Source organism: Caballeronia sp. LZ032, from assembly GCF_031451315.1.
Classification (GTDB): Bacteria; Pseudomonadota; Gammaproteobacteria; order Burkholderiales; family Burkholderiaceae; genus Caballeronia.
In genome coordinates this window covers 805,317-861,645 of record NZ_JARUXP010000001.1, presented here as the reverse complement: position 1 = coordinate 861,645, position 56,329 = coordinate 805,317, and the positions used below count along the sequence as shown (strand labels likewise).

Annotated in this window: 51 protein-coding genes, 1 tRNA gene and 1 pseudogene (1 of these 53 running past the window's edge); 21 read left to right on the top strand and 32 right to left on the bottom strand. The window is 65.2% G+C overall.

Annotated elements, in window-relative coordinates; translation table 11 throughout:
- A protein-coding gene (locus tag QCE69_RS04010) for a PLP-dependent aminotransferase family protein (protein ID WP_309929540.1) crosses the window boundary here: on the bottom strand, positions 1–575 show its 5' end (the start). The gene continues 889 nt to the left of window position 1, outside the view; 575 of the gene's 1,464 nt are visible here — the first part of the coding sequence; its start codon is at positions 573–575; its stop codon lies beyond the left edge, outside the window.
- Positions 576–774: 199 nt separating this feature from the next.
- On the opposite strand from QCE69_RS04010, the gene QCE69_RS04005 reads away from it, so the two are divergent.
- From QCE69_RS04005 to QCE69_RS03980, 6 genes are all read left to right on the top strand, one after another.
- Positions 775–1,590 (top strand): VOC family protein, encoded by an 816-nt coding sequence (locus QCE69_RS04005; RefSeq protein WP_309929538.1) that lies wholly within the window; start codon positions 775–777, stop codon positions 1,588–1,590.
- A gap of 26 nt (positions 1,591–1,616) precedes the next feature.
- Entirely contained in the window at positions 1,617–2,558 is a 942-nt protein-coding gene (locus tag QCE69_RS04000) for a DMT family transporter (RefSeq protein ID WP_309914753.1), read from the top strand.
- Between the two features lie 100 nt (positions 2,559–2,658).
- Positions 2,659–3,855: a PLP-dependent aminotransferase family protein gene (locus tag QCE69_RS03995; RefSeq protein WP_309914750.1), complete on the top strand. Its 1,197-nt coding sequence runs from the start codon at positions 2,659–2,661 to the stop codon at positions 3,853–3,855.
- Positions 3,856–3,907: 52 nt separating this feature from the next.
- Positions 3,908–4,378, top strand: coding sequence for a RidA family protein (locus QCE69_RS03990; protein WP_309914748.1), 471 nt, complete (start codon positions 3,908–3,910; stop codon positions 4,376–4,378).
- 90 nt (positions 4,379–4,468) lie between these two features.
- The gene (locus QCE69_RS03985; RefSeq protein ID WP_309929537.1) at positions 4,469–5,371 is read left to right on the top strand and encodes a PhzF family phenazine biosynthesis protein; all 903 of its coding nucleotides are present in this window, start codon (positions 4,469–4,471) and stop codon (positions 5,369–5,371) included.
- 431 nt (positions 5,372–5,802) lie between these two features.
- A complete protein-coding gene (locus QCE69_RS03980; RefSeq protein WP_309914742.1) occupies positions 5,803–8,250 on the top strand; it encodes an EAL domain-containing protein in 2,448 nt (815 codons plus the stop codon).
- A 69-nt stretch (positions 8,251–8,319) separates the two neighbouring features.
- Here QCE69_RS03980 and QCE69_RS03975 read toward each other — a convergent pair whose 3' ends face one another.
- Positions 8,320–10,578, bottom strand: coding sequence for a hypothetical protein (locus tag QCE69_RS03975; RefSeq protein ID WP_309929535.1), 2,259 nt, complete (start codon positions 10,576–10,578; stop codon positions 8,320–8,322).
- Between the two features lie 309 nt (positions 10,579–10,887).
- Between QCE69_RS03975 and QCE69_RS03970 the strand changes: the two are divergent.
- Positions 10,888–12,183: pseudogene (locus QCE69_RS03970) on the top strand (MFS family transporter); the annotation flags it as partial.
- A gap of 34 nt (positions 12,184–12,217) precedes the next feature.
- Here the strand turns inward: QCE69_RS03970 and QCE69_RS03965 are convergent.
- From QCE69_RS03965 to QCE69_RS03945, 5 genes are all read right to left on the bottom strand, one after another.
- On the bottom strand, positions 12,218–12,676 hold the full coding sequence (locus QCE69_RS03965; RefSeq protein WP_309807778.1) for a CopD family protein: 459 nt from the start codon (positions 12,674–12,676) through the stop codon (positions 12,218–12,220).
- 168 nt (positions 12,677–12,844) lie between these two features.
- Positions 12,845–15,163, bottom strand: coding sequence for a DNA topoisomerase IV subunit A (gene parC / locus QCE69_RS03960; protein WP_309929533.1), 2,319 nt, complete (start codon positions 15,161–15,163; stop codon positions 12,845–12,847).
- Between the two features lie 54 nt (positions 15,164–15,217).
- Positions 15,218–17,197 (bottom strand): DNA topoisomerase IV subunit B, encoded by a 1,980-nt coding sequence (locus QCE69_RS03955; RefSeq protein WP_309929532.1) that lies wholly within the window; start codon positions 17,195–17,197, stop codon positions 15,218–15,220.
- Between the two features lie 321 nt (positions 17,198–17,518).
- The gene (locus QCE69_RS03950) at positions 17,519–19,453 is read right to left on the bottom strand and encodes an ATP-binding cassette domain-containing protein (RefSeq protein WP_309914731.1); all 1,935 of its coding nucleotides are present in this window, start codon (positions 19,451–19,453) and stop codon (positions 17,519–17,521) included.
- 149 nt (positions 19,454–19,602) lie between these two features.
- Positions 19,603–20,010: a DUF4399 domain-containing protein gene (locus tag QCE69_RS03945; protein WP_309807774.1), complete on the bottom strand. Its 408-nt coding sequence runs from the start codon at positions 20,008–20,010 to the stop codon at positions 19,603–19,605.
- 271 nt (positions 20,011–20,281) lie between these two features.
- Between QCE69_RS03945 and QCE69_RS03940 the strand changes: the two genes are divergently transcribed.
- Positions 20,282–20,464, top strand: a complete 183-nt coding sequence (locus QCE69_RS03940; protein ID WP_309914728.1) for a rubredoxin — start codon at positions 20,282–20,284, stop codon at positions 20,462–20,464.
- Between the two features lie 37 nt (positions 20,465–20,501).
- Here the strand turns inward: QCE69_RS03940 and QCE69_RS03935 are convergent, their stop codons facing one another.
- From QCE69_RS03935 to QCE69_RS03900, 8 genes are all read right to left on the bottom strand, one after another.
- The gene (locus tag QCE69_RS03935) at positions 20,502–21,257 is read right to left on the bottom strand and encodes a class I SAM-dependent methyltransferase (protein ID WP_309929531.1); all 756 of its coding nucleotides are present in this window, start codon (positions 21,255–21,257) and stop codon (positions 20,502–20,504) included.
- Entirely contained in the window at positions 21,257–22,066 is an 810-nt protein-coding gene (locus tag QCE69_RS03930) for a hypothetical protein (protein WP_309914723.1), read from the bottom strand. Before QCE69_RS03930 ends, QCE69_RS03935 begins: the two co-directional genes overlap by 1 nt.
- 92 nt (positions 22,067–22,158) lie before the next feature.
- Positions 22,159–22,680, bottom strand: coding sequence for a fimbrial protein (locus tag QCE69_RS03925; protein WP_309929529.1), 522 nt, complete (start codon positions 22,678–22,680; stop codon positions 22,159–22,161).
- A 43-nt stretch (positions 22,681–22,723) separates the two neighbouring features.
- Positions 22,724–23,824 (bottom strand): fimbrial protein, encoded by a 1,101-nt coding sequence (locus tag QCE69_RS03920; RefSeq protein WP_309929528.1) that lies wholly within the window; start codon positions 23,822–23,824, stop codon positions 22,724–22,726.
- Positions 23,825–23,865: 41 nt separating this feature from the next.
- On the bottom strand, positions 23,866–26,499 hold the full coding sequence (locus tag QCE69_RS03915; protein ID WP_309929527.1) for a fimbria/pilus outer membrane usher protein: 2,634 nt from the start codon (positions 26,497–26,499) through the stop codon (positions 23,866–23,868).
- Positions 26,500–26,645: 146 nt separating this feature from the next.
- Complete coding sequence (locus QCE69_RS03910; RefSeq protein WP_309929526.1) at positions 26,646–27,401, bottom strand: fimbria/pilus periplasmic chaperone; 756 nt, start codon at positions 27,399–27,401, stop codon at positions 26,646–26,648.
- 34 nt (positions 27,402–27,435) lie between these two features.
- The gene (locus QCE69_RS03905) at positions 27,436–27,972 is read right to left on the bottom strand and encodes a fimbrial protein (protein WP_309929525.1); all 537 of its coding nucleotides are present in this window, start codon (positions 27,970–27,972) and stop codon (positions 27,436–27,438) included.
- A gap of 341 nt (positions 27,973–28,313) precedes the next feature.
- Positions 28,314–28,388, bottom strand: a tRNA-Arg gene (locus QCE69_RS03900).
- Between the two features lie 174 nt (positions 28,389–28,562).
- Here QCE69_RS03900 and QCE69_RS03895 point away from each other — a divergent pair.
- Positions 28,563–28,886 (top strand): hypothetical protein, encoded by a 324-nt coding sequence (locus QCE69_RS03895; protein WP_309914702.1) that lies wholly within the window; start codon positions 28,563–28,565, stop codon positions 28,884–28,886.
- 32 nt (positions 28,887–28,918) lie between these two features.
- Here QCE69_RS03895 and QCE69_RS03890 read toward each other — a convergent pair whose 3' ends face one another.
- Positions 28,919–30,817 (bottom strand): TIM barrel protein, encoded by a 1,899-nt coding sequence (locus QCE69_RS03890; RefSeq protein WP_309931540.1) that lies wholly within the window; start codon positions 30,815–30,817, stop codon positions 28,919–28,921.
- A 283-nt stretch (positions 30,818–31,100) separates the two neighbouring features.
- Between QCE69_RS03890 and QCE69_RS03885 the strand changes: the two genes are divergently transcribed.
- The gene (locus tag QCE69_RS03885) at positions 31,101–31,958 is read left to right on the top strand and encodes a shikimate dehydrogenase (protein ID WP_309929522.1); all 858 of its coding nucleotides are present in this window, start codon (positions 31,101–31,103) and stop codon (positions 31,956–31,958) included.
- A 79-nt stretch (positions 31,959–32,037) separates the two neighbouring features.
- Here the strand turns inward: QCE69_RS03885 and QCE69_RS03880 are convergent, their stop codons facing one another.
- The gene (locus QCE69_RS03880; RefSeq protein WP_309807699.1) at positions 32,038–32,718 is read right to left on the bottom strand and encodes a TetR/AcrR family transcriptional regulator; all 681 of its coding nucleotides are present in this window, start codon (positions 32,716–32,718) and stop codon (positions 32,038–32,040) included.
- A gap of 135 nt (positions 32,719–32,853) precedes the next feature.
- Between QCE69_RS03880 and QCE69_RS03875 the strand changes: the two genes are divergently transcribed.
- Complete coding sequence (locus QCE69_RS03875; protein WP_309914696.1) at positions 32,854–33,264, top strand: hypothetical protein; 411 nt, start codon at positions 32,854–32,856, stop codon at positions 33,262–33,264.
- Between the two features lie 15 nt (positions 33,265–33,279).
- On the opposite strand, the gene QCE69_RS03870 is transcribed toward QCE69_RS03875, so the two are convergent.
- A complete protein-coding gene (locus tag QCE69_RS03870) occupies positions 33,280–34,767 on the bottom strand; it encodes a sensor domain-containing diguanylate cyclase (RefSeq protein ID WP_309914694.1) in 1,488 nt (495 codons plus the stop codon).
- A gap of 330 nt (positions 34,768–35,097) precedes the next feature.
- Here QCE69_RS03870 and QCE69_RS03865 point away from each other — a divergent pair, with 330 nt between their 5' ends.
- From QCE69_RS03865 to QCE69_RS03845, 5 genes are all read left to right on the top strand, one after another.
- Positions 35,098–35,601, top strand: a complete 504-nt coding sequence (locus QCE69_RS03865) for a YbhB/YbcL family Raf kinase inhibitor-like protein (protein ID WP_309929521.1) — start codon at positions 35,098–35,100, stop codon at positions 35,599–35,601.
- Between the two features lie 117 nt (positions 35,602–35,718).
- Positions 35,719–37,086 (top strand): MFS transporter, encoded by a 1,368-nt coding sequence (locus QCE69_RS03860; RefSeq protein ID WP_309929520.1) that lies wholly within the window; start codon positions 35,719–35,721, stop codon positions 37,084–37,086.
- 112 nt (positions 37,087–37,198) lie between these two features.
- On the top strand, positions 37,199–37,750 hold the full coding sequence (locus tag QCE69_RS03855; protein WP_309914689.1) for a type 1 glutamine amidotransferase domain-containing protein: 552 nt from the start codon (positions 37,199–37,201) through the stop codon (positions 37,748–37,750).
- Between the two features lie 157 nt (positions 37,751–37,907).
- On the top strand, positions 37,908–38,258 hold the full coding sequence (locus tag QCE69_RS03850) for a DUF1488 domain-containing protein (RefSeq protein WP_309914686.1): 351 nt from the start codon (positions 37,908–37,910) through the stop codon (positions 38,256–38,258).
- 55 nt (positions 38,259–38,313) lie between these two features.
- Positions 38,314–38,886 carry a glycine zipper domain-containing protein gene (locus tag QCE69_RS03845; RefSeq protein ID WP_309929519.1) on the top strand — a complete coding sequence of 191 codons (573 nt, stop codon included), beginning with the start codon at positions 38,314–38,316 and terminating at the stop codon, positions 38,884–38,886.
- A gap of 70 nt (positions 38,887–38,956) precedes the next feature.
- On the opposite strand, the gene QCE69_RS03840 is transcribed toward QCE69_RS03845, so the two are convergent.
- Positions 38,957–39,208 (bottom strand): hypothetical protein, encoded by a 252-nt coding sequence (locus tag QCE69_RS03840; RefSeq protein ID WP_309914680.1) that lies wholly within the window; start codon positions 39,206–39,208, stop codon positions 38,957–38,959.
- A 223-nt stretch (positions 39,209–39,431) separates the two neighbouring features.
- On the opposite strand from QCE69_RS03840, the gene QCE69_RS03835 reads away from it, so the two are divergent.
- Complete coding sequence (locus QCE69_RS03835) at positions 39,432–39,884, top strand: PA2169 family four-helix-bundle protein (protein WP_309914677.1); 453 nt, start codon at positions 39,432–39,434, stop codon at positions 39,882–39,884.
- Between the two features lie 74 nt (positions 39,885–39,958).
- On the opposite strand, the gene QCE69_RS03830 is transcribed toward QCE69_RS03835, so the two are convergent.
- Positions 39,959–40,180 (bottom strand): hypothetical protein, encoded by a 222-nt coding sequence (locus tag QCE69_RS03830; RefSeq protein WP_309807685.1) that lies wholly within the window; start codon positions 40,178–40,180, stop codon positions 39,959–39,961.
- Positions 40,181–40,500: 320 nt separating this feature from the next.
- Complete coding sequence (locus tag QCE69_RS03825; protein WP_309914674.1) at positions 40,501–40,851, bottom strand: BON domain-containing protein; 351 nt, start codon at positions 40,849–40,851, stop codon at positions 40,501–40,503.
- A 456-nt stretch (positions 40,852–41,307) separates the two neighbouring features.
- Here QCE69_RS03825 and QCE69_RS03820 point away from each other — a divergent pair, with 456 nt between their 5' ends.
- Entirely contained in the window at positions 41,308–42,795 is a 1,488-nt protein-coding gene (locus QCE69_RS03820) for an RNA polymerase factor sigma-54 (RefSeq protein ID WP_309914673.1), read from the top strand.
- A 176-nt stretch (positions 42,796–42,971) separates the two neighbouring features.
- On the opposite strand, the gene QCE69_RS03815 is transcribed toward QCE69_RS03820, so the two are convergent.
- The 9 genes from QCE69_RS03815 to QCE69_RS03775 form a co-directional block, all read right to left on the bottom strand.
- Positions 42,972–43,889 (bottom strand): YihY/virulence factor BrkB family protein, encoded by a 918-nt coding sequence (locus QCE69_RS03815; protein ID WP_309914671.1) that lies wholly within the window; start codon positions 43,887–43,889, stop codon positions 42,972–42,974.
- A gap of 139 nt (positions 43,890–44,028) precedes the next feature.
- Positions 44,029–44,373, bottom strand: coding sequence for a chemotaxis protein (locus QCE69_RS03810; RefSeq protein WP_309929517.1), 345 nt, complete (start codon positions 44,371–44,373; stop codon positions 44,029–44,031).
- Between the two features lie 136 nt (positions 44,374–44,509).
- On the bottom strand, positions 44,510–45,988 hold the full coding sequence (otsA, locus tag QCE69_RS03805; protein WP_309914669.1) for an alpha,alpha-trehalose-phosphate synthase (UDP-forming): 1,479 nt from the start codon (positions 45,986–45,988) through the stop codon (positions 44,510–44,512).
- A gap of 192 nt (positions 45,989–46,180) precedes the next feature.
- On the bottom strand, positions 46,181–46,417 hold the full coding sequence (locus QCE69_RS03800; protein WP_309811440.1) for a hypothetical protein: 237 nt from the start codon (positions 46,415–46,417) through the stop codon (positions 46,181–46,183).
- A 237-nt stretch (positions 46,418–46,654) separates the two neighbouring features.
- On the bottom strand, positions 46,655–46,873 hold the full coding sequence (locus QCE69_RS03795; protein ID WP_309914666.1) for a hypothetical protein: 219 nt from the start codon (positions 46,871–46,873) through the stop codon (positions 46,655–46,657).
- Positions 46,874–47,098: 225 nt separating this feature from the next.
- Positions 47,099–48,502: a sigma-54 dependent transcriptional regulator gene (locus tag QCE69_RS03790; protein WP_309914664.1), complete on the bottom strand. Its 1,404-nt coding sequence runs from the start codon at positions 48,500–48,502 to the stop codon at positions 47,099–47,101.
- A 354-nt stretch (positions 48,503–48,856) separates the two neighbouring features.
- Complete coding sequence (locus QCE69_RS03785; protein ID WP_309831260.1) at positions 48,857–49,081, bottom strand: hypothetical protein; 225 nt, start codon at positions 49,079–49,081, stop codon at positions 48,857–48,859.
- Positions 49,082–49,172: 91 nt separating this feature from the next.
- On the bottom strand, positions 49,173–49,490 hold the full coding sequence (locus tag QCE69_RS03780) for a DUF883 family protein (RefSeq protein ID WP_309807673.1): 318 nt from the start codon (positions 49,488–49,490) through the stop codon (positions 49,173–49,175).
- Between the two features lie 94 nt (positions 49,491–49,584).
- Positions 49,585–49,914, bottom strand: coding sequence for a hypothetical protein (locus QCE69_RS03775; protein ID WP_309914661.1), 330 nt, complete (start codon positions 49,912–49,914; stop codon positions 49,585–49,587).
- Positions 49,915–50,515: 601 nt separating this feature from the next.
- Here QCE69_RS03775 and QCE69_RS03770 point away from each other — a divergent pair.
- The 3 genes from QCE69_RS03770 (at position 50,516) to QCE69_RS03760 (ending at position 52,964) form a co-directional block, all read left to right on the top strand.
- Positions 50,516–51,583 carry a sigma-54 dependent transcriptional regulator gene (locus QCE69_RS03770; protein ID WP_309929516.1) on the top strand — a complete coding sequence of 356 codons (1,068 nt, stop codon included), beginning with the start codon at positions 50,516–50,518 and terminating at the stop codon, positions 51,581–51,583.
- Between the two features lie 305 nt (positions 51,584–51,888).
- The gene (locus QCE69_RS03765) at positions 51,889–52,443 is read left to right on the top strand and encodes a hypothetical protein (protein ID WP_309914655.1); all 555 of its coding nucleotides are present in this window, start codon (positions 51,889–51,891) and stop codon (positions 52,441–52,443) included.
- Positions 52,440–52,964 (top strand): hypothetical protein, encoded by a 525-nt coding sequence (locus QCE69_RS03760; RefSeq protein WP_309914653.1) that lies wholly within the window; start codon positions 52,440–52,442, stop codon positions 52,962–52,964. Before QCE69_RS03765 ends, QCE69_RS03760 begins: the two co-directional genes overlap by 4 nt.
- A gap of 85 nt (positions 52,965–53,049) precedes the next feature.
- Here QCE69_RS03760 and QCE69_RS03755 read toward each other — a convergent pair whose 3' ends face one another.
- A complete protein-coding gene (locus tag QCE69_RS03755; RefSeq protein WP_404987289.1) occupies positions 53,050–54,405 on the bottom strand; it encodes an AAA-associated domain-containing protein in 1,356 nt (451 codons plus the stop codon).
- Between the two features lie 12 nt (positions 54,406–54,417).
- The gene (locus QCE69_RS03750; RefSeq protein WP_309914649.1) at positions 54,418–56,181 is read right to left on the bottom strand and encodes an ABC transporter permease subunit; all 1,764 of its coding nucleotides are present in this window, start codon (positions 56,179–56,181) and stop codon (positions 54,418–54,420) included.
- Positions 56,182–56,329 lie beyond the last annotated feature (148 nt).

Here is a 56,329-nt window from a genome sequence, read left to right as displayed (position 1 = left end):
ATCTGCCGCGCCGCCGACGCACCGATTTCCAGTTCCTCCAGCCGCGTCTGCAATTGCTGGCGCAGCGGCAGGAAGCCTTGCGGCGTGCCGAAGCCGAGCATCTGGGCGCCGCTCAGGCGGGACAGCGCGCGCAAGGCGTTGGTGATCAGTTCGCCGTCGAGCCAGCGGCCCGGCAGATAGCCCAGGCCCGGCCCTTTTTCGGGACTCGACGTGTGCAGCATGTTGCGCAGCAGCCAGACCACGTCGATGGTGTTCTGCAGCGGCTCGCGCTCCGAAGCGGCGGCGGGCGCCTCGCCCCGGGCGACGAGCGACGGCGCGGCCCGCTCGCGTACATAGAACCCGGAACCGCGGCGCGAATCGAGATAGCCATGCGCGACGAGCCGCTCATAGGCCTCGACCACGGTGAAGCGGGACACGCCCTTGTCGAGCGCGAGCTTGCGGATGGACGGCATGCGCATGCCGGGCCGGAACACCCGTTCGTCGATGCGGCGGCGGCCCCATTGCACGAGCTGGTCCACGAGGGTGAGTTGCGCGGCGTCGTGCGGGGCGGGAATCTGGTCGAGCGGGACGGACATGCGGACCTCCGGGCGGATGGCGATGCGTTGCCGGTGCTTTTGCCGAATTGTCGGGAAGAGTCAAAAACTGTACCGAACACGGCTGGGTCGATTGTACCGTTACTGTTATGGTGAGAGACGCTACATTCTCCTTTCGGGTCGCGAGAATGCTGGGCGTTGCGTCAAGCCAGGCGGCCCATCCAGTCCAACCGCGCCTGTCATGACCGATTCCCGACTCAAACTCGACCACCTCGTCATCGCCGCGCGCACGCTCGAGGAAGGCGCGCAATTCGTCGCCGCGAAGTTCGGCGTGGACACGGCGCCCGGCGGCACGCATCCGTCGATGCGCACCCACAATCGCCTGCTGAATCTGTGGGGCGGAGCCTACCTGGAAGTGATCGCGATCGATCCCGCCGCGCCCGCCGTGGAGACGCCGCGGCCACGTCTCTTCGCGCTGGACGATCCGGCGCAGCAGCAGCGCATCGCGGAACACGGTCCGCAGCTCGTGCACTGGGTGGCGCGCGTGGAGCGGCCGAAGTCGCTGACGCGCTGGCGCGAGCAGTATCCCGAACGCATCGCGCCGGTCGCGGCGATGTCGCGCGGCGCCAATACCTGGGGCCTGACTGTCCCCGACGACGGCGCGTTCCCCGCGTGGCAAGGCGCCGGACAAGGCGTGCTGCCGTCGCTGATCCAGTGGGACGCGCCGCTGCTGCCGAGCGACGTACTGCCGCCCAGCGGCATCGCGCTGCGCGCCTTGCGCGGCTTTCACGCCGATGCCGCGCGCATCGCCGAACAGCTCGCGTGGCTCGGCGCGGCGCACCTGATCCACATCGAGGCCACCTCCGGCGCGCCGGTGCTGGTGGCGGAATTCGCCCTGCCGGACGGCTCGACGCTCACCCTTGGCGAATCCGCGGAACATGCCCAGGCGCGCGAGGAAGAGGCGCTTCAGGCAGCCAGACGCCGCCGCGCGAAAAAGACCGAGCCGCAGGCACCGCAGCAACTCGACCTGCCCGGCACACCCCGACAGGACATCTGATATCCGATCCGAGGAGACACCCCACGATGAGAACCCGCGAAACCGAAGGCATGCTGCTCGGCCTGATCGGCGTGGTCATTTTCAGCCTGACGCTGCCGATGACGCGCATCGTCGTCGCGGAGGTGCATCCGCTGCTCAACGGCCTCGGCCGCGCGCTCGTCGCGGCCCTGCCCGCCGCCGCGCTGCTCGCCTGGCGGCGCGAAAAGTGGCCCACCTGGCCGCAGGTCAAGAGCCTGGCGGTTGTGTCGCTGGGCGTGATCATCGCGTTTCCGGTGTTTTCGGCGTGGTCGATGAAATACGTGCCGGCGTCGCACGGCGCGGTGGTCAACGGGCTCCAGCCGCTGTGCGTCGCGATTTATGCCGCGTGGCTCTCGCACGAACGGCCGTCGAAGCTGTTCTGGGTCAGCGCGCTCGCGGGCAGCGCGATCGTCGTCGCCTTCGCGGTGCAGACGGGCGGCGGCGGCCTGCAGGCGGGCGACCTGCTGATGCTGGTCGCGGTCGGCATCGGCGCGCTCGGCTATGCGGAAGGCGCGCGGCTCGCCCGCCAGATGGGCGGCTGGCAGGTGATCTGCTGGGCGCTCGTGCTGTCGGCGCCGTTCCTGCTCTTGCCGGTCGGCGGCCTCGCGTGGGCGCATCACACGGCGCATCCCGGGCCGCTCTCGCTCAAGGTGTGGCTGGCCTTCGGCTATGTCACGCTGTTCTCGCAGTTCATCGGCTTCTTCGCGTGGTACGCCGGACTGGCGATGGGCGGCATCGCGCGCGTGGGCCAGGTGCAACTGCTGCAGATCTTCTTCACGATGGCCTTCTCCGCGCTGTTCTTCGGCGAGCACGTGAGCGGCTCGACGTGGCTGTACGCGGCCGCCGTGATCGTGACCGTCGTGCTGGGCCGCCGGGCCGCCGTGCGTCCCGCGCCGCTGCAGACTCAGGCAGTGCCGGCACCCGCCGCCCGTCCGACGCACGCAAGATGACGCGCACGCGCGATAATGCTGGATTGCGCGTGCGCCGCTCGCCCGCGCACCCCGATTTCTGACCCAACGCGGGACCACTCCAAGCCAACCGAGGCACCCCATGAATCAAGCCGATCTCCGCGCCACCCCGTGGCAACTCTCCGAACGCGCCCGCAAGCTCACGAGCTCGGCGATTCGCGAAATCCTGAAAGTCACGGAGCGGCCGGAGGTCATTTCCTTCGCGGGCGGCCTGCCCTCGCCCGCGACCTTTCCGGTCGAGGAAATGCGGCACGCGTCGGAACGCATCCTGCGCGACCAGCCGTCCGCGGCGCTCCAGTACAGCGCGACCGAAGGCTACCTGCCGCTGCGCGAATGGGTGGCGGCGCGCTATTCGGTGAACGGCGCGTCGATCCGTCCGTCGCAGGTGCTCATCACGACCGGTTCGCAACAGGCGCTCGACCTGCTCGGCAAGACGCTGGTGGATCCGGACAGCCGCGTACTGGTCGAAACGCCGACCTACCTCGGCGCGCTCCAGTCGTTCTCGCTGTTCGAGCCTGACTACGTGCAGGTCCCCACCGACGAATCCGGCCTGGTTCCCGAAGGCCTCGACGCCGCGCTCACCGCCGGCGCGCGCCTGCTCTACGCCCAGCCCAATTTCCAGAACCCGACCGGCCGCCGCCTGCCGCTCGCGCGCCGCCAGGCGCTCGCCGCCCTCGCGAAGACCGCCGCCTTCCCGGTGATCGAAGACGACCCCTACGGCGCGCTCGACTACGCCGGCGCCCCGCTGCCCACGCTGCTTTCGATGGCGCCGGATCACATCGTGCATCTCGGCTCGTTCTCGAAGGTGCTGGCGCCGGGCCTGCGCGTGGGCTACATCATCGCGCCCGAGGAGCTGCACTACAAACTCGTGCAGGCCAAGCAGGCCACCGATCTGCACACGCCGAGCCTCACGCAGCGCATCGTCTACGAAGTGGTGAAGGACGGCTTCCTCGACCAGCACGTGCCGAAGATTCGCACACTGTATCGCGACCAGTGCGAGGCGATGCTCGACGCGCTGCAACGCCACATGCCCGCCGGCGTCGAATGGAACCGTCCTGAAGGCGGCATGTTCGTGTGGCTGACGCTGCCGAAGCACATCGACACGATGAAGCTGCTCGAGCAGTCCGTCGCGCAGAACGTGGCCTTCGTGCCGGGCGGTCCGTTCTACGCCAACACAGCTGCGCACAACACGCTGCGCCTGTCGTTCGTGACGGTGCCGCCGGCGACGATCGACGAAGGCGTCGGCCGGCTCGGCGCGCTGATCCGCGCGAGCCTCTGAATTTCCGGGGCGCCGCGCGCCTCTTCACCCGCTTGAAGTCAAGGAGCAACCGATGGCATCGAATGTATACGACAAGCTGAAGGAACTCGGCATCGACCTGCCCACCGCGGGCGCGCCGGCCGCCGCCTACGTGATGAGCGCGCAGAGCGGCAACACGGTCTATCTGTCCGGGCATATCGCGAAGAAGGATGGCAAGGTGCACGCCGGCAAGCTCGGCGCCGACATCTCCACGGAAGAAGGCAAGGCGGCCGCGCGCAATGTGGCCATCGACCTGATCGCGACGCTGCACGCGCACGTCGGCGACCTGAACCGCGTCAAGCGCATCGTCAAGGTCATGAGCCTCGTCAACTCGACCTTCGAGTTCACGGAGCAGCACATCGTGACGAACGGCGCGTCCGAACTCATCGCGGAAGTGTTCGGCGATGCCGGCAAGCACGCGCGCTCGGCCTTCGGCGTGGCGCAGATTCCGCTCGGCGCGTGCGTCGAGATCGAACTGATCGCGGAAGTCGCCGAAGTCGCCTGAAACGCGCGTCCCCTTCGCCGTTCATCCGCGAAACCCGACGCAGCGACGCGTCGGGTTTTTTTATGCCCTGCTCCAGCGAGACACACGCTCATGTCCTCACACGCCGACCAACGGGTCGTCCAGTTCAAGCAGGTCGATGTCTTCACCTCCGTGCCGTTCAAGGGCAACCCGCTCGCCGTGATCTTCGATGCCGACGGTCTCTCCACCGAACGCATGCAGGAGATCGCGCGCTGGACCAACCTGTCCGAAACCGCTTTCCTGCTGCCGCCGACCGATGCACGCGCCGACTATCGCGTGCGCATCTTCACGACCGCGGTGGAATTGCCGTTCGCCGGGCATCCGACGCTCGGCAGCGCGCACGCGCTCATCGACGCCGGCTATACACCGAAGACACCCGGACGGCTGGTGCAGGAATGCGGCGTCGGCCTGGTGACGCTCGCCGAACGCGCGGGCGGCGAGTGGGCCTTCGCCGCGCCGCCGGCCCGCATCACGCCTTTGACCGCAGCGCAGAACGCCCGTCTCGCGGCGGCGCTTGCCCCCGCCACACTCGATCCGGAAGCGCCGCCCGCCGCGGTGGACAACGGCGCGCCCTGGCTCGTGGTGCGCGTGCGCGACGCGGCGCAGTGTCTTGCGCTGACGCTGGCGGGCGAGTCGCGCGAAGCGGTCCGGCAGATCGTCGCGGAAACGGGCACACACGGCATCGTGGTCTACGGTCCGCACGCGCCCGGCGGACCCGCGACCTTCGAACTGCGCGCGCTTCTGCTGGGCGCGGAGAACATCGAGGATCCGGTCACGGGCAGCGCAAACGCCGCCCTCGCCATGCTGCTGACGCAGCAAGGCAAGCGTCCGGGCGCGCACTACACGGTTCGTCAGGGCACCGCGTTGGGCCGCGACGGCCGCGTGAGCGTCACTTATGACGACCAGGCGGATGGCGCGCCCGTGTGGATCGGCGGCCATTCGGTAACTGTGATCGACGGTAATTTCCGTAGCTGAAACAATGACCTGCGCATATCCCCTGCGGCGCGCGTTTACCCCCAAGGGCGGGCTCTTTCTTAAAGCAGGAGCCTTCGCTACTATCTGACCAATGGGGATAAAAAGAAGCGTCGGACGTGGCGGCGGCAATGCAACGGACCCGGCAGGGGCGCGGTTTGTATCCGGACTCGAATAATCCTTCAGCGGCGCCAAGCCGCCGCGCCAGGGCAACGGCCGGCGCTGCCGGGCACAGTGAGCGCAGCGAAAGCCACCCGCAACGATGACGCCGCTGACAGGATCTGCCAAAGAATGTCCATCCCCCAGCCGCGGCGTACTGCGCGCGGTATAGTCACTCGTTTCGGCCGAACGCCTCCGCACATGCATCGCTTCATCCACTTCGCGCAGTTCGCAGCACGTCAGGCGCTACGCGATCCAGCGTTGCAGGGAGCGCCATGAAGCGGGCGCGCACGCATGCCGTCCCGGACACCCTCACAAGCGCCCCGGCGGCGCGGCGGCGGCGGGCGTTGCTGGCCATTCCGGTACTGGGCACCTTCGTGCTGGTGCTGCTGTGGGCGGTCATCTTCGCCCGGCTTTCGGTGGAGCGCGAAGCCACCACGCACGAATCCATGTCTTCGGCCGCCATCCTGTCGGCGGCGCTCGAGCAGCACACCATCAAGGCCATTCATCAGGTCGACCAGATCACCCGTTTCGTCAAATACGAATACGAGAAATCGCCTGACAACTTCGACCTGATCGCCACCGTCGAGAAAGGCGTCGTGCAGAGCGACACGCTGGTGCAGGTCTCGCTGATCGACGAATACGGCACGCTGGTCGCCAACACCTCGGATCCGCATCCGAAACCCATCGACCTGTCGGACCGCGAGCACTTCAAGGTCCACGCGCATTCCAACGACGACCTCCTCTACGTCAGCCGCCCGGTGCGCGGCCGCGTGTCCGGCCTGTGGACGCTGCAGTTCACGCGGCGGCTCAATCATCCGGACGGCTCGTTCGCCGGCGTCGTGGTGGTGTCGGAAGACCCGGCCTATTTCACGAGCGACTTCTACAACGTCGCGTCGATCGGCCGCGAGGGCGTGATTGCCGTGGTGTCGGACAGCGGCTCGGTGCTCGCGCGCAGCACGGGCGGCGGCCTGGCCGATGGCGCGGCGGCCGCCACGGCCGCCGCGCAAGGCAACGGCGGCGATGCAAGCGCTGCCGCCAGCAGCCGCGCCCGCGCGGACTTCACCGCGAGCGGCGTGTATCCCACGCTGGATCACGCGTCGGGCATCTACGTGGATCCCATCGATCACGTGAAGCGCATCGTGTCGTACCGGCATATCGACGGTTATCCGCTCGGCGTGCTCGTCGGTCTCTCCGAACGCGAGGAGATGATCGACTACAACCACACGCGCAACGTCTATCTGCTGATGGCGAGCTTCATCTCGCTCGCCATGCTCGGCTTCTTCGCGGTCGCGACCGGCCTGATCGGCAAGCTGCTCGGGCGCGAGCGCGAGATGACGCACCTGGTCGAGTACGACCTGCTCACCGGGCTGCGCAACCGCTACTCCACGTTGCGCGCGCTGCGCCAGGACGTCGCGCAGCAGGAGAACATCGGGCGGCTGGCGCTGCTCTTCATCGACCTCGACAACTTCAAGACCGTCAACGACACGCTCGGCCACAATGCCGGCGACATCGTCCTGCAGATGACGGCGTCGCGGCTCGCGGAGACGGTGGGTCAGAGCGGCACGCTGTCGCGCATCGGCGGCGACGAGTTCGTGGTGGTCGTGAAGGGCGACGAAGTCGAGCAGCGCGCCGTCACGCTCGCCGACGACATCTCCACCATGTTCGCCACGCCTTTCGACGTACGCGGCAGCGCGTTCGTGCTGCATGCGAGCATCGGCATTGCGCTGTTCTCGGTGTCGAACGAGAGCGAGATCGACTTGCTGAAAAAGGCCGACCTCGCGATGTACAGCGCCAAGGACGCGGGCCGCAACTGCTATCAGTTCTACTCGCCGCAGTTGTCGCATCGCGCGGATCATTTGATGAAGTGGGAACAGCAGCTGCGCGTCGCGCTCACCGAGGAGCAGCTGTTCCTCGTCTACCAGCCGAAGATCGACCTGACGCGCCGCTGCATCACCGGCTTCGAGGCGCTGGTGCGCTGGAACCATCCGCAGCACGGGCTCATTCCGGCGAACGAATTCATTCCGGTGGCGGAATCCACGGGCTTGATCGTCGCGGTCGGCGATTTCGTGATCCACACCGCGTGCAGGCAGCTCGCGCATTGGCAGCAGGAGGGTTATACGGGACTGTCGCTGGCCGTGAACATCTCGGCGGTGCAGTTCTGGCGCGGCGATCTGCTGGAGACGGTCGCGCGCGCGATCGAGGCGAGCGGCATTCCGCCGGACAAGCTCGAACTCGAAATCACCGAAACCGTAATGGTCGAATATCCGGAGCTCGTGCAGGAGAAGATCGTCGCGCTGAAGCGCCTGGGCGTGCGCATCGCGCTGGACGACTTTGGCACCGGCTATTCGTCGCTGTCGTATCTGAACCGCTTTTCCGTCGATACGCTCAAGGTCGACCGCTCCTTCATCCAGGCGATTCCCGAGGATCGCAGCGTGTGCGTGATGGTGTCGGCCATCGTCAATCTCGCGCGTTCGCTTGGATTGACGGTCGTGGTGGAAGGCACCGAACGCGACGAGCAGATCGCGTGGCTCGCGGCGCTGGGTCCGGTGGAAGCGCAAGGCTTCCTGTTCTCGCGGCCCGTGCCGGCGGACGGCGTGCAGGCGCTGCTCGACCGCTTCGGCGTATGCGGCTGGCCGCGCGGACAGGCGCCGCGTTCACGCAATGATGCCGGCCGGGAGCCGTCGAGCCCCGCCCTCACCGACGAGCCCGGCGGACGCTAGGGGCGGCCGCCCGCACGAACGACGGGCCGGCGGCCATGCTGCCGTCGAACGCGGCGTTGCCGAGAACGATCAACCTCCATCGAAGCCATCCCAGATCTGGTCCGCCTGGGAGTGGGTATTGTTCCATTGGTCGCGGTACTTGTTCAGCAGATCGTTTTGAGCTTCGCTCAGCTGGTAGCCCTGGTAACCATCGGCGATACCGCCCATGACGCCGCCGATCACCGTGGCGATGATGCTTGCAACCGGCCCGACGAAGGGCACGAAGCCCACGATGCCGCCCACCAGATTGAACACCTGCGCCCCCAGATTGATCTTGTCCTGGGTGGTCAAGGTGCCCGCTTGCTGTTTCTTCAGGTAGGAGTCGAGTGAGGCGCCAAAACCGAGCGCGCCGAACGCGGTGCCGATCAGCGACGGCACAAGCTGCGTGCGCAAGGGCTTGGAGATCTTGAACCAGTCGGGAAACGCATCGGTATGAGCGAGAAAGGTATCCTGGTAGTTGGTGAACTTCTTGCCGTAACTATCCATCCACTCCGAGAGCTTGGACTGCCGGACCTCCGGGTCCAGATTGTTCAACGCCTGTCCCAGCTCCCTGTAAGAGGCCGGGGCGTCCTTCATCAGCGCCTCCCGCTCGTTCATCGCACGATCGAACTGGTCGTAGGCGTCATGTTTGAGCTGGCCCAGATTGTCCAGACGGCTGACCAACTCCAGTGCAGCGGCGTTCTCCGACTTGCGCGCTGCATCGACGGTCTCGAAGCCCAGATCGTGGAGCTTCTGCATCTCGGCTTGGGAATCGGATTCTATTTTCTTGAGATTCTCGTGAGCGTTTTGCGCGTCCTCCTTCGCGGCTTTCTTGAGCTGGTCTCCCAACTGCGCCATGCCGTTGTATTCGGGGAAGACTTCCGAAACCCCGCGCTGCAGGATCAGACGCCGATTATCGGGATGCGTGCTTTCGAGCCTGTCAAAAACACTTTTCTGGAGTTCGTTCTGACGACCCGTGACTTGCCCGTCGATATCGCCACTCACACGGCCGAGATCCGTGTCGACTTGCTCGTTCAGCGACTGGATCGAGCGGGTATCGTCCGCGCTCGTTGAGGGGCCACTCTGCTGTGTCGAGGTGCCGTTGTTCGAGCCATCTTGTGCGGGCGACGTGCCATTGGGGTTCGAGGCGGGTTCCGTCCTGGCTGCTTGCGCTTGCTTCAGTTGCCACTGCTTGGCCGCGTGATTCCCGAGATCCGTGCCCGCGCCCACTGTAACCTCGTTCAGGCCCTGCCCCATGGACGCGCCGCCGCCGATGAAGTCATCGGTGGGATCCTTGCCGTCCTTCAGTTTCTGAATGCCCGACATGAACATCGAGCCTGCCTTCGTGAAGTTGTTGGTCGCCGCCAGCATCCGCGAACCCAGCAGCACCGCGAGCCGGCCCTTGGGACCCATCCAGTCGAAGCGGCTCTGCCCGGGCGTCTGATACTTCGATAGCCAGGACCAGTTTTTCAACACCTGGGAGTTGTTGAAACGGCCTTCATCGAAGAGCGTCGAACGCGCGATGATGCTCGGGTATTTCCCATACTTGTTGAAATTGTCGAGATTGTGGTCTTTCGCCAGCGGCTTCAGATCGACGTTGGCGTTCTTGCCGAGGGATTCGAGCGTGTCATTGTCCTTCCGGTTGTCCAATGCTTTGGCGAGGCGGTCGGACTTGTCTTGCTGCTCGCTGTTCAGCTTGTCTTGCCCCATGATGTCCTGAACGTCATCGAGCGCCTTGCCCGCCGCGATGACGTGATCGGTCGTGTCCTTGCCGTCCTTCACGTCTTTCATGGAGTCATCGACCGCAGAATCGAAGCGATCGCCGGCCGCCGCCAGGTCGTTTTGCCAGATGAGCGAGCCCGCGAGATCCCGCGAATTCATCGCGTCAGCCGGTTTGTCGGTCGTGGTTTGCTGTGTGCCTGACGTCGTCGTCGACGAGCCGCTGTTCGCACCGGGCTGCGCATCCGGCAACGGCTGTTCCAGCGACAGCTGCTGCTGGGTTCCTACTCCCGATGTGCGCTGTCCCGTGGTGTCTTGCCCGGTCGACGTGGGCAACGGCGCCTGCGAATTCTGAGTGGTCTGGCCATCCTGAGTGTTCTCCGGGCTCGTGGAACCCGGCGCCTTCTGCGGAGTCTCGGAGGCCGAATCCGTCTGCGCCGATCCCGACGCCGACGTGCCGTCCGAACCTTGCGAAGACGACGCTTGCGCGTCCTGTGAAGGCTGTTGCGCCGGCGGCGGATCATCCGAGGTGTCGCTGGATCCGCCCGCCGTCTGAGTGCTTCTCGAATAGTCGCTGGACACTGAAATCATACGAGCTCCGCAAAGGAAATTGATCGAGAGGGATGAGAGCGGCCGTCTTTTTTGGAAAAGACGAAATGCCATGCTCGACCTTATTTCCTTGGCTCGTGCGATGAATTTTTATACAAATCGCTTTTTAATCTCCTGTATAAAGGATGACTGATTTTTTTGCCTTTATTTAGCGTGACTTAAGAAAAATACAAGAATAATTCCTAAATGTGGCCCATAACAATTAAGACTTTTCCAAGAGCGATTTTCAATCCACCTGCTTGATGACAAACATGGAGATAATCAGCAATGAAGGAATCAACTGAACCGCAAATGACTGGCCCGGATAATACGAGAGATAAACGGGACACACGGCGCCGCATCGTCGCGATTGTCGGGGCGTCGTCAGGCAACCTTGTGGAATGGTTCGACTTCTATGTCTACTCGTTCTGCGCCATTTACTTCGCGTCAACCTTCTTTCCCGCAGGCAATACCACCACGCAATTGCTCAACACCGCAGGCGTGTTTGCAGCGGGCTTCCTGATGCGTCCCATCGGCGGCTGGTTCTTCGGCCGTCTCGCGGACAAGCACGGACGACGCGCGTCGATGATGGTGTCGGTATTGATGATGTGCGGCGGCTCGCTCGTCATCGCGCTGCTGCCCGGCTATGCCGAAATAGGCGCGCTCGCGCCCGCGTTGCTGCTGATCGCGCGTCTGTTCCAGGGACTCTCGGTGGGCGGCGAATACGGCACGAGCGCCACCTACATGAGCGAGGTCGCGGTCGAAGGCCGCAGGGGCTTCTATGCGTCGTTTCAATATGTCACGCTGATCGGCGGGCAACTCTGCGCACTGCTCGTGCTGGTCATCCTGCAGCAGACCCTCAGCACCGAAAGCCTCAAAGCCTGGGGCTGGCGCATTCCCTTCCTGGTGGGCGCGGCGGCGGCGATCATCGCGCTCCTGCTGCGACGCTCGCTCGATGAAACCACCACGGCCGAATCCCGCCGCAGCAGCGAGGCCGGTTCGTTCAGCGGGCTCTGGCGGCACAAGGGCGCCTTCGTGACCGTGCTCGGCTTCACGGCCGGCGGGTCGCTGGTGTTCTACACCTTCACGACCTACATGCAGAAGTATCTCGTCAACACGGCCGGCATGAACGCAAAGACCGCCAGCCACGTGATGACGGCCGCGCTGTTCGTGTTCATGCTGCTGCAACCGCTGTTCGGCGCGCTGTCCGACCGCATCGGGCGGCGCAAGTCGATGATCTGCTTCGGCTCGCTCGCCACGCTGTGCACGGTGCCGCTCATGCACACGCTCAAGGATGTCAGCAACCCGCTGGCGGCGTTTGCGCTGATCGTCACGGCGCTTTGCATCGTCAGCTTCTATACGTCGATCAGCGGCCTGATCAAGGCGGAGATGTTCCCGGTGCATGTGCGCGCGCTCGGCGTGGGCCTGTCCTATGCGCTGGCGAACGCGATCTTCGGCGGCTCCGCGGAATACGTGGCGCTCTGGCTCAAGCAGGCGGGCATCGAAAGCATGTTCTATTGGTACGTGACTGCCCTGTGCGCCGTGGCCGGGCTGGTGTCGCTGTGCATGCGCGATCCTTCAAAGGAAGGCTATCTGAAGGACGGTCCGCAACTGGAGCCGCAAGCCCAGCCGCAAGCACACTTCACAGACCGCGTGACAACACCGCTGCACCAATCGTCACGATACCCAACACCAGATTGATCACGACGAGCCTGCGCACGGTTCCGACGGCGCGTGCGCCGTCGGGCCAGTTCTGCGCCTGCACCGCGCGCCGGATGCGCGGAAACACCGCAAAGCGGATGTGCCCGAAGATCAGCATCATCACGACGCCGAGCCCAGCCATCACGTGCAGCGGCAACGCGGCGTGCGTGCCGCCGAACTCGGCCAGAAGGAAGCCGCCCGAGAGCAGGATGACAAGCACCGACGCCGCGACCCAGTTGAAGAAGCGCGTGAATACGGCTTCCCACAGCGGCAGGCGCAGTTGCGGCGTGAGGTCGCCGAGCGCGGGACGCAGGCAGAAATGCGCGAAGATCATGCCGCCAATCCATACGGCAACGCCGAGGAGATGCAGGAAGAGCGCGGCTTCGATGGCTTTGTTCATTGTGGCTTTGGTTTTGGGCTGACGTCGTGGGCTTGGGGATTCAAGTTTGGCCGTTCGACTAGGACGCTGCCTACCAGTTCCTGTGTATTCGGCAAGAGGCCAAATAAAAACGCCTCGCCGCAAGCTCGCGACGAGGCGTTCCAGACGATGCCGATGCGGTCTTGAAGCTTATCCCTCGAACACCGGCCTCAATTCCGCCACCTTCAGTGACGAATCCGGCGCCCTTCCCTTGCGCGCCCGCTTGCCGAGATGCAGTTGCAGTTGCGAGCCGGCCAGCTTCTCGTCCCTGCTCTTGCCGCCGCGTCCGGTGCCGATCATCACCACGCCGCGCGCGTCGATGGCGAGCGCCTGGCGCAGCGTTTCCTTCGGATCGAGCGCCATCAGCGTAACCCCGCGCCCGCCGCCGGAGAGCGTCTTCATCTCGTCCATGCCGAACACCAGCAGACGCCCCGCGCTCGACAGACACGCCACATAGGCCGCGCCCGGAATGACCGGCATCGGCGCGAGCGGCGCGGCGCCTTCGTCGATGGTCATGAACGCCTTGCCCGCCTTCTGGCGGCTCACGAGATCGCCCAGCTTCGCGATGAAGCCGAAGCCGTTGCTCGACGCCAGCAGCAGTTGCTGCTCCGCATTCGCCGCGAAGTAATGCAGCAGATGCGTGCCCGATTCGAGTTCGATCAGCGACGTGACCGGCACGCCGTCGCCCCGTCCGCCCGGCAGCGCCGCAACCGACACCGAATACACCCGGCCCTTGCTGCCCCACGCTATGAGCGCATCCGGCGTGCGCGCCTGGAAGGCCGCGTAGAGGCCATCGCCCTGCTTGAAGGTGAAGCCGGCCGGGTCGAGTCCATGGCCCTTCAGCGCCCGCACCCAGCCCTTCTGCGACACGACGACCGTCACCGGTTCATCGACGACGCGCGCCTCGAAGGTCGCGCGCGTGGCCTGCTGGATCAGCGTGCGGCGGTCGTCGCCGTACTGCTTCGCGTCGGCTTCGATTTCCTTGATGAGCAGACGCTTCATCGCGGCATCGCTGTTGAGCAGTTCTTCGAGCTTCGCCTTCTCTTCGCCCAGGTCCTTCAATTCCTGTTCGATCTTGATCGCTTCCAGCCTTGCCAGCTGGCGCAGGCGGATGTCGAGAATGTCCTCGGCCTGGCGCTCCGAGAGATTGAAACGCGCGATCAGCGCCTGCTTCGGTTCGTCGGATTCGCGAATGATGCGGATGACTTCATCGATATTCAGGAAGACGATCATCCGTCCTTCGAGAATATGGATGCGGTCATTGACCCTGCCGAGCCGATGCTGCGTGCGCCGCGTCACGGTGACGAAGCGGAAGCCGATCCACTCGTGCAGGATCTCGACGATGCCCTTCTGCCGCGGACGGCCGTCCGCGCCGATCATCACCAGGTTGATCGACGCATTCGATTCGAGGCTCGTATGCGCGAGCAGCGAATTGACGAACTCGGTCTGGTCGAGGCGGCTCGACTTCGGTTCGAACACGAGCCGCACCGGCGCGTCCTTGCCGGACTCGTCGCGCACGGCGTCCAGCAGGCCGAGCAGGGTCTGCTTGGTCTGCGCCTGCTCGGGCGTGAGGGTCTTCTTGCCGAGCTTGATCTTCGGATTGGTGAGTTCCTCGATTTCCTCGAGCACCTTCTGGCTCGACACGCCGGGCGGCAGTTCGGTGATCACCACCTGCCACTGTCCGCGCGCGAGGTCCTCGATCTTCCAGCGCGCGCGCACCTTGAGGCTGCCGCGTCCGCTTTCGTAGGCCGCCGAAATCTCGGCCTGCGACGAGATGATCTGCCCGCCGCCCGGAAAGTCCGGTCCGGGCAGCTTTTCCATCAGGCCGGCGTGACCGATCTTCGGATCGCGGATCATCGCGACGGCCGCCTGCGCGACTTCGCGCAGATTATGCGACGGCACTTCCGTCGCGAGACCCACCGCAATGCCCGACGCGCCGTTCAGCAACAGGAACGGCAGGCGTGCGGGCAGCAGCTTCGGCTCTTCAAAGGAGCCGTCGTAGTTCGGCATGAAGTCGACCGTGCCCTGGTCGATTTCATCGAGCAGCAAATGCGCGATGGGCGTCAGGCGCGCTTCCGTATAGCGCATGGCCGCGGCGCCGTCGCCGTCGCGCGAGCCGAAGTTGCCCTGCCCGTCGATGAGCGGATAGCGCATCGAGAAGTCCTGCGCGAGCCGCACCAGCGCGTCGTATGCCGACTGGTCGCCGTGCGGGTGATACTTGCCCAGCACGTCGCCGACCACGCGCGCCGACTTCACCGGCTTCGCGTTGTTCGACAAGCCCATCTCGTTCATCGCGAACAGGATGCGGCGCTGCACGGGCTTCTGGCCGTCGCACACGTCCGGCAGCGCGCGGCCCTTCACCACGCTCACCGCGTAGGAGAGGTAAGCGCGTTCGGCGTACTCGCCGAGCATCAGTTGTTCGCCGTCCGGTGCGGTCTGGGCGGCGAAGAGATCGTCTGTGGTTCCCATCGAATTTCCGTTGTGCGTATCTCAGGTCCTGCTCAGGTCAGGCTCAGGTCGAAGTCAGATGTCCGCTTCGACCTCGTTGCCCTTCTCTTCGAGCCAGCTGCGCCGCGATGCCGCTTCGCCCTTGCCCATCAGCATCGTCATGCGCGATACCGTGAGGTCGAAGCCGAGATCGCCCAGCGCGATCGGCAGCAGGCGGCGCGTGTCGGGGTTCATGGTCGTGTCCCAGAGCTGCTCGGCGCTCATCTCGCCCAGGCCCTTGAAGCGGCTGATGGTCCACGCCGTCTCGCGCACGCCGTCCTTGCGCAGCTTGTCGAGAATCGCTTCGAGTTCGCCGTCATCGAGCGCGTAGAGCTTCTGCGCCGGCTTCTTGCCGCGCGCGGGGGCGTCGACACGGAACAGCGGCGGACGCGCGACGCACACATTGCCGCGTTCGATCAGCTGCGGAAAATGCTTGAAGAACAGCGTGAGCAGGAGCACCTGAATGTGCGCGCCGTCCACATCCGCGTCCGACAGAATGCAGATCTTGCCGTAGCGCAGATTCGACAAGTCGACCTGTTCGTCCGGACCGTGCGGATCCACGCCGATGGCCACCGCGATGTCATGCACTTCGTTGTTCGCGAAGAGCCGGTCGCGCTCGGTTTCCCAGGTGTTCAGCACCTTGCCGCGCAACGGCAGGATGGCCTGGAATTCCTTGTCGCGGCCCATCTTCGCGGAGCCGCCCGCCGAATCGCCCTCGACCAGGAAGATCTCGTTGCGGCTGATATCCGTGGACTCGCAGTCGGTCAGCTTGCCGGGCAGCACCGCGACGCCCGAGCTCTTCTTTTTCTCGACCTTCTGGCCGGCGCGGGTGCGCGCCTGCGCCTGGCGGATCACGAGTTCCGCGAGCTTCTTGCCGAATTCGACGTGCTGGTTGAGCCACAACTCGAGCGCGGGCCGCGAGAACGACGACACGAGCTTGACGGCATCGCGGCTGTTGAGCCGTTCCTTGATCTGGCCTTGAAACTGCGGGTCGAGCACCTTGGCCGACAGCACGAAGGACACACGCGCGAACACGTCTTCGGCGAGCAGCTTGACGCCCTTCGGCTGGAGGTTGTGGATCTCGACGAAGTTCTTCACGGCCTGAAAGAGACCGTCGCGCAGGCCGGATTCGTGCGTGCCGCCGGCGGGCGTCGGAATCAGGTTCACATAGGATTCGCGCAGCAGCGGCCCTTCCTCGCTCCACGCGACGACCCACGACGCGCCCTCGCCTTCCGCGAAGGTTTCCTCGGTGTTCTTCGAGCTTTCGGCGAAGCGTTCGCCTTCAAAAAGCGGAATCAGCAGTTCGCTGCCGCCCATGCCTTCGAGCAGATAGCCGCGCAGGCCGTCTTCGTACTTCCAGGTCTGGCGCTCTCCGGTCTTCTCGATGACGAGCACGACTTCGACGCCCGGCAACAGCACGGCCTTCGAGCGCAGCAGACGTTGCAGTTCGCCGAGCGGCAGGTTCGCCGAATCGAAATATTTCGGGTTCGGCCACGCGCGCACGCGTGTACCGTTCTTCTTCGCGCCGCGTTCGCCCGGCCGCGTCGTGAGTTCCTCGATGACGTCGCCGTTCGAAAACGCCAGTTGCGCGATCTTGTTGTCGCGCCAGACGGTGACTTCGAGACGCGTGGCGAGCGCATTCGTCACCGACACGCCAACGCCGTGCAGACCGCCCGAGAACGTATAGGCGCCTCCCGCGGCCTTGTCGAACTTGCCGCCCGCGTGCAGCCGCGTGAACACGATCTCGACGACCGGCACGCCTTCTTCCGGATGCAGGCCAAATGGAATGCCGCGGCCATCGTCTTCGACGGACACGGAATTGTCATTGTGCACGGTGACGGTGATCTGCTTGCCGTAGCCGCCCAAGGCCTCGTCGGAGGCGTTGTCGATCACTTCCTGAATGATGTGCAGCGGATTCTCGGTCCGCGTGTACATGCCGGGCCGCTGCTTGACCGGTTCCAGGCCCTTGAGCACCTTGATCGATGCTTCGCTGTAACCGGCTGCCTTGGCATGCATGACAGGCCGCTTGCCTCGGTCGGTTCCTGTCGCCATTGCGCTGGATTTTTTCGTGGACATAGTTGAACGTTGATCCGGCACTCGGGCGCGCGCGGAATTGCTGCAACGTGACGCCCGGCATGCCGGCGAATGCTGATGAAATTGCCTGGCCGGAACGGCCTGCGGCAGGGTATCGACCCGCCCGGCGCTCCGTGCCGCGCTAGGAGAATAGCGGTTTTCGCTCGCCGCGCCCACCTCGGGAGCGTAAAACACCCGGCTGGCGGGGCAGTCAAGCGGTCTGTGAAACGGGCTCAGGCCGGATGCGGACGCCCGGCACGCGCGTTACTTCCGTTTTGCTTCCAGTTCCTCCCAACGCTCCAGCGCCACCAGCAATTCGTCTTCGATCGCCGCGTGCCGCTCCGACAAACGCGCGCCTTCCTTCGCGTCGCGCGCGAAGATCGAGCCGTCCTCGAGCTGCGCGCCGATCGACTTCTGCTCCTCTTCCAGTGCGGCGATGCGCGCCGGCAGCCCTTCCAGCTCGCGTTGCTCCTTGAACGACAGCTTCACGGTGCGCTGCGCATTGCGGCCTGCCGCGCTGTCTTTCGGCGCTTCGTCCTTCGGCGCTTCCTTCGCGGTCTGACGCGCCGCCTCTTCCGCGATGCGCTCCGAACGTTCGCGCTGAACCTGCCAATCGGAAAAACCGCCGACGTATTCGCGCCACAAACCGCCGCCCTCCGCCGCGAACACCGAGGTCACGACGTTGTCGAGGAACGCGCGGTCATGGCTCACGAGCAGGACGGTGCCGTCGTAGTCGGCGAGCAGTTCCTCGAGCAGTTCGAGCGTGGGGATGTCGAGGTCGTTGGTGGGTTCGTCGAGCACCAGCACGTTGGCGGGCCGCGCGAACAGCCGCGCCAGCAGCAGGCGGTTGCGCTCGCCGCCCGACAGCGAACGCACCGGCGAACGCGCGCGCTCCGGCGCGAACAGGAAGTCGCCGAGATAGCTCATCACGTGCTTCTTCACGCCGTTCACCTCGACCCATTCGCTGCCCGGACTGATGGTGTCGGCGAGCGACTTGTCGAGGTCGAGCTGGGCGCGCATCTGGTCGAAGTACGCCGCCTGGATGTTGGTGCCGGTGCGCACGCGGCCTTCGTCGGGCTGCAGTTCGCCCAGGATCAGCTTGAGCAGCGTGGTCTTGCCCGCGCCGTTCGGACCGACGAAGCCGATCTTGTCGCCACGCATGACGGTAGCCGTGAACTGATCGACGATGGTGCGCGCGCCATAGCGCTTGGTCACCTCGGTCAGTTCGGCCACGATCTTGCCTGACTTCTCGCCCTGGCCGACGTCCAGCCTGACGTTGCCCTGCACGTTGCGGCGCTCGGCGCGCTCGTTGCGCATCTCGACCAGCCGCGCAATGCGCCCGACGCTGCGCGTGCGGCGCGCCTCGACGCCCTTGCGGATCCACACTTCTTCCTGCGCGAGCAGCTTGTCGAACTTTGCCTGTTCGACCTGCTCGACTTCGAGCTGTTGCGCCTTGCGCGTCTGGTACGCGCTGAAATTGCCCGGATACGACAGCAGGCGCCCGCGATCCAGCTCGACGATGCGCGTGGCCACGCGGTCGAGGAACGCGCGGTCGTGGGTGATGAACAACAGGCCCGAGCGCAGCGTGACGAGCAGTTCCTCCAGCCAGCGGATGCCTTCGAAGTCGAGATGGTTGGTGGGTTCGTCGAGCAGCAGCACGTCCGGCTGGACCACCAGCGCGCGCGCCAGCGCCACGCGCTTCTTCATGCCGCCGGACAGCGCGCCGGTGCGGGCCTCGCCATCCAGGCCGATCTGCGCCAGCGTGGTGGCCACGCGAGTGCGCCAGTTCCAGGCGTCGCGCGTGTCGAGCGCCGCCTGCAGCACGTTCATGCGCGACAGCAGCGTGTCGTGCTCCGCGCCTTCGGGCGTGTCGGCGAGCGCGTGCGTGACGGCGTCGAACTTGTCCAGCAGCGCGCGCGCCTCGGTGAGGCCCGAGGCCACCACGTCGAACACGGTGGCCTCGAGATCGAATTCGGGCTCCTGCGGCACGTAGACCGTGGAAAGCTCTCCCTGACGCGTGATGAGCCCGTCATCGGGCGCGGCGAGGCCCGCGACGATCTTGAGCAGCGACGACTTGCCCGCGCCATTGCGGCCGATCAGCCCGACGCGCTCGCCCGCTTCGAGCGAGAAGTCGGCGTGGTCCAGCAATGCAACGTGGCCGAACGCGAGCTGCGCGTCCGAAATGGAATAGAGCGACATGGGAAAACCGGATGAATGGCGAAGGATTGCCGGCGTGCCCGGCAATCAAGGGAAGCGTCCATTGTACCGGGCGTGCCGGGCGCAAGGGCCGCGCGCCTTCCTGCTGGCCGAACGGCCGACCGCAACGGTGCGGCCGGCCGTTGAGCAAGTTACTGCACGTGGATCTTGATGGTCTGGCTCATTTCCGGTCCGTACGAGCGATGCGCGCCGTCGCCGAACTGCAGCGTCAGCGTGTGATCGCCGGGAGGCAGCTTGATGTCGGCCTCGGTCTGGCCCTTGCCGTAATGCAGCGAGGTATCGTTCGCCGGAATCACGGTGCCTTTCGGCAGCGGCTTGCCGTCGACCAGCACGTGGTGGTGGCCGGTGCCCTCGGTCATCGTGCCGGCGGGCGCGATCGACATGCCGTCGACGCCGAATTGCACATGTACCGGGCTCGTGACCGTCGCGCCGTCCTTCGGCTGGACGAAATAGACCCGCGCCTGCGCCTGCGCGGCGCTCGTGAAGGACATCAGCATCGCGCCCGACAGCACCGCACCCAACAGTGTCTTCTTCAACATCGTTTTCTCCATGCAAGGTAAACCGGTCGATGGCGCGCCCTCGGCGCCCGGAACTCGCAGCAGCATACACCGGGCGTTCCGGGCCTCACATCGGGACCACTGCGAAGCACCGCTGTAAAGCTTGAGCGCCGCGGCAAGCCGCCGCGCCCGCACGGGCGAAGCGCGGATTCCTGTAAGATGCGGCTCGCCGCACGGGTGTGCAGTCGAGCGTCCGGGCGGCCGGGCGTGTACAGCACAGCCCGTTCATTCTTTCTGGAATCAAGAGTCTGCCGTGAGCGAAGTCATCGAATTCAAGAGCTGGGTCTGCCTGATCTGTGGCTGGGTCTACAACGAGGAAGAAGGCCTGCCCGACGAAGGCATCGTGGCCGGAACCCGTTTCGAAGACATTCCCGACGACTGGCGCTGCCCGCTGTGCGACGTCGGCAAGGCGGATTTCGTCGCCGTCGAATTCTGATCGATGCCGCCGCGCACCCTGCGCGGCGAACTTTCCGTCAGCGCGCCACCGCGATCAACTCGCGGCTCGTCTCGTCCAGCGGCGCGCGCGTCCAGTCGCCATACCAGTCGACGTGCGCAAAACCCGCGCGCTTCAGCAAGTCCGTCAACGCGTCAGCCGTCCGGAAGCGCAACTCGCTTTCGGCGCTGAGCGTTTCCGCGCCATCCGCCCCACCCGTTGTCGATGGGAACCGGTAATGCGTCGTGAACGCGACGCGGCCCGTCGTCGCGGGATCGGGTTGCGCATGCCGCTCCTGCCAGACTTCAACTGTGCCGCCGCCGGGCGCCTCGATGCGTTTCATCGAACGCTCAGGCGTCCAGTCCTCCCATGCCCGCGCCGCCGGATGGCGGCTCTCGAACGCGATGCGCCCGCCGGGACGCAGCGCGCGCCGCGCGGCCTGCAGCGCAGTGAGCAACGCGGCGTCATCGAGCAGCGCCTGCACGACGTGCCCCGTCATCACCAGCAAGTCCGCCCGCCCGCCGACGAACGGCAGCGCCCCGGCATCGCCTTCGATCCACGTCACCTGGTCGCCTTCCGGACGCGCCCGCGCCACGCGCAGCATCTCCGGCGACGGATCGATGCCGGTCACGCGCACACCGCGCTTCGCCATTTCGCAGGCGAGCAGCCCGGTGCCGCAGCCGAGGTCCACGACATGCGCGGCTCCATCGGCCAGTGACAGGTAGAACGCCGTATCGGCGGCGAACGGATTGAGGATGTCGTAGAGCGCGACCAGGCGCGGATCGGTGTAGAGCATCAGTGGCTTTGCTTGGTGCTTTGATACGCGAGTGCGTCGCGCAACGGTTGGCTGGCGATCATGATCGGACCGGTGAAGGGCGTGTCGAGGTCGACGATCACGAGCACGGCGGACGCGATCGACAGCGCGCCGAGCATGATCGTCACCAGCGAAAGCGCGTTGCGCGGCGCGATCAGGCCGAAGCACAGGAAGATGATGAGCAGCCACCCCACCAGGATGCGGTCGAACGGATAGGACAGCGTGCCGTGCGCCTCCTCGATCAGCTTCCAGCGCAGTGCAATGAGCTGCTCGAAACGATCGGCGCTTTCGTTGGCGAGCGCGTGGTGGTAGGCGTCGGCGGGCTGCAGCAGACGCACGCGGTGCTGGGACTGGCCCAGCAGCGTGCCGAGTTCGGGGCTCGCGAGATCGCCGTTCTTGGGGGTCGGCGCAATGGCCGGATAGTCGCCCGGCGGATGCGGCTCGTCGGGCCAGGTGCTGGCGATCGCCGCCGCCGTGTAGGCGCGCAGCAGCGCGCGGGCTTCGTCGAGATCCTGACCGTAGTCGCGCATCGTGCGGTCGAGCTCGATGAGCACGGTGGCGTAGGTGCGCATGTCGTTGTTGGTGGTGTCGAAGCCGGTCTTCGCCGAGGCAGTCAGCAAGCCGAGCACGAGCGCCGCGAACGTCACCAGCATGCCGACCAGCAACTGGAGCAGCTGCACCGTTTCCTGCGCCTTGTGTTCCTCGGGCAACAGCGGACGCACGATGGCGCCCAGCCCCGTGCTGGCCAGCAGAAGCACGAAGACGAGCACCGCGGTCTGGATTTCCGTCATGAGCGGTTGAGCCGGATGGGCGTGGCCGGAACATGCGCATTATGGGTCGAAATGGCGCCGTTCGTTTCGATTCCGCAAAAAGTCGGGCGGCTTCAGTCGTAAGTGAAGGTCACGGTTGCGGTCACGCCGACCGTCCCCGCCGATAACGCCCCGAGCCGGTAGTACTGCGCAACCAGCGGGATGATCATCGTGCCGGTCGGGCCGCTGGTGCCCAGCGCTACGGCGTCGCCGTTGATCGGGATGGGTGTGCCGGTGGTCGCGCCCGGCCTGCTTGCAAGCAGCAGCTGCACGCCAACTTGCGCGGCGCTGCCGCTGAGGTTCTTGAGCACGGTGGGAAGCGTATCGGTCGTGCCGCTCACGGACATGGCCAACGACGTTTGCGGCTGACAACCGGACAGTTCGATGACGAACGCCTTCGCGCCGCTCGTGGCGCCCGTGAAATCCGTGACAGCCACGGTGGAAAGCGTGACGACCTGCGGCAGCGTTGCAGGGTTGGGGATGCAGGACGGCGGGAGGATCGTGCCGTAGAAACTGAACGTGGCCTGCGAGCTGGCGAGCGCCGCTTGGGCGCCGAGCAGCATCGAGACTGCCGTCATGAGGCGGATGCCGCGCATTCGGTACGCTCTTCTTTTCGCAAAGGTTATGGGCCCGAGCCCGTCATTGATAGAGCACGGTCATCGTCATGATCGTGCTCGCATTGCCCGGCGTGACCGGGCCTGTCCGGTAGAAGCGCGCAGTCAGCGGCACTTGATAGCTGCCGCCGAAGAGACTGCTGTACCCGTAAAGGCGCTGAGACGTGTTCAACCGTACGACCTTGCCCGCCGAGTCAAACAACTGCACGCCGATCCCGCCCGCCGAGCCGGCGTTGGGTTGCAAGGCGGCGACGTTGTGCGCCGCCTCGCCGTATTGCGGAGAAATCGTGTAGGAGACAGCGTGAATCAAGCCCGTCACCGTGCCCGGGTCGTCGGACCCTCCGGGACAGTTGAGGAATTGCACGTTCAACATGCCCTTGCCCGGCTGCGGCGGCGACAGCGAGCCGACCGCCGGGAAATCCGAGGCCATGAACGTGCCGACGTCGACACTCTGGTCCGGCGTCGTGCAGGTCATCGGTATGAACATGCTGGAGGTCGTCGAGATGTCGACGGTCGGCGGGACCACGGCGTCCACGTACGGCTGCAACAGCATGATCCGGTTGCCCCTCAGCCAGGCGCTGCTCATGAGGGGGCCGGTCTTGACCAGGGCGATCGCCGTCTGGGCGCCAACCGTCTTCGACCCGGACTGGCCGGCGAGCATCGGGCTCCACGCGTCGTAATTCATCGGCCCGCCTCTCTGTACACCCTGCCATGCGGTCCTGGAGCCATCGGCCGATTCGAACTGCATGGCTATGGCGATACCCACGCCCGGCACGCCGGTGGCCAGCACGGGAATGTTCGCGCCGTTGTAAAAGACTAAGACGCCGGTGCGGGTGGTCGCATCGCCGCGCAGATACATGCCGATTCCGACCGTGCTGTTTTTCGGCCTGCAGTCGAACTCCACCAGCCCGCTTGTCACCCATTGCGTCAGGAGCGTGCCGGGCGCCAGGTCGGCCGCCACTGAAAGGATCGAGGGCAGCGTGAGCGTCTGCGGGGGCCAGCAGGTGTAGCAGGTCGCGGAAGGGTCCTGGTCGCACGCGGACGCGGTCCGGGCGATCCCCGCCGCCATCAGTGCGATGAGCCGTAACCATGCAGCCGGTCTGAAGCTGAAACGCTTCGTGTTCATGTCCATCTCCCTGTTGCTTGCTCGTGTGGGGACTGCCAACCTCATCGGCAACTCGCTTCCGTAAACGCCCCGATCGCCCGGGCCGGTGCGTTCGATGCAGCCGGCCATGCGACGCGCACCCGGCACTGTCCCCCGGCGCCCTCACCCCACTTCACCGTCCATTCGTCGCCGTCCGTTCCGCCGTAGACCAGCGCGCGGCTGCCCTGACCCACCGTGCCGACGACGTCGCCCTGCGGATTCAGCACTTCCGCGCCGAACGGCAGCGGCTGCCCGTCCGGGCGCCTGAGGCGCACGACCAGCGCCGGTCCGCGATCTTCCGTGTCGAATTGCACGCGCACGACCGAGCCTGCGGTCGGCGCAAAGCGCTGTTCCGTGGTCTTCAGGCGCAGACCGATCGGCAGGCCCTTCACGTCGATGCCGACCTGATTGAGCGCGTACGGCTGCAAGCCCGCGATCAGCGCATGCCCGCTTCCGTCGATGCGCACGCCCGGAGAGCCCGACAGGTTCGCGCCCGTGGCGTCGTCAGCCTCGATCACGGCGAAGGTGTCGCCGCTCTGCGGCGAAAACACGACGCCGTCGCCATACGCGACGATCGAACCCGACAACCCGCCGCCCACCTGCGTATAGCCGTTGGCGCGACCGGCATTCAGCTGCATCTGCGCAGCCGGCGACAGGATGCCGAGATTCGCGTTGATGCTGTCGTCCGTCTGCGCGCCGCGCCACTGCCGCCCCGTCGTGACGCCATAGTTCAGGCGATGATTCGTGCCCGCCGCGCCCGTGAACGAAGCCTGGAGCTGGCTGCTGCCGTCGCGGGAATCGCGCGTGAAACTCGTCACCGAGTGAGCGTGGCTCGCGCCGAGACTCAGCGGCACGGAGAGACTGACCATGAAGCGCGTGCCCCAGCGGGCCGTGTTCGAATCCAGTTCCCGCGACACCGAGACGTTCACCCCCACGCGACGGATCGACGTGTTGTAGCCGGCCTGGAACGAGGTGTCGCGGCTGGAACGGTTCCAGTAGATCTGCGTCGAGCCCGACAGGTACATCGAACCGTAGTCCCACAGGCTCTGGTTCACGGTCAGCAGCAGACGTCCCTTCTGCCTGCCCGTCAGCGCGGACGCATTGCCCGACGCCGCGGCATCGCGCAGGGTCATCGCGTCCGCGAAACTCAGGAAGCCTTGCGTCGAATAGCGGTACGCGGCGAGCGTCACATCGGTTTGCAGCGGTGTGAAGCTGCGCGAATAGGACACGCGCAGGCTCTGGCCGCCGCGCGGCGGCACATTCGGCAGAGACGTGTTCGCCTGGGTCACGTCGAAGCCGAATGCGCCGACCGGCGTGTCGAGCGCCACGCCCGCCGCCGCCGACCAGTAGCCCGAAGACATGATCGTCCCGCCGTAGAGCGTCATGAAACGATTCAGGCCGTGCTGGACATTGCCCTGCAGCACGAACGGCGCATTGCTCCCGCTGGTGTTGCGGTACTGGCCCGCAGCAACGCTGTAGCGCCAGCGTCCTTCGCGCAGCGCGTTGACGGGCGCGGCATAGGGCAGCAGCGACGTGTGCCGGCTGCCGTCCGCTTCGGTCACCGTGACTTGCAGATCGCCGCCGTAGCCCGTCGCGTAGAGATCGTCGATCTCGAACGGACCTGGCGCCACCGTGGTCTCGTAGATCAGGTTGCCGCGCTGCGTGACCTGCACCCGGGCGTTCGTGTTGGCAATGCCGCGAACGGTCGGCGCATAGCCGCGCTGCGACTCGGGATACATGCGATCGTCGGTACCGATCTGCACGCCGCGCAGGCCGAACGAATCGAAGACCGAGCCGTCGGTGTAGGTGTCGCCGAGCGTGAACTGACTCTTCAGCCGCACGATGGAGCGCTGCGCGTTGCTCTGGATGCTCTGGCCGCGCACGCCCGCGCCGGTCGCACTAGTGAGGTTGCCGCCATAGCGAAAGCGCCACGCACCCAGGTTCACACCGGCGTTCACGCCGAGATAGCTCTGCGTGTTCGACACGCCGTTGCCGTTCGAGCGATACACATTGCCGCTGTACTGCACGAGCGCGGCCGGGACGCCGTCGTCCCAGAACTTCGGATCGATCCAGCCGCGCGCGGTGCGACTCATCCACGCCTGCGGAACGCTGACGTCGAGGCGCTGTTCGCCCATGTCGAACACGGCGCTCGCGCCGGGTATCAGTTCGGGCAGCACGGCGGCCTGCGCGGTGTCGAGCGTCGCGTGCGCGGCCTCGCCCAGCTTCGTCAGATCCACGCCGATACGCGTCAGCAACGCGCGGTCGAAGAGCGGCTGCGCGGCCGTGCCGGGGCCGTTCACTTCGCGCAAGGTGACATCGGTCGTGCCGATCCAGGTCTGGTTCACGTTCAGTTCCGCGCGATACGTGCCCGCCGCGACGAGATTGCCGCGATCGAAGCGGCTGATATCGAGTTGCGCCGCCGCGCTGCCGCTCAGAAAGCGTGCGTTGAAGCGCACCGTCGCAGGGGGCGGCGCGAGCGTGGCGGCGGCATCGGTCGGCGCAGCGGCGTCCGGCCGCGGATGCGCAGACGGGAGGGCCGTGCTGTCCGCATCGGCATGCGTGGCGACGACCGCCAGCAACACCGCGACGCCGGCCGGGTTCAGCGACAGGAAGTCGGGGTTGGACGCACGCGGCCTCGAGCAGCGGTTCTTCTTCATGGATGCCCGGCGAACAGGCGAAAGCGCCCCCTGCCGGCGCGGGGACGCGTCGGCATCGGGATGCGAGGGTTGATGGAACCGGATGCGGTAATGCGAAGACCGGCGCGACGGCGGACGGGAGGCCATGCGGCGCCGCCGGCCGCGTGCTACTTGAGCGACGCTTCGTGCTTCACCGGCGCGCCGTAGTCATCGAGCGTGGTGAAGGACACGTTGCCGGCCCGCGCGGGCGTGGCCGAGAGCGGCAGCGAGACCGCGCCGCCCGGTGCGACCATGTCGCCGGCATCGAAGCGCGCGGCCGGATCGCTCCCGCCGACGCGGGCCGAAATGATCGTCACGTAGTAGCTCGACGGATTCGAAACCCGTAGCGCAGCCTTGCCGCCTTCCGTGACGATGCGCCACTCGAGCGTGTCCGGCGCGTCCTCGACCCGGCCCGCCAGGCCGGCCGGGCGGAAGAAGAACTTGAGCCGGGTGCGGAAGGCGAGCTGCACGTAGTTGGGGCCGGTCACGGCTTCGGCCGGACTGGGCGGCACTTCGAGCAGGTTGAACCACAGCAGGCTCTCCCGATCCGGCGGCATCGGCTCACCGGTGTAGACGATGCGGACCGTCTGCGCCTTGCCCGGATCGAGGCGCGCAAGCGCCGGCGTCAGCATGAATGGCAGATTGAGCAGGCTCGGATCGACTTTGGGATCACCCTCGTCGAGCCACACCTGGGCAAGCGCCGGTGACTTGCCGACATTCGACAGTCTGAGCGTCACTTCCTGCTCCGCGGCCGGATAGATCACCCGCGTTCCCGCGATGACGACGGACGCGCAGGCCGGAAACGCCGCCAGCGTCAGCACCAGCCCGATCGTGAGAAGCAGGCCGATGAGCGCGGGCTCGCGGGCTCGTCGTCGGAATGTCATCTGGCTTGCCTCCGTGACGCCCGGCTGGAGCCGGTCACTGATACGACATCGAGTACGTCACGACCGTGCTCACCGTGCCGGCCGTCGCACCGCCCGCGGGCGTGACGTACTGGGCGGCGTACCGGAGCGTGGCCCGCCCGCCTGCAATCGCGACGTTCTGGGCGTTCTGCGCGCCGTCGGTCTTGCTCACGTCGATCACCTGTGTGCCGTTGTTGACGTCGACCAGCTGGACTTCGACGTTGGTCGCCGTTCCGGTGTTCTTGAGATTGCCGTTGGGCAGCGTGTTGGCGCCGCTCTCCCAGAAGGCATGCACGCTGCCTGTGTCGGGCGTGCAATTGGTCAACGCGAGGTTGAACGAGGTGTTGCCGCCGGAACGCCCGGCCTCGGTGAAGTCCGATGCCGCGCTGGTCGGCAGCGTGACGGTGAAGTCACCGGTTCCGCCGTTGCCGCTGATCTGGCAGGTGCTCGCCGTGAGCTGGCCGTTGATCGTCAACGTGCCGCCGGAGGCATGAGCCGCACCGCAAGCGGCACCGCTCAGCATGACGACGAGTGTTAGCACATTCTTTTTCATTCTTTGTCCTGATTGATCTTGACTAAGCGATCGCCAGCGTTGGGCACCGGGATCAACGTGTGTTTTTGAAATTCATCTGACAGCGTTCGTCAGGAATTTGTAGGACTTTATAAGAATTTTCTTGAGATGAACCTAGGACGATTCTTAAACGCTCGCATCATTCAGGCGCGAGGCACGAGCGTGGAGATCGTTGCCACAACGAAGGGAGAACAACGCGGGAAAGTGCTGAAGCGCGCCTGGTAATGAGGGAGAAATGCTGGAATGGCGAATGTCGTCCCGCTCGAACGGCGGGAGATGGGCGACGCGGATGGCGAATTCATCCGGCATGCGTCAGAGGGCCGTGGTCCCCCCGGCAGGAATCGAACCTGCATCTAGCGCTTAGGAGGCACTCGTTCTATCCATTGAACTACGGGGAGCGGACCGCCGCGCGCCGAGGGCATCGGCGAGCGAGCGCAGAGTATAGCAAACGGGATTGGCGGTCATCGGGCGCACTGCGGGAAAAATCCGGCGGCGACCCAGGATGCGAAATATTCTGATGAATCAGGGTTTATGCCTATCAAGAATCGCCGGGCCGCGCCGCCATCGCTTTAATGGACCCCATTCCCGATTCCAAGCCGCAGGGCGCGTTTTCGGCGTTGCTGGCAGACCAAGACCTGACGCACCTCGAGAAGGTGTTGCGGCGCTCATTGTCATGCGATCTCGGCGGTCCGTTGCTGCCGCCCGCCTACTGGCGCGAACGGCTCGCATCGATCACGCGACAGTCGCATCTCTCTCATACCCAGATTCAGACCGTGCATCGGCTGTATCTGCACATCGACGCCTTCGAGGCCGACGTCCGCAAGCGTGAAAGCGAGCGCGCCGCCGAAGCCGATGCTTCCGTCCTCGCCGCCAGCGCCAAGCCGCGCAGCGCCTGAGCAGCCCCCTCGCTGACCCCCGCCTAACCCGCCTAAGCCGCCTGACCCGCCTTGCGCGCCCGCTGCTGCGCATGCGCCGCGAGCCGCACCGCCGCGTTGGCCGCGCCATACCCGTCGTAGCCGCCGCGCCGCTCGATCACTTCCAGGAAGAAGCGCTGGTCGAGCTGCTCCGTATAAGCGTGAAAGAACTCGCCGCCGCGTTCGTCGCGATCGTAGAGGATGTTGTGCTCGTGCATCGTCTCGATCTGCTCGTCGGGCAAGCCGAAGCGCGCCACCAGATCGTCGTAGTAGTTGCGCGGAATGCGCAGGAACTTGACGCCGTCCGCCTCCAGACGGGGAATCGCGTCGAAGATGTCGGGGGTGCTGAAGGCCACGTGATTCAGGCCCGAGCCGCGGTACGCCGAGAGCGATTCCGATACCGCCGTATAACGGTCCACCGACGCATTCAACGCAATGCGCACCGACCCGTCGCGACTGCGCACGGCCCGGCTGCGCACCAGGCCGTAGGGATCGGGCACGAGCACGGCCGCTTCCGTCTCGAAGCCGAACGCGCTGCGGAAGAACAGCACCCAGGTGTCGAGCGCGTCGGCGGGCAGCGACAGGCACACGTGATCGATACGCGACAACGGTCCCACCTCGTACGGCCCGTCGATGTCCGTGAGCACGAAGTCCGATTCCCAGAGCGTCGGGCCGCCGGGCGCTTCGTCGACGAAGTAGTCGAGGCTGCCATCGGGCGACTGCACGCCCGGCACATGCCGTTCGTTCGGCCCGATACGTCCCGAAAACGGCTTCGAGCCATAGGCGGCGGCGCGCTCGAACGCGAGCCGGGCATCGTCGACATGAAACGCCGACGCGCACAGCGACAGGCCATGCTGCTGGAAGAACGCGCTGGCGAACGAATCGGCCTCGGCGTTGAGCACGATCGAACCCGCGCCGTGCCGGTACAGCTGCACGTCCTTCGAGCGATGCTGGCCCGCAAGCCTGAAACCGAGTCTGCCGAGCCATTGCGCGAGGTGCTCGCGCGTCGCCTGATCCACGGCGAATTCCAGAAACTGGAAGCCGATATGCTCCGGCGGCGCGGGCGGATCGAACAGTTCAGGCGGCGCCTTGTCGCCCATCAGCGCGCGCGTCTGTTCCTCGAGAAAGCGCAGCGAGCGATAGCCGTCCGCCGCCGTGATCGCGGTGGGCGCGGCGCGGAAGCCATCGTTGAAGATTTCCAGCGACAGCGGGCCCGTATAGCCCGCCTCGAGCACGCGCGCCGTGAAGCCCGCGACATCGAATGCGCCCTGCCCCGGGAAACAGCGATAGTGGCGGCTCCATTCGAGCACGTCCATGGCGAGGACGGGCGCATCGGCGATCTGCACGAACGCGATGCGCTCGCCTGGAATCGACGCGATCTCGTCCACCGAGTCGCCGATGGACAGCGTATGGAATGTGTCGAGCGCCAGTCCGAGGTTCGGGATGTTCACGGCATCGACGAGCCGCCACGCGTGCTTGTACGAATTCACGTGCCGGCCCCACGCCAGCGCCTCATACGCGACGACCACGCCCGCTTCCTCCGCCAGACGCGCGAGCACGCCAAGCTGATCGACGATCAACGCATCGTCGCGAATCATGTCGGGCGACACGTTGGAACACGCCAGCATGCGATCCGTGCCGAGCTCATGCATCAGTTCGAACTTGCGTTTCGCGCGCTCGGCATTGCGTGCGAGACGCTCCGCGCTCACGCCCTCGAAATCACGGAAAGGCTGGAACAGATAGATGGCGAGGCCCAGGTCTTCGCACATGCGGCGCACGTCGGCGGGCGTGCCGTCGAAGTAGAGAAGATCGTTCTCGAAGATCTCGACGCCGTCGAAACCGGCCGCCTTGATGGCCTGCAGTTTCTCGGCGAGCGTGCCGCTGATGGAAACGGTCGCGATGGATGTCCGGATTGAACGCAGCATCGCTGCCTCCTTGATGCATTCGGTGGATGCGGAATCGACTGGGCGCGTCTCGTGTCAGTGTAGGCCGTTCGTGCCCGTTCGCGCTGAAGGCGGCAGAACGCCATGCGCAATCCATGTCAGTCTGCGGCATGATAGCAAACTAACTAGACCGTACAAATACGTGAAAACACCGAACGACAGGTCCCGTGCGGCAGTTCACACTGCGCCGTACCCGATTTCGCACTGCAGCATCGAAACCTCGCGCAGTGCCACACCTTGTTGGAGCGCATGCATGACTCAGAAGAATTCGTATCTCATCGGCCTGATCGGCTCGGGCATCGGCGGCTCGCTCACGCCCGCCATGCACGAACAGGAAGGCCGCACGCTCGGCCTCAACTACGTGTACCGGCGCATCGATCTGCAGGCGCTGCAACTCGAACCGGCTGCCCTTCCGGACTTGCTGGTCGCGGCCGAGCGCATGGGCTATGACGGCCTGAACATCACCTATCCGTGCAAGCAGGCCGTGATTCCCCTGCTCGACGAACTCCATCCCGACGCCCGCGCATTGGGCGCGGTCAATACGGTGGTGCTGAAGGACGGCCGGCGCATCGGTTACAACACGGACGGATCGGGCTTCGCGCGCGCGTTCCAGCGCGGCCTGCCGGGCGCGCCGCTCGAACGCGTCGTGCAGCTTGGCGCCGGCGGCGCGGGCGCGGCCGTCGCGCACGCGGCCCTGGCGATGGGCGCGCGCACGCTGACGCTGTTCGACTCCGATGCCACCCGCGCCGCCGCCCTCGCGGCCGATCTCGGCGCGCGTTTTGCGGACCGTACGGTCACGAGCGGCGGCGATCTGCGCGAGACGCTGGGCGCCGCAAGCGGGCTCATCCACGCGACGCCGACCGGCATGGCCAAGCTGCCCGGCCTGCCGTTGCCGGCGGACTATCTGCACAAGGAACTGTGGGTCGCGGAGATCGTGTACTTCCCGCTGGAAACGGAACTGTTGAAGGCGGCGCGCGCGCTCGGCTGCCGCACGGTCAGCGGCGGCGGCATGGCGGTGTGCCAGGCAGTCGATGCGCTGCGCATCTTCACCGGCCGCGAGCCGGATGCCGAACGCATGTTCGCGCACTTCCAGAGTCTGCTGGAAGGCTGAACGTTTATCCGGCATCAAACAAAACGGCGGCCTCGCGAGAGAGCCGCCGTTCGGCGTTTCAGCGTTGCATGCGTTGAGGTCAGTCGTCGCGCCGCATGAAACACAGCACGGCGTCGACGATCATCTCGCGATGCCGTGCCCGCGAACGCACGCCCGACGGATCGCGTCCGAACGCGGCGCTCCACGTATGGCGATTGCCCACGCGGTGAAAACAGAACGAGCTGATCATCAGATGCAGGTCGATGGGATCGACGTCGCCACGGAACTTGCCCGCCGCCACTCCGCGCGCGATCAGATCCTCGATGGTTTTCACGACGCTCGAATTGCGCGCCTTGAAGGTCTTCGACTGCTCGATGTACTTGGCCGAGTGAATGTTTTCGATCGTCACGAGCCGCACGAAATCGCGATGCTTGTCGTGATAGTCGAAGGTAAAGCCGACGAATTCCCGCAGCGCTTCTTCCGGTTCCATCTCCGCGAGCTGCAGTTCCTGCTCGAGCGCCCGGATGTCGCCGTAGACCTGCTCCAGCACCGCTTCATACAGCCCTTCCTTGCTGCCGAAGTAGTAGTACAGCATGCGCTTGGTGGTGTTGGTGCGTTCCGCGATGGCGTCCACGCGTGCGCCGGTGAGGCCCATCGCCGAGAACTCCTGCGTGGCGATGTCGAGAATGTTCCGCTTGGTCTCCTCAGGGTCGTACTTGCGCCGTCCTTCTGCTGTGGTCGACGAGGGCGCAGTACTGGCGGCCTTGCTTCCTTTTTTCATTTTTCTGTCTGAGAACGGCATGGAAAATCGATTCTAGCACGGGCTATATAGGCATCCTTGCCTTACGGGCCCATCCATTCCGGGTGCTTTGCCTATAATTTTCTTCCCCGCATGCAATCAAGAAAATCATTACGCATGAAGCACTCTAAAACGCTGACAGCGTGCGCGCTGGCCGCATGCAGCCTGATGGGAAGCACGCATCTTTTCGCCCAGACCGCCCTGCCGCCGGGTCATCCCGATGCCAAGCAACTGATGGCCGCCGAAGGCGTGATGACCAGCGCGAGTCTCGCGCGCGGCGCCGCCGACGTCTGTCATATCGATGCCGCGAAAATCGCACGCTTCAAGGACGTGGTCCATACCAGCTATCCCGACGCGCCCGACTTCGACGGCGAATGGAAGCTCGGGCTGGCTCAGGCGCAGTCCACCGTCGATCGTTTCGCGCGGCTCAAGGCGAGTCAGCCCGCGGAATACAAGAAAGAGATTGGCGAGGCGTGTCCGGCGCTCGCGCGCGGCATCGACGAAGTCACGGCCCAGCCGCCGCAGTAAGCAGCGGGACGGCGCTCAGTCGTCCCTGCGCTGGCTTTCCTCGTAGTGCGCGCGCTTTTCCGTGTACATGACGGCATCCGCGCGCTGCAGCATCGACTCGAGCCGTTCGCCGTCCTGGGCGGTGGCGGCGCCCATCGCAAACGACAGCGGCATGCCCGAATAGAACTGGTTGTTCACTTCGAGCAACTGCCGGATGCTGTCGATCACCGCCTCGCCGCCGCGTTCGTCGGTGCCGGGCAGCAGCACCATGAATTCGTCGCCGCCGATGCGCGCCGCCTGGAACGGCTTCTCCACCGCCTTGCCGAGCACTTCGCCCGCGCGCCGCAGCAGCGCATCGCCGGCGGCGTGGCCGAGCTGATCGTTCACCGCCTTCAGGCCGTTGACGTCGATCGCGATGGCCGTCACCGGGAACGGCCCCTTGCGTTCAAGCCGGTTGATTTCATCGACGTAGAACGAGCGGTTCTTGAGCTTCGTCAGCACGTCGTGCTTGCCGAGGAATTCGAGGTAGGCCTCGGCCTTCTTGCGCGCGGTGATGTCCGTCAGCGCGACGAGCACCAGATCCCAGCGCGCCTCGTGCCCCGGAAACACCGAGAACTGCAGATGCACATGCACCTCGTTGCCTTCCAGCGAATAGTTGACCACCTCGCGCTGATGAAAGAGCTTGTGCTCCCACAGCTCGACCAGCTGCTCCTGGAAGTGCGCATGCATGTCGTCGCGAAACACGTCGGGCAGGCGCGACAGCAGCGTCGCCTTGTCGGGTGCGGCGAACATGCGCAGCGTGTGCTGGTTCACGTCGAGGACATGGATCTCCTGCATGCAGCGCTCGACGAACTCCGGATGCACATTGGTGAAGGTGCGGAAATCGACGATGCCGCGCTCGCGCACATCGTCCAGCAACGCCTTCACGGAGCTGAAATCCTCCACCCACAGCGACACCGGCGAATGCTCGAACAGGCCGCGCGCATAGAGTTCGCTGGCGGCGGCGCTGCGCCGCATCGCTTCGAGTTCGGTGATGTCCTCGATCGTCACGAGCACGCGGCTCCACGTGTCCTCGTGTCCCGGCAGGACGACTGCCTTGAGCAGCACGTCGAGACGCTTGCCGTCGAGCGTGTAGTTGACCGTCTGGCTCACGAAACGCGCCTTGCCGGACCAGAGCTGCTCGAGTTCGTCGACGTGCGTCTTCAGCATGTCGTCGCGGAACACGCGGTCGAGGTTCTGCACCAGATGATCGGCGTCCTTCGCCTGGAACAGGGACAGCGTGCGCTGATTGACCTTCACCACCCGGATGCGCGACGAGCATTCGGCCACGCGCTGGGGTTCGTCGGCGAGAAACGCGCGCAGGTCCGTGACGCCCGCCGCCCGCCAGCGCTCGAACTGATCGCGCACCGCGCTGAAGTCCTCGAGCCAGAGCGAGACCGGCGCGAGGTCGAACATGTCGGCATCGTCCTCCGGCATGCTCGCCGGCGTAAATTGACCGGCAGCGCGGCGCGGGTCGTTTGGCATGGTGTTCCTTTCGGCTTGCGCCGGCTCTCGGTCATGGCTGATGCATGCGGGATCGCTCCCGAATCATCTCATTATTGTAGCGCGCCATATTTTGCGGGAAGCTGACGGCGCTCCGCGTTGAAGGAGGCGCCGATGTGTATCGGGGGCAGATGCTAAACTCGATTGACAGGCATGGACCCGGGCGTCGCGTTCCTGGCACAGGCTCGGGCACGTTTGCTGCACTTCCGGCAGGTCAACGGCACGCCGCCTGATCCGCGCGCAACAACGCGGCACGATACGCGGCGCGATGCCGCCTTCATCGACACGCAACCACCAGGAGGCACGACTCTCATGGCTGACTTCCGTATCTGGTCGGATGAATTTCCGGCGAATGGCTTCATGGCGCGCGCCCACGAATTCGACCAGCAAGCCTTCGGCGGCGCGGGTGAGAATGTTTCCCCGGCGCTGCAGTGGGACGCCCCGCCCGCCGAGACGCGCAGTCTCGCGCTCACCGTCTACGATCCGGATGCGCCGACCGGCAGCGGCTTCTGGCACTGGATCGTCGTCAACATTCCGCCCGACACGCGCTCCCTGCCGCGCAACGCCGGCAAGGCCGACGGCAGCCTGCTGCCCGCCGGCGCGCTGCAACTGCGCAACGACTACGGCACCGTGGGCTTCGGCGGCGCGGCGCCGCCGCGCGGCGACAAGCCGCATCGCTACATCTTCCGCATCCACGCGCTGTCCGCCGAGAGCCTGCCGCTCGACATCAACGCCACCAACGCCGTGGCGCGTTTCATGACGCACCTGAACGAAATCGATTCGGCGACCTACACCGGCCTGTACGAACTGAAGTGAAGAAGGCATGACCGGGGCGCGGCCTTCGAGGTCCGCGTCCCGCCTTGCAGCGCCCGCGCACAATCCATTTGAAAAAGGCGTGACATACAATGCGCCGCCGCCACTCCCTGCCCATCGATGGACTCCGATCAAGGTCTGCCGCTCCCCCAACGTTACTGGGCCATTCTCGTCGTTGCGCTGGGCGTCACGCTCGCCGTGCTCGACGGCGCCATCGCCAACGTCGCGCTGCCGACCATCGCGCGCAATCTGAACGCGTCGCCCGCCGATTCCATCTGGGTCGTCAACGCCTACCAGCTGACCATCACCATCTCGCTGCTGCCGCTCGCCTCGCTCGGCGACCGTATCGGCTATCGGCACGTGTATGTCGGCGGACTGGCGCTGTTCACGGTGTCGTCGCTGGCCTGCGCGCTGTCGGGCTCGCTCGTCGGGCTGACCGCCGCGCGCATCGTGCAGGGCTTCGGCGCGGCCGGCATCATGAGCGTCAACACGGCGCTGGTGCGCATGATCTATCCGCACCAGCAGCTCGGACGCGGCGTCGCGATCAACACGACCGTCGTCGCCGTGTCCTCGGTCGTCGGCCCGACCGTCGCCTCGGGCGTGCTCGCGGTCGCCACCTGGCCGTGGCTCTTCGCGATCAACGTGCCGATCGGCCTCGCCGCCTTCGCCATCGGCATCCGCGCGCTGCCGCGCACGCCGGGGCATCGCCAGCCCTACGACTACATCAGCGCGATCATGAACGCGCTGTTCTTCGGCCTCGCGATCGTTGCGGTGGACGGCTTCGGACACGGCGCGCACCGGCCGTGGGTCATCGCCGAGTTGGCGGCAGTGGTGGTGATCGGCTACTTCTTCGTCAGGCGGCAACTGACCCGCAGCCAGCCGCTCCTGCCGGTCGACCTGCTGCGCATTCCGGTCTTCGCGCTGTCGATCGGCACCTCGGTCTGTTCGTTCTGCGCGCAGATGCTGGCCTTCGTGTCGCTGCCATTCCTGCTGCAGGACACGTTCGGCATGAGCCAGGTCGAAACCGGCTTCCTGATGACACCCTGGCCGCTCGTCATTGTGTTCGTCGCGCCGCTCTCGGGCATTCTCGCGGACCGTTATTCGGCAGGCTTGCTGGGCGGCATCGGACTCGCGATCCTGTCGCTCGGACTGGTCGCGCTCGCCACGCTCGGCGCGCATCCGGATGCGTTCGACATCGCGTGGCGCATGGCCGTCTGCGGCCTCGGCTTCGGCCTGTTCCAGTCGCCCAACAATCGCCAGATCATCTCCGCGGCGCCGCGTCATCGCAGCGGCGGCGCGAGCGGCATGCTCGGCACCGCCCGCCTCACCGGCCAGACCCTCGGCGCGGCGCTCGTCGCGCTGTGCTTCGGCATCGCGTCCAGAAACGGCCCCACGCTCGCGCTCGGCCTCGGCGCGGCATTCGCGGCCGTGGCTGCCGTCGTCAGCCTGCTGCGGCTGACCGGCGGACGCCGCGTCGAGACGGCCTGAGGGACGCGCCCCGCACCGTCTGTCTCCGCCCTTTGGGCACACCCCTTGCTGAACGTCGGGCATGGATTCCGCACATGCGAATCATCCGAAAATCGCTAACAGGAGTGTGTTCATGGGCTCATCGCTCAACGGTTGCAAGGTTGCCATTCTCGCCGTCGACGGCTTCGAGCAGGCCGAGCTCGTCGAGCCGCAACGTGCGCTCGAGGAAGCCGGTGCGCAGGTGCACGTCATCTCGCAGAAGGCCGGACAGATCCAGGGTTTCAAGCATGTCGACAAGGGCGACAAGGTCGACGTCGATGTCACCCTTGATGCCGCCAACGCCGGCGATTACGACGCCGTGGTGTTGCCGGGCGGCGTGGTCAACGGCGACGCCATCCGGCTGGATGCGAAGGCGCAAAGCTTCGTCAAGGAAGCCGATCGCGCGAAGAAGCCGATTGCGGTGATCTGCCACGGCGGCTGGCTGCCGATTTCGGCGGGCATCGTCGCGGGCCGCACGATGACCAGCTGGCCGAGCTTGCAGGACGACGTGCGCAACGCCGGCGGCACGTGGGTGGATCAGGAAGTGCAGGTGGACGGCAATCTCATCACGAGCCGCAAGCCGGACGACCTGCCCGCTTTCAACCGTGCGCTCATCGACGCGCTCGGCAAGTCACGCGCGGCCTGAGCGGCAAGCCTCGTCACGGAGTCATGCCGATGTCGAAACCGTTCCGCCGTCACGAGCATATGCATGCGCAAGGGCGCGGCTTTCGCCTCCCGGCGAGCGCCGTGGAAAATCCGCGCAGCTGTGCTTTCGGCGCGGCCTATATTGGAGACACGGCGTCATGATCCTCGCGCACGACATGCGGCGCGTCGCCCACCCTCGTCCCGCTTATGAGGACTCGACCATGCACATCACCTTTGCCGACGAATCCCCTGTCTATGACGGCGACGACCTTGCCATCCACTTCGCGGCGCTCGTGGATGGCGAGCCGGTCGTCTGTTCGATCTCCGCAGAGGCGCTCGAAGATCACTTCGGCGCGCCATCGCCGCGCGAAGAAGATCTGCTTGCCGCTTTTGAAAACGGCGCCGCACGCATCCGCGCGGTCTGCGCCGAAGCACTCGATGACAACGGCGGCCAGCCCGTCGTGCTGAGAAGCGGGCTGTTCCGCGTCGCGGGCCTGGAACCGGAATGACCCGGGCCGGCATGCCGCGCGTCGAATCCATTCACCCAGTCGATAAGGAGGGAACATGTCCCTGATCATTGCGGGCCGATTTCAAACTTTCCCCGCGGCCGAAGCGGCGGCCCAGCGCTTGTTCAATAACGGTTTCGTCGAAGAGGACGTGACGCTGTTCTTCGTCAATCCGAGCGGGCAGCATGCGCGCCATCCGATCGGCGGCGACGTCGGCACCGATGCCGGTGCGAGCGCCGCGCCCAAGGGCGCTGGCAAGGGTGTGACGATCGGCGCGGTGGCGGGCGCGGTGGTCGGCGCGGCGATCTTCGCCGTGTTCCACGCGCCGCTGCTGGTGTCGGTGATCGCGGCGGGCGTCGGTGCGTATGTGGGATCGCTGGTCGGCGCGATGTCGCATACGCGCAAGCCGAAGATGTCCGCGCAGGCCGAGGAGCCGATGCGTCATGCGGGCGTCGTGGTGGCCGTGCATGTCTCTCCCGAGACCCAGGGCCAGGCCGCCGATGCGTTGCGCGCGGCCGGCGGCGTGGATATCGAACGGGCGTCGGGACGCTGGAAGCAAGGCCGCTGGAGCGACTTCGACCCGCTGCAACCGCCGCATCCGGTAGGCGAATTCGCGGAGACGCGTGCCTGAGGGTTTGCTCCGCTTCTCATGCAAAAACGCCCGCGAACGCGGGCGTTTGCGCATGCGTCACTGCGCGCTGTCAGACCCAGAGACCCGTTGGATGTGTGGGACGCACATGCCCGCGGATGCTGCAATCGGCCGGCTGCATGCGTGGCGCATCCGTCTGCATCGACGAAGGCTCGCAAACCGGTGCGGCCTGCGACGGTTGAACCTGTGCAGCCGCTTCCTGAGTAGCGTTGACATGCTGTCGTACTTGAATGGTGACCGCCGAAGCCACGATGGCCACAAGTACGAGGGACTCGCGCTTGGCGAGCCGGTGCAGAAAATTCATGGTGTTCTCTCCAGTTGCCGTCGTGCGCGACTCTCCGAAGGATTCGCGCTTGTAGTGGCGTGGAGTTAGCAAAGCGTGTGCCGCCCTTCCCCGTCGTCGAGCTTTGAGACCCGCCCGAACCCCGCGCCTTGCGGGCACGCCGCATGCGCTATGAACTGGCAAGCCGCAACTCGCAGGGAGGCCGCGGCGTAGCAAGGTCTCAACTCAATAACGGAGGACTCTCATGAGCACGAACGTCGTATCGGTACTCAACGATCTGGTCGAAACCTCGAAGGATGGTGAGAAGGGCTTCCTCAAGGCTGCCGAGGACACGCGCGATCCCAGCCTCAAGCTGCTGTTCCAGAATCGCGCGCAAAAGTGCGCCGAAGGCGCGCGCGAATTGCAGGATGTGGTTCAGCGACTCGGCGGCAAGCCGGAAACCGGCGGCTCGGTGGCCGGCGCCTTGCATCGTGGTTGGGTGGACGTGAAGTCGGCCGTGAGCGGTCACAGCGACCATGCGATTCTCGCCGAATGCGAGCGTGGCGAAGATGCCGCCAAGAAGAATTATCGCGAGGCGCTGGACAAGGAACTGCCCGCCGATATCCGCGCGATCGTCGAGCGTCAATATCAAGGCGTGCTGGAGAATCACGACCGCATTCGCGACTTGCGCGATCAGTATGCGGCTGCGAAGTCCTGATACGCGTCAGGTCCGCTGACGAAAAAAACGGCCGCTCGCGCGGCCGTTTTTCATGGCGATCAAGGAAGCGCAGCTTACTGCGGCTGGCCCTTGTCGTTGGTGCCCAGCGACGATGCCGCTGCGGCTGCCGAAGCGCCCTTCAGCTTGTGCGCCTTGTCCTGCTGATGCAGATAGGTGCCCTTCGACTTCTTAGCGTGCGAGCCGGTTGCCGCCGCATCCGATGCAGCCTGTGCGAAGGCGCCCGTGGAGAACGCCAGTGCCAGCGCGCCGATCAATGCCATCTTTTTCGTCTTCATGAAGAGCTCCTTTTGCCGGGGTTTCGGAACGGCGCTGTTCTGCACGCCCGTCAACCGCCTGTGTAAGTAACGTCCTGAACGGCCGTACTTCGTTTATAGGTTTCGAAGTGCTGCGAGGTAATGCGCACTGCTGAAGCGGAACCATGTTGCGACTGCGGCGCCGGATCCGTTGCGACACGAATCACGACGCCCTGATGCGAGAACCCGCGCCCGATCCGGCCGTCCGCCTTCCGGCGAACCATCGGACCCTGCGCGGGTTCCTTGCTGCTGGCACTCAACCGCGGCCCGCCGTGGCGAAGCCGGGCATACGCACTATGCCATTACTTGGCCGCAATTTTAAGGTGGTTCTTCACCGATGCAACACCGGACACGTTCGAGACGACTTCCTCGGCGGCGGTCTTGTCTTCCGCCGACGGCACCGTACCGGTCAGCGACACCACGCCCGAGCGCGTCTTCACGTGGATGTGCGTGGACTTGACGTTCTTCGCGCCGAGCAGTTCGGCCTTGACCTTGGTCGTGACCGCGCTGTCATCGACCTTCTGGCCCATCGTCGTGCCGGAACCGGTGGTGGACGATGCCGGCGTCACAGTCGCGTTCTGGGCGCTGGCGTTCAGCGCGAACATCACACAAGCGATACCACCGGCAGCCTTCAGGATTTGAGTCGTCTTCATGGCAATACTCCCATTTTGTCGATTTTGGTCTGGCGCGCCGACTCGCTTCTTCAGGCGAGGGGCCGCGCTCTTCGATTTACGTCGCGCCGTAGCACGCGAAACGTGCCATCCCTACCGCAACTTGCGTGCCGAAGCCTTGTGTCCGGCGTGTTCAAGTCGTCGCGCGACACGGGATCCCTGTGAAGAATCAAAGGCTTGTTGCCCCTACGAGAATCTCTCCGGGCGCGTCCGGCGGACATGACGGCGAGTCTGTGCGAAGCGGCGAAACGCGCGGCGCTTTTGTCTGAGTGCGTGTAAAAAAGTGCGTGAATGTGGCCTCGGCCACCCATCGAATAATCGATGCTGACGCAAAAAAGCTAGTCGCAGCACGAGCTTGACGATCGCTGGCACGGTCTGTGCTTTTATCCACTTGCACATCAGCCCGTCACGTCTAGAACAATCGAGGATCAGCACGCAATGCCGCCCATACTCGAACTCCGCGCGAAGCAAAGTCTCGCGCTTACACCGCGTCTCCAGCAGTCCGTTCGCCTTTTGCAATTGTCATCGCTCGAGTTCCAGCAGGAACTGCGCAATGCGCTCGACACCAACCCGTTTCTCGAGTACGACGAAACGCAGACCGAAGACAACGCGCTCGGTGCCGACAACGGCAGCTCGATGAGCGATTCGACGCTCTCCCCCACCACCGACAGCGCAAGCGAAGTACCCAGCAGCACCGAGGCGTCGAACGAAGGCGAATCCAGCATGGATTCAGGCAGCCGCGACGACTCCATGAACGAATTTTCCTCGGACCCGTTCGGGCGCAGCGCGTCGCGCAACAACGGCGACGGTGAAGGCTCGGACCCTGCGGACTGGGTCCGCATCGAGCCGTCGCTGCACGAAACCCTGCACGATTCGCTTCGTCTGTATCAGCTGAACGAGCGCGATCGCGCCATCGCCCAGCTCATCATCGAAGCCCTGGACGACGACGGTTACCTGCGGCAGGAACTGAGCGATCTGGCCAACGTGGTCGAGATCGAACCGGCGCTCGGCGAAGACGAACTCACGATCGCACTCAAGCTGGTCCAGTCGCTCGACAAGCCGGGCGTGGGCGCGCGCAATCTGTCCGAATGCCTGACCCTGCAGCTCCAAGCACTCGACGAAGAGACGCCGGGCCGCGCGGTCGCGCTCGAAATCGTCGCGCATCACCTCGAACGTCTCGCACGCCGTGAGCAAGCCGAACTGCAGAAGAAGATCGGCTGCAGCGCCGATGAACTGCGCATCGCCTGTGCGCTCATCCGCCGCCTCGATCCGAAACCGGGCGAGAACTACGGCCAAAGCGAGGACAACTACGTCGTGCCGGACGTGATCGTGCGTCAGGTCAAAAAGCAGTGGCTCGTGACGATCAACCCCGCCGTGTTGCCGCGCGCGCGCATCCACCGCATGTATGCCGAACTGTTCGCGCAGTCGGCCGGCGCCAGCCGTTCGCCGCTCGCGCAGCAGTTGCAGGAAGCACGCTGGCTGATCCGCAATGCCCAGCAGCGCTTCACGACCATCCAGCGCGTGGCGGAATGCATCGTGTCGCATCAGAAGGCATTCTTCGACTATGGGGAAATCGCACTGAAGCCGCTGGTGCTGCGCGACGTCGCCGACGAACTCGGCCTGCATGAGTCCACCATCTCGCGCGCCACGGGCAACAAGTACATGTCCACGCCGCGCGGCATTTTCGAGTTCAAGCATTTCTTCCCGCGCGAGCTGTCGACGGAAAGCGGCGGCACCTGCTCGGCCGCGGCCGTGCGGGCGTTGCTGAAGGAAATGATCTCGCAGGAGAACACGCGCGATCCGCTGTCCGATGTCAGTCTCGCGAAGATGCTGGCGGACCAGGGCGTGATCGTGGCGCGCCGCACGGTGGCGAAGTATCGCCATCTGATGAAGGTGCCGCCCGCAGAATTGCGCCGTCAGGCGTGAAGTGCATCGTCCGCGCATAGAGGCAACGCGCGCGGACACACTGCTTGTCACGCTCTCAAGCGCTCGGCGACGACCCGGTCAAGCGAGGCGCCTGAGCGACAGGGAGCGTAGCCGACAGGCCGTCCGTTCGCGGACGGCCTTTTTTTGTCATCGCACCGTGGTTAAGCGCCGGCCGTTCAGCGCCATCCGGAAGCCCGGTGCGTGCGCTTGCGTGCCGCCGTGGCCGCGAGTTCGGCGCCCAGCAGGAAGACCGCCGCCGAGTAATACAGCCACATCAGGATGATCGCCAGCGACCCGGCCGCGCCGAACATGTTCGCCGTGCCGGCGTGCGCGAGATAGAACGCGAACAGCCGCTTGCCGCCCTCGAACAGGAGCGCCGCTGCAGCCGCGCCCAGCGCCGCGTCGCGCCAGAGCATGCGGGTCGTCGGCAGGAATTTCAGCAGCACGGTGAAGGCCAGCATCAGCACGCACAGCGATATCGCTCGCTGGGTGAGCCCTGACAGCACGATGAATGGACTGCCGTCGCCGAGCACCCAGTGCCCGAGAATCTCGACGAGCGCATCCAGCACCAGCAGCGCCGCGACGAGCAGGCCCGCGCCGATCACGAGCCCGAACGACATCAGCCGCACGCGCAGCAGCGAGACGATGCTCTCGCGCGCGCTGACCGCGGGCGTCGGCCAGATCACGTTGAGCGCGCTGTGCAAGGTCGAAAACGTGGCCGACGCCCCGACCAGCACGCCCGCAAGCGACAGCAGCGCCGTGCTGCGTGCGATATCCGCGTGCCACGCATTGGCGACGATCGCCTCCAGCGCGTGAGCCGCGTCGGCGCCGACGACGCCGCTGATCTCGTCGAACAGACGGCCCTGCACGGCGTCGGCGCCGAAGAAGACGCTCGCTACCGCGATGACAATGACCAGCGTCGGCGCGATCGAGAACGCCGCGAAGAAGGCGATTGATGCCGAGAACATCAGGCAGTGGTCCTGCACCCATTGCGAGACCGGATCGACCAGCCACGACAGCCAGCCGACCCGCGACGTGCGGCCGGCTGCGACGGTTGGAGCTTGCGAGGTGGTCGGGCGAAGGTTCTGATCCATCGAGAGGAAGCGGAGCGCGGCGAAGGTTGCCAGCGCTGATGTTAGCCCGGCCGGACGAAGCGCACAGCGGGGGCGCAAATGAAAAAGCGGCACGTTCCGGCTGGAATGTGCCGCTTGCCTACATGCACGCCTGATGCGCTCAGGGGCGTTCCGCGTCCGGATCAACTTCGTCCTCGGCGATGCCGCGCGTCTCGTCCTCTACTTCATCGGGCAGGATGTCGCCGTCCGGCGTCAGATGATTGTCGCCGTCCGCGGATGCCGCTTCTCCTGTGCCGTAACGATCGGTATCGCTGTTCAACTCGGCTTCGGACTGGCCGAGCGCGTGGGCATCGAGCTCGTCCTCGATCTCGCCCGGATAGCGCTTTTCGCCCTGCACATCCGAGCCGCTGTCCGATGAATCGCTGGGACCCAGCGCGCCCGTGCCGTGACCCTTGCCGTATTCCGCGCCGTCGTCTTCAGGCGGGTTCAATGTGCTTCCACTCATCGTGACCTCCATGGTCGGTTCCTGTTTGTGTTCCATGGAGATCCGCAAAAGCCGTTCCGCGCGCCCATATAAGAACCCCGCGCTTCTTGCGAAACGCGGGGCTGTGTGCAACACGGCTGCGGCAAGGGTCCAGGCTTCAGGCCTTCGCCGCCGCCGAGGGCTTCGCGGCCGCGCCGGCGGAACCGGCGGCGGACGTCGCGCTCTGCTTGACCGTCTTGACGGTCTTCTCCGTCACCGAGGCGGCGGTCGCCACACTGCGCAGGTCCGACAGGAACGAGTCGCGCCAGACCGACAGATTGTTCTCGCGCAACGGCGCCATCATGTCGGCGTGGCGCGCCTGACGTTCGGCGAGCGGCATCGACAATGCACGCTCAAGCGCTTCCGACATCTGCGACAGATCGAACGGATTGACGACCAGTGCGCCCGGCAACTGATCCGCCGCGCCCGCGAATTGCGACAGCACCAGCGCGCCCGGATCCGCCGGATCCTGCGACGCGACATATTCCTTCGCGACCAGGTTCATGCCGTCGCGCAACGGCGTCACATAGCCGACCTGCGAGAGGCGGAACAAGGCCATCAGCAGATTGCGTTCGTACTTGCGGTTCAGGTACTGAATGGGCGTCCAGTCGAGCTGCGCAAAGCGACCGTTGATGCGGCCCGCCTCGCCTTCCAGGTTCTGGCGAATGCGCTGATAGGTCTGCACGTCGGAGCGGGTCGGCGGCGCGATCTGCACCAGCGACACGCGGCCATGCCAGCCCGGCGCATTGAGCAGCAGGCGCTCGAAGGCCTGGAAGCGTTCCACCAGCCCTTTCGAATAATCGAGCCGGTCCACGCTCATGATGAGCTTGCGGCCGCGCATGCTGTCGCGCAGGCTGTTCACCTGCTTGCGATTGGCGAATTGCTCGGCAGACTTGGCGATGGCATCCGGATAGATGCCGATCGGATAGGCGCCGACCTTCATCATCCGGCCGAACGCCTGCAGCATGCCGTCGTCGCTGTAGTGACCGCGCCCGGTGCGCTCGATGTAATCGATGAACGACTGCTTGTCGTTATCCGTCTGGAAACCGACGACGTCGTACTGGCACATCGCCGCCATCAGTTCCTCGTGCGGCGGAATGGTGCGCATCACTTCCGGCACCGGAAACGGGATATGCAGGAAGAAGCCGATCGGGTTGTTGACGCCCAGCTTGCGCAGCTCCTGCGCGAAGGGAAGCATGTGATAGTCATGCACCCAGATGATGTCGTCGGGCTTCAGCATCGTCTTCAGCTTGGCCGCGAGGCTTGCATTGACGCGCATGTAGCCGGCAAATTCCTCGCGGTCGAAGCGCGACAGGTCATTGCGATAGTGGAACGTCGGCCACAGCGTGGCGTTCGAGAAGCCACGGTAGTACTGGTCATAGTCACGGCGCGTGAGCCCGACGGTCGCATAGGTCACCTTGCCGCCCTTCTCGACCACCGGCGCCGCCGCTTCTCCGACGATCTCGCCACTCCAGCCGAACCACACGCCCCCTGTCTCCTTGAGCGCATCCAGCACGCCGATAGCGAGGCCGCCCGCGCTGGGCTTGCCTTCCTGAATCGGGGCGACGCGATTCGATACCACGATCAATCTGCTCATTACAGCTTCACCTCTCAGTTGTCGTTGCATGCTCGAATTGGCGATCAATGAATATGCAAAAACTGTGCCTTTTTGTTGCTGTTGGTGAACAAATATTTGTAGGCAGATGTTACGGACGAACAAAAACACGCGGCGACGACGCGCCGCGTAGAAATTTTTGTTCGTGGAACGAGCGGGGCGGCTCGCCTGGAATCACGAATCCTGCTCGGATCCAAGGTCGCGTTGATAGTCTATTCCCTCGCGCCGGACGCCACCCTGATTGTGCTCGCCATCGGGCGGAACGCCAGGCGCGGCGCGGTTCTGGCTGGCGGGATCGTGCTCGGTCGCGGACGCCGGGCCGGCTTGCGTGCCGGCCGCCTTGGCGGCTTCGGCGCGCGCTTCGCGCTTGGATGAATGACGCGCGGAGCGTCGAAGTGCGGGATGCCTCATGATGCCTCCAGAGTAGAAGGCCGTCGCGATAGGACCTCGGCGGCGTCGGACCGATGCGCCCTTGGACGAGCGCAGCTTCAGAAAAAACGACCGGCGAAAAAGCGGATCGCCGGTCATTATTGCGTCTTTGCTTGTAATCCCTACATACGGGATGGAAACTTATTCAAACCGTGCACGAAGTCTGGGCATGGTCCAACGTCGGCGGTCCTGCGAACGGTCCAACCGCCTTTCAAGCTATCAATACACGTGCGGCGTTTCATTCGGCCCGGGCGGCGGGTCGCCGATCGGCTGCGACGGCGGCTCGGGCGGCTCGCGCGTCGGATCCGGATTGGTGTCGGGCGGCATCGGAGTCGGGGGCGGCTGATCGGGCGGCGTCACCGGCGGATCCGGCGGCTGCGGGGTCTGCGCCTCGATACCCACAGCGTGGAAGACGTGAGTTGCAACGCTCTGTGACATGACGGGCTCCTTGCGGTCTTGTGATCGTACTTCCCTATCCAGGCGCCGACGCCTTTGCGCAGCGCGCGGATGTCAATCAGAAGACAGCAAGGGCCATGCCCTTCGAGATACTGTTTTCACGCACTCCAGTGACTCATTATCGGCGTAGAAAAGCCGCCTGCCAATGAAAAACGCCTGCGCTTTTAACAGCAGCAGGCGTCTGATTCGTCTAAAGATAGCCGACGTTCAAGGATTTTCGCTATCCGACTCGCCGGTTTCGCCACCCTCGCCGACCGTGGCCTTGCTGGCATCCTCGCCGTACTCGACCAGCCGGTTATAGAGCGTCTTGAGGCTGATGCCGAGGATCTCCGCGGCCCGGGTCTTCACGCCGCCGCACTGTTCGAGCGTGGCGAGAATCAGCTGCCGGTCCGCCTGCGCCAGCGACGTGCCGAACGGAATAGTCACCGACGTCCCCGCCGAGGGCTTCGACAGCGAAATCTGCAGCGGCACGGTGGCGGTGCTGTCGGAATCCGACGAGGACATGATGTACGCGCGCTGCACGTAGTTCTTCAGCTCGCGCACGTTGCCTGGCCAGTTGTACGAGTCCAGCATCTCGCGCACGGCAACCGGGAAATCCTTCTTCGTGCTGTAGCGGTTGTTGAGCTCGTCGAGGAATGCCTGTCCAAGCAACTCGACGTCCTTGCCGCGCTCGCGCAACGGCGGCAGGTTGATCGGGAACACGTTCAGCCGGTGATAGAGGTCGAGGCGCAGCTTGCCTTCGAGCACCGCCTGTTCCGGATCGCGGTTGGTCGCGGCGATCAGGCGCACGTCCGTCTCGATTTCCTTGGTCGTGCCCACGCGCATGAACATGCCGGTTTCGAGCACGCGCAGCAGTTTGACCTGGAGCTCGATGGGCATTTCAGTGATTTCGTCGAGGAACAGCGTGCCACCGTTCGCGCGCTCGAAATAGCCCTTGTGCTGACGGTCCGCGCCGGTGAACGAGCCGCGTTCGTGGCCGAACATCTCTGATTCAATCAGGTTCGGCGAGATCGCGCCGCAGTTCACCGCGATGAACGCATGCTTGCGCCGCAGCGAGAGTTCGTGCAGCGTCTGCGCGGCCACTTCCTTGCCCGTGCCCGATTCGCCGATCAGCAGCACCGAGGCGGCCGTAGGCGCGACGCGGCCAATCTGGTCGTACACGGTCTGCATGGCCGGGGAATTGCCGAGCATCAGGCCGAAGCGGCCCATGCGGCGCAATTCGCCGCGCAAAGTGCCGATTTCCGCCTTGAGGTCGCCGGCACGCGGCAGGCGCGCGAGGATCGCCTTCACGCGCTGCATGTTGATCGGCTTGACGAGGTAGTCTGCGGCGCCCATCTTCAGCGCGCTGACGGCGGACTCGACCGTGGCATGCCCGGTGATCACGATCACCTCGACACCCGAGCGCGGGTCCAGATCTTCGAAGAGATCGACACCGGTGCCGTCGGGCAGCTTCAAATCCGTAAAGACGACGTCCGGCGTCTGACGCACGAGCTGAATGCGCGCCTCGCGCAAATCGCTGGCAACGGCCGTTGTCAGTCCGTCTTCGCCGATGATCGCGGCTAGCGCCTCGCGGGTACTGGGATCGTCATCGACAATCAATACGTGTGGCATTGCGTCTCGAATGGTTCCAAAGCGTTTTCAGGTCACACGCCTCGATGCGGCGTGGTCTTCTCCGTGCGGACAGCGCCGCGCGGGCCGGTGCGGGGAGCAAAGGCGCCGAATCTGCAAGCGATTCGCGCTCCGTGTGATCCCGCAAAAGTAGAATAATTTCCGATATTCAGCACGCTTGGAATCAACTCATCGTAAGTTTTTCCATTTACGCAACTTATGAAAGAGTTTCACTGATTATAAGCGTTTATCAAGTCAAAAACGCACGCTGATCAGACGTGCGTTTCATCGACCGAGGCGGCTGCGCATTCCGCGCCGCCGAACCCGCCGGGCGCGGTGCGCTTCGTGCGCGCGGGCTTAGCTGCGCGGGAAATGCCACGCGTCAGCGGTACCGCCGACCACGCCGTGGCCATTCACCGCACCGCCCGAAGCCGGCGTCAGCACCTTGCCGCCTTCGTCTTCCCAGCGGCTGACGTCGCGCGCGGTGCGCCGGCTGGCGTCTTGCGATTGCACCCATTTCCATGCGAGCACGCTGCCCACTGCGAACAACGCGCCGAAGATTCCGATCGAAGGACGTGCCATGAGTGTTCACTCCCAATGTCATGAAAAATCGCCGAATCGTGGACCGGATCACGGTTGACGGGATCACGCGTCCGGCGTTCGACGCAAGCGGTCAGCGCGAGACGAGCAGCCCCACCAGGAAGCCGACGCCGGCCGCGATGCCGAGCGACTGCCAGGGGTTGTCCTTCACGTATTTCTCCGTGCAGTCCACGCCTGCGCGATAACGCGTCTGAGCGCTCGCCTGCGCGTCCTCGAGGGCGCTGCGGGCCGAATCGACATGCTCGCGCAAGCGCGAGCGCAGCGCGTCCACGCCTTCTCCCGGCAGCGTCGCCGAAAGGCGCAGCAACTCTTCCGAGTCGTTGAGCAGCACCTTGATGTCTTCGATGATCTTTTGCTTGCCCAACGCAAGCTGGACAGTCGTCTGACTCATGGAATGAAGTCCTTGCCCAAGTGGGGCCCAAGTGGGGTCATGCACGCATCGCCGTTGCTGCGGGCGGGCGTGCTTGCGTTTATCGATGCGGCGTCTAGTGGGTCTCGGCGACGGTAACGCCGAGACGCTGACCGGCGGCGCCGCGCGCGCGCAGGCTCCGCACCAGGCCGCTCGCCACCAGCGCGCCGCCCATCGTGCCGAACACGAAACTCGTCACGTTAGCCGCCCGCGCCAGCGCCGGCGTTCCTGCCGCATACCCTAACACCGCGCACATGAGCGCGGTAACCAGCGCAACCGCGGCCCAGTGATAAATGTCGATCGGTTCGCTTGCCGCGAGTTCCGGCCGGCTCCCGCGCGTGCCGCGCATCTTCACGGGCCGGACGGGCTCGTGCGCGATGCTGTCGAAATGCTGAATGTTGTCCATGATGCGGTTGCCTCTCTCGCCCATCCTCGTATCTGTGCCGCCGAATCGAGTCTTCGCGGCACTTTCGAATAAGTTCGATAGCGGTGTTGCAGCTTTCGTGCCAGCAGCGGTTTTCGTCAAAAGCAAAAGGCCGTGCGTACGCAGGCCACGCTGTCATGAACAGGCAAGCGACAACAGCGGGTAACAATTACGCCGTGGCTTTGTAAATTCGCGACGCGTCCGGCGAACCTTTCCGGAATTGAGCGTCCGCGCTCCAAGCCTTCGGACAAAACACCGCATCGGCCCGAGCGCGCATTGCCGCAATGTCGTCGCGAATGGTTAAATAGCGTTTATGAGACAGGAACGTCCGCGTTCAGGCGGCCTTGGAGCAATCCAGGCCGCTTCGCTGTACAGACGCTCCTCGACCGACGCACGGCCAGAATCGACGCCCGCGCAGCGCGGGGACGTATCTGGCAACGGACGTCGCGCGTCGCCTTCCGACGCGCGCGGCACTCCACTCCCGCGTTGCTCGCGCGCCGGCCGCTCCGGACCCAGCGCAGGCGCGCCGCCGGACGCCGCCCGGACAACCCTATTCGCACGCACTCAGGACACATCAGGACACATGGCGTCAACCGATCTCGATCAGCCGCCCCTTGCAGTCGGCGATACACCAGCGCAAAAGAAGCGCAGCGCGGGAGAAGTGCCCGGCCTGAAGTCCTATGGACTGATGTTCGGCTCGTCGCCCGTGATGCAGGAGCTGTATGCGCAGATCGAGCGCGTCGCCGCCACCGACGCGACCGCGCTCATCATCGGCGAGTCGGGCACCGGCAAGGAGCTCGTCGCGCGAACCATCCACGACCACAGCGCCCGCAAGGATGCGCCGTTCATCGCGGTGAACTGCGGCGCGATTCCCGACAATCTCATCGAAGCCGAGCTGTTCGGTCACGAGAAGGGCAGTTTCACCGGCGCGGTTCAGGGTCGCATCGGTTACTTCGAGCACGCCAACGGCGGCACGCTGTTCCTCGACGAAGTCACCGAGATGTCGCCCGTGCGGCAAGTCAAGCTGTTGCGTGCGCTCGAGACCGGCACGTTCTTTCGGGTCGGCGGCAACGACCTGATCAGTTCGGACGTGCGCGTAATCGCGGCGACCAACCGCGATCCCGTCGCGGCCGTCAAGGAAAACGGCTTGCGCGAAGACCTGATGTATCGCCTCGCCGTGTTTCCGCTGCGCGCGCCGCCGCTGCGCGAACGCGACGCCGACCGCGAATTGCTCGCCCAGCATTTCCTGGCCGAAATGAACGCCCAGGAAGGCACCAGCAAGGCCTTCAGCAAGCGCGCGCTCGATGTCCTGCGCACCTATTCCTGGCCCGGCAACGTGCGGGAGCTGAAGAACACGGTATATCGCGCGTTCATCCTCGCCGAGAAGACGGTGGAAATCGCGCATCCGCATCTTGCGTCGCGGGTGAAGAAGCCGGTGACGCAGGGCGATGCGATGAACGTCTGGGTCGGAACGCCGCTCGCCGACGCGCAGAAGCAGATCATCCTCGGCACGCTCAAGCACTGCGGCGGCGACAAGCGGCGTGCGGCCAAGGCGCTCGGGGTCAGCCTGAAGACCTTGTACAACCGGCTCGGCGCTTACGAGAACGAAGACTCCGATTCCAGCGAGTCCGCCTCGAAGCACGAAGGTTGACGCGCGCTTGGCCTCCTTGCCGGGACGCAATCGACACGAAGCGAATGCCCTCCAGCGTTCGCTTTTTTTTGCCCGCAAGCAGGAAGCCTCGCGGACCGTGTTCCGCCCGTTTGCATTTGCTTGCAATTTTCACAGCCCGGTAATTAGAGGCTTGCTTCAGAATGCGCGAAGCTCGTGAAACCTTAGCGTCGTGCTTTTCACGAGAGCCGCCCCGCTTTGCCGGACCTCGCTCCGGCGGCGAAAGTTCAAGTTGATTCGAGCACCCGGTCAGCCTTGCCGGACATCGGAGAAAGAAGGAAAGCAACATGCAAAACAGGGTAGACCGGCATAGCCGGCACGCGGCCGCACTGGCTGCGCTCATCACGGGGGTCATGGCCTGCGCGAGCCTAACAGGATGCAATTCCCTCTACAGCGAAGGCGCGACGGCCGGCGCCGGCATCGGCGGTGCGGCCATCGCCAGCAGCGTGACCAACAACGCGGCCGTGGCCACCGGCATCGGCCTGGGCGCGGTCGCCGCGGCCAAGACGGGCGTGCAGTACACCCAGCGCGTGGTGCACACGAACACCCAGGATCAGATCGCGTCGGTAGCCGGGCCGCTCGACGTCGGCGCGGTGGCGCCGTGGAAGATCGTGCATTCGGTGCCGATCGAGGACGACGAAAAAGGCCGCGTCACCGTGAGCCGCATCATCAGCAGCGGTGCGCTGGAGTGCAAGGAAGTGGTGTTCTCCGTCGATCGCGACGCCACGCAAGACCGTCCCGCCGACAGCGCCTTCTACGTCGCCTCGGTCTGCCGCGACGGCAACAAGTGGAAATGGGCGTCCGCCGAACCGGCGACGCCGCGCTGGGGCTCGCTGCAATGACGCGTCCCATCAGCTTGCCGATTGCCTTGCGCGTCGGCCTGCTCGCCGCCGGCGCCGCGGCCTGCCTGAGCCTGAACGGCTGTGCGTCGATCGGCGCGGCCACCGGCGCCGCGGCCGGCATTGCGACGGGCGCCTTCACGACCAATCCGGCGATTGGCTTCGGCGTGGGCGTCGCGGTGCAGAGCGCCACCGACGAGCTCGTCAAGCGCACGATGAAGTCGCTGCATCAGGATCAGCAGGTCATGATCGCGGTGACCGCGGGCACGGCGTCGGTCGGCGAGACGCGGCCGTGGAAGGTCAAGCACACGCTGCCGGTCGAGAACGGCCACGGCGAAGTGCGCGTGCTGCGCGAATTCGGCAGCGCGCTCGCGACCTGCAAGGAGTTCGCCTTCTCGGTCGTCGACGGCGACGATGCCAAAGCGCCCGCCGAGTGGTTCGTCGCTACCGCCTGCCAGCAGTCGAGCGGCTGGAAGTGGGCGTCGGCGGAACCGGCGGTGGAACGCTGGGGCAACCTGCAATAAGGCCTTTTCATGCAAAAGCGCGGCCGCCGTCACCGGCGCGCCGCGCTTTCTTATCCTGAGCCGCGCGCGCTGCGCAGCAAGACGTTCAGGCTTCCACGTCTTCCAGACTCAGCATCTCGGTCTGGTCGTTGTACGAGAAGATTTCGCCGTAACGTCCCCAGTCGATCACCGCGTCGAGCGATTCCTGCGCGGCCTTGTCGGAGAGGAAATCCTCCAGTTCCTGCTCGAAGCGCACGCGCGGCGCCCGGTGCCCCGGCCGCTCGTTCAGCACCTTCTTGATCCGCGCCGCCAGCGGCACGTGCCGCAGCAGATGCTCGGCAAACATCATCTTGCGCTCCTGCGTGCCGAATTCCGCGAACACGCGCGCCTGCGGCGTCAGGAAAATATCGCCCTCGCGGACGTCCGCGAACCCCAGATGCTGCAGCACTTCCGCGACCGGGAACAGGTCGTCCACTTCCAGATGCAGCGTACGCGCGATCTCCGGCATGTCCGCGCGGCCGTGATACGGCGCGGCCGCGAGCGTTTCGATGAGACCCGCCATCAGGTTGGTCGACACCGACGGCAGCCAGGTGCCCAACTCCAGCCCCTTCTTCTTCGCCTCGTCCATCGGCCGCGCGGTCATCTTCGCGTAGATGTCGTCGACGAGCCGCCGGAACGCCGGATCCAGCCGATTACGCGGATGCTTGAAAGGCACCTTGATCTCGGCCATCACGCGCCCCGGATTCGAGGACAGCACCAGGATCCGGTCGCACATGAACACCGCTTCCTCGATGTTGTGCGTGACGATCAGCACCGACTTGATCGGCATGCGGCCCTGCGTCCACAGGTCCAGCAGGTCGGTACGCAGGTTCTCGGCGGTGAGCACGTCGAGCGCGGAGAACGGCTCGTCCATCAGCAGCAAGGTCGGGTCGACGACCAGCGCCCGCGCGAAGCCGACCCGCTGCCGCATGCCGCCCGACAACTCGCGCGGATAAGCGTTCTCGAAGCCGTCGAGACCGATCAGATCGATCGCGGCCAGTGCGCGCTCGCGCCGCTCGCGCGCGCCGACGCCCTGCGCCTCCAGCCCCGCTTCCACGTTCTGCAGCACGGTCAGCCACGGGAACAGCGCGAAGGTCTGGAACACCATCGCAACGCCCTTCGCCGGACCGCGCAACGGCTCGTTCAGATAGGTGACTTCGCCGGCCGTCGGCTCGATCAGCCCGGCGATGATGCGCAACAGCGTGGACTTGCCGGAGCCCGAGCGCCCGAGCAGCCCGACGATCTCGCCCTCCCGCAGCGCGAGGTTCGCATCGTCGAGCACCAGGAGCTCGCCCTGGGTCTTGTTGAAGCCGCGGCTGACGTTCTGCACGCGCATGATTTCCGCGCCGAGCCGCGGCGGCGTGCCTTGCGGGCGCTGGAAGCCCGGTGCAGCGGACGTCTGCGGGTTTTTTGGGTTCTGCATCGGAAGTCGTCCTTAATCCAGCCGGAGCCGTGCTTCGGCGTAGGCGTATAGCGGGCGCCACAACAGGCGGTTGAACAGTGTGACGAACAGCGACATCACGGCGATGCCGAGAATGATCTTCGGGTAGTCGCCGGCGGCGGTGGTCTGTGCGATATAGGCGCCCAGGCCGTGCGCGACGACCTCGGTCTTGCCCCACGACACCGCTTCCGCGACGATGCTCGCGTTCCACGCGCCGCCCGACGCGGTGATCGCGCCGGTGATGTAGTACGGGAAGATGCCCGGCAGCATGCACTTCTTCCACCACTGCCAGCCGCGAATCTGGAAGTTGGTCGCGGCTTCGCGATAGTCGTTCGGATAGGACGACGCCCCCGCGACCACGTTGAAGAGGATATACCACTGCGTGCCGAGCACGATCAGCGGCGACAGCCAGATGTCCGGGTTCAGGTGCCAGCGCACGATCACGACGACGAACACCGGGAACAGCAGGTTGGCCGGGAACGCCGCGAGGAACTGCGCGAGCGGCTGGACCTTTTCGGCGAGCGCTGGACGCAGTCCGATCAATACGCCGATAGGCACCCACACCACCGACGCCAGCGCGATCAGCACGACCACACGCAGCAGCGTGATGAAGCCGAGCACGAACACGTGGCCCACTTCGCCCCAGGTGACGCCCGTCGAGACGAACGACACCACCTTCCACACGACGAACACGGTGATCAGCAGCACCGCCGCGCCCCATGCGATGTCGCCCGTGCGCGTGGACGGCACCTTCGCGCGCAGCGGCAGCCCGACGTTCTCGAGCGCGCCCTGCAGCGACGGCAGCTTGATCGGCACCCGGGCGACCTTGGCGAGAATCCAGCCTGCCGGCACGAGCAGACGGTGTATCAGGCGCGTGCGGCGGATCAGGTCGAGCAGCCAGGAACTGGGCTCGTCGCCGGAACTGGTGTTCTCCATGCGGAACTTGTCGGCCCATGCCACCAGCGGGCGGAACATCAGCTGATCATAGGCAAGGATCACGACCGTCATCGCGAGGATGACCCAGCCGATGGCGGCGAGATTGCGCTCACCGATGGCCGCCGCCAGATAGGCGCCGATGCCCGGCAGCACGATCGTCCGGTTGCCGACGGTAATCGCCTCCGACGCCACCACGAAGAACCAGCCGCCCGACATCGACATCATCATGTTCCAGATGAGGCCGGGCATCGAGAACGGCACTTCGAGCTTCCAGAAGCGCTGCCAGTTGGTGAGATGGAAGCCGCGCGAGACTTCGTCCAGATCGCGCGGCACCGTGCGCAGCGACTGGTAGAAGCTGAAGGTCATGTTCCACGCCTGGCTCGTGAAGATGGCGAAGATCGCCGCGCATTCGGCGCCGATCACGCGCCCGGGGAACAGCGCGAGAAAGAAGGTGACCGTAAACGAGATGTAGCCCAGCACGGGCACCGACTGGAGAATGTCGAGGATCGGCACCAGCACGATGGACGCGCGCCGGCTCTTCGCCGCGAGCGTGCCGTAGACCAGCGTGAAGATGAGCGAGGCGACCATCGCGATCAGCATGCGCAGGGTCGTGCGCAGCGCGTATTCGGGGAGATTCGCGGGATCGAGCGAAATGGCCTGCGATTGCAGCGTCGAGATCGGCGCCAGGGTTTCGTGAAAGCCGACGGCGGCCAGCGCGATCAGGCAGATGATCATCGGGAAGGCGACGAAATCCCAGCGGTTGGGCAGGATCCGCCAGGCCGATGCATTCGCCGTGCGCTTCAGATTGAAACCAAATTCCATGCAAGGCCCTCCCCGTAAGGCTGTGATGCGACCGCGCGAGGCGCGGGATAGTACTTGAGACGGCCCATCGATCGTTCGGCGGGCGAAGCGGTTGCCGGCAGTCCCATGCTCAACGCACACCGCGGCGATATGGACGACATCAACGCCC

Excerpts from the sequence above, each read along its gene's own strand:
- QCE69_RS03860 (WP_309929520.1), top strand. The coding sequence starts at position 35,719 with ATGGACTCCGATCAAGGTCTGCCGCTCCCCCAACGTTACTGGGCCATT.
- QCE69_RS03870 (WP_309914694.1), bottom strand. The coding sequence starts at position 34,767 with ATGCCAAACGACCCGCGCCGCGCTGCCGGTCAATTTACGCCGGCGAGC.
- QCE69_RS03875 (WP_309914696.1), top strand. The coding sequence starts at position 32,854 with ATGAAGCACTCTAAAACGCTGACAGCGTGCGCGCTGGCCGCATGCAGC.
- QCE69_RS03830 (WP_309807685.1), bottom strand. The coding sequence starts at position 40,180 with ATGAAGACGAAAAAGATGGCATTGATCGGCGCGCTGGCACTGGCGTTC.
- QCE69_RS03815 (WP_309914671.1), bottom strand. The coding sequence starts at position 43,889 with ATGGATCAGAACCTTCGCCCGACCACCTCGCAAGCTCCAACCGTCGCA.
- QCE69_RS03975 (WP_309929535.1), bottom strand. The coding sequence starts at position 10,578 with ATGATTTCAGTGTCCAGCGACTATTCGAGAAGCACTCAGACGGCGGGC.
- QCE69_RS03950 (WP_309914731.1), bottom strand. The coding sequence starts at position 19,453 with ATGTCGCTCTATTCCATTTCGGACGCGCAGCTCGCGTTCGGCCACGTT.
- QCE69_RS03755 (WP_404987289.1), bottom strand. The coding sequence starts at position 54,405 with ATGCAGAACCCAAAAAACCCGCAGACGTCCGCTGCACCGGGCTTCCAG.
- parC (WP_309929533.1), bottom strand. The coding sequence starts at position 15,163 with ATGGGAACCACAGACGATCTCTTCGCCGCCCAGACCGCACCGGACGGC.
- QCE69_RS03865 (WP_309929521.1), top strand. The coding sequence starts at position 35,098 with ATGGCTGACTTCCGTATCTGGTCGGATGAATTTCCGGCGAATGGCTTC.
- QCE69_RS03810 (WP_309929517.1), bottom strand. The coding sequence starts at position 44,373 with ATGAGTGGAAGCACATTGAACCCGCCTGAAGACGACGGCGCGGAATAC.
- QCE69_RS03820 (WP_309914673.1), top strand. The coding sequence starts at position 41,308 with ATGCCGCCCATACTCGAACTCCGCGCGAAGCAAAGTCTCGCGCTTACA.
- QCE69_RS04005 (WP_309929538.1), top strand. The coding sequence starts at position 775 with ATGACCGATTCCCGACTCAAACTCGACCACCTCGTCATCGCCGCGCGC.
- QCE69_RS03775 (WP_309914661.1), bottom strand. The coding sequence starts at position 49,914 with ATGGACAACATTCAGCATTTCGACAGCATCGCGCACGAGCCCGTCCGG.
- QCE69_RS04000 (WP_309914753.1), top strand. The coding sequence starts at position 1,617 with ATGAGAACCCGCGAAACCGAAGGCATGCTGCTCGGCCTGATCGGCGTG.
- QCE69_RS03760 (WP_309914653.1), top strand. The coding sequence starts at position 52,440 with ATGACGCGTCCCATCAGCTTGCCGATTGCCTTGCGCGTCGGCCTGCTC.
- QCE69_RS03765 (WP_309914655.1), top strand. The coding sequence starts at position 51,889 with ATGCAAAACAGGGTAGACCGGCATAGCCGGCACGCGGCCGCACTGGCT.
- QCE69_RS03910 (WP_309929526.1), bottom strand. The coding sequence starts at position 27,401 with ATGACATTCCGACGACGAGCCCGCGAGCCCGCGCTCATCGGCCTGCTT.
- QCE69_RS03885 (WP_309929522.1), top strand. The coding sequence starts at position 31,101 with ATGACTCAGAAGAATTCGTATCTCATCGGCCTGATCGGCTCGGGCATC.
- QCE69_RS03990 (WP_309914748.1), top strand. The coding sequence starts at position 3,908 with ATGGCATCGAATGTATACGACAAGCTGAAGGAACTCGGCATCGACCTG.
- QCE69_RS03930 (WP_309914723.1), bottom strand. The coding sequence starts at position 22,066 with ATGACGGAAATCCAGACCGCGGTGCTCGTCTTCGTGCTTCTGCTGGCC.
- QCE69_RS03925 (WP_309929529.1), bottom strand. The coding sequence starts at position 22,680 with ATGCGCGGCATCCGCCTCATGACGGCAGTCTCGATGCTGCTCGGCGCC.
- QCE69_RS03780 (WP_309807673.1), bottom strand. The coding sequence starts at position 49,490 with ATGAGTCAGACGACTGTCCAGCTTGCGTTGGGCAAGCAAAAGATCATC.
- QCE69_RS03955 (WP_309929532.1), bottom strand. The coding sequence starts at position 17,197 with ATGCATGCCAAGGCAGCCGGTTACAGCGAAGCATCGATCAAGGTGCTC.
- QCE69_RS03795 (WP_309914666.1), bottom strand. The coding sequence starts at position 46,873 with ATGTCACAGAGCGTTGCAACTCACGTCTTCCACGCTGTGGGTATCGAG.
- QCE69_RS03785 (WP_309831260.1), bottom strand. The coding sequence starts at position 49,081 with ATGGCACGTCCTTCGATCGGAATCTTCGGCGCGTTGTTCGCAGTGGGC.
- QCE69_RS03770 (WP_309929516.1), top strand. The coding sequence starts at position 50,516 with ATGGCGTCAACCGATCTCGATCAGCCGCCCCTTGCAGTCGGCGATACA.
- QCE69_RS03840 (WP_309914680.1), bottom strand. The coding sequence starts at position 39,208 with ATGAATTTTCTGCACCGGCTCGCCAAGCGCGAGTCCCTCGTACTTGTG.
- QCE69_RS03985 (WP_309929537.1), top strand. The coding sequence starts at position 4,469 with ATGTCCTCACACGCCGACCAACGGGTCGTCCAGTTCAAGCAGGTCGAT.
- QCE69_RS03980 (WP_309914742.1), top strand. The coding sequence starts at position 5,803 with ATGAAGCGGGCGCGCACGCATGCCGTCCCGGACACCCTCACAAGCGCC.
- QCE69_RS03750 (WP_309914649.1), bottom strand. The coding sequence starts at position 56,181 with ATGGAATTTGGTTTCAATCTGAAGCGCACGGCGAATGCATCGGCCTGG.
- QCE69_RS03920 (WP_309929528.1), bottom strand. The coding sequence starts at position 23,824 with ATGAACACGAAGCGTTTCAGCTTCAGACCGGCTGCATGGTTACGGCTC.
- QCE69_RS03945 (WP_309807774.1), bottom strand. The coding sequence starts at position 20,010 with ATGTTGAAGAAGACACTGTTGGGTGCGGTGCTGTCGGGCGCGATGCTG.
- QCE69_RS03905 (WP_309929525.1), bottom strand. The coding sequence starts at position 27,972 with ATGAAAAAGAATGTGCTAACACTCGTCGTCATGCTGAGCGGTGCCGCT.
- QCE69_RS03855 (WP_309914689.1), top strand. The coding sequence starts at position 37,199 with ATGGGCTCATCGCTCAACGGTTGCAAGGTTGCCATTCTCGCCGTCGAC.
- QCE69_RS03835 (WP_309914677.1), top strand. The coding sequence starts at position 39,432 with ATGAGCACGAACGTCGTATCGGTACTCAACGATCTGGTCGAAACCTCG.
- QCE69_RS03850 (WP_309914686.1), top strand. The coding sequence starts at position 37,908 with ATGATCCTCGCGCACGACATGCGGCGCGTCGCCCACCCTCGTCCCGCT.
- QCE69_RS03915 (WP_309929527.1), bottom strand. The coding sequence starts at position 26,499 with ATGAAGAAGAACCGCTGCTCGAGGCCGCGTGCGTCCAACCCCGACTTC.
- QCE69_RS03965 (WP_309807778.1), bottom strand. The coding sequence starts at position 12,676 with ATGAACAAAGCCATCGAAGCCGCGCTCTTCCTGCATCTCCTCGGCGTT.
- QCE69_RS03800 (WP_309811440.1), bottom strand. The coding sequence starts at position 46,417 with ATGAGGCATCCCGCACTTCGACGCTCCGCGCGTCATTCATCCAAGCGC.
- QCE69_RS03995 (WP_309914750.1), top strand. The coding sequence starts at position 2,659 with ATGAATCAAGCCGATCTCCGCGCCACCCCGTGGCAACTCTCCGAACGC.
- otsA (WP_309914669.1), bottom strand. The coding sequence starts at position 45,988 with ATGAGCAGATTGATCGTGGTATCGAATCGCGTCGCCCCGATTCAGGAA.
- QCE69_RS03845 (WP_309929519.1), top strand. The coding sequence starts at position 38,314 with ATGTCCCTGATCATTGCGGGCCGATTTCAAACTTTCCCCGCGGCCGAA.
- QCE69_RS03935 (WP_309929531.1), bottom strand. The coding sequence starts at position 21,257 with ATGCTCTACACCGATCCGCGCCTGGTCGCGCTCTACGACATCCTCAAT.
- QCE69_RS03880 (WP_309807699.1), bottom strand. The coding sequence starts at position 32,718 with ATGAAAAAAGGAAGCAAGGCCGCCAGTACTGCGCCCTCGTCGACCACA.
- QCE69_RS03895 (WP_309914702.1), top strand. The coding sequence starts at position 28,563 with ATGGACCCCATTCCCGATTCCAAGCCGCAGGGCGCGTTTTCGGCGTTG.
- QCE69_RS03790 (WP_309914664.1), bottom strand. The coding sequence starts at position 48,502 with ATGCCACACGTATTGATTGTCGATGACGATCCCAGTACCCGCGAGGCG.
- QCE69_RS03825 (WP_309914674.1), bottom strand. The coding sequence starts at position 40,851 with ATGAAGACGACTCAAATCCTGAAGGCTGCCGGTGGTATCGCTTGTGTG.